Genomic DNA, 57,145 nt, shown 5'->3' with positions numbered 1-57,145 from the left:
GTCGGTGACGAGTTGACCCGCGACGTCTCTCGAGCCTCCGGTAGCGCTGTCGATATTCTTCCGCCTTTCGCTGGAGGCTAGTCCGAGAATTGCCGGCGTAGCTATTTGTGGGCTGCCGTCGTATTGTCCTTTTTCGGTTTCCCGGTCCAAATGTTTATATCTTGATCACTCCAGCTCAAGTGGCATCTATCTCCGTTTTCTCCATTGTTGGTCAATTGTCCAGCATTGGTCGTTTTGTTTAGTTTCTCCTACTTTTGGGGGAGTAAATGCACTTCTAATTGCCCAGGTGAATTGTCATCTGTTTGGATGACAAAAGAAATGCCTTCGCTGTTGGTAATTGTCGACATGTGTTAATTTTGGCGCAATTCCACTCGGGATATGTGAAAGGTATTTCAATGTCGATTAATTCCACGCGCCGTGTCGGAGTCGTCGTAGCGCTCCTCGGGGCAGCTGCACTCACCGCTCCGGCAATTGCTACTGCGCTTCCGTCCACCGGTTCTCTCGGCTCTTCTGCGCCGGAAGCCTCGTGCTCGACCCTGTCCACCGAAGCGACGCCGAACGGGTGGGGCATCCCGTTCACCGACGAGAAGGATCAGACCGCGTCGTACTCGGCCGACAACGTTCTCGACAAGGACGGTTCACTGAAGCTCGCCGTCGACGGCACCGGCGATCGTTCGGTTTCCTACCATTCGGCCGGCGGTATCAAGCTGTCCGACGCAGTCAGCAAGGCGATCGGCTTTGCCGAGCGCGCCGCCACGCCGACTGCGGCGTTCCAGCTCCGCCTTACCGGAACCACCGGCGGAAAGTTCGATAACGGATTCACCACCCTGGTGTGGGTCCCGGGACCGGACGCGACGCCGACGGCCGACGGCGGCGTTCACGCGGATCTCCAGAAGGGCGTGTGGTGGAGCACTCAGAACATCGACGGCGCCAAGGACCGCGTGTCAGTGCCTTTGGCAGACATCGTCGCCGCGAACCCGAATGCGGTAGTCGATCATTACGGCGTCAGTGTCGGGACCGGTTCCGCTGCCACCTCGACGCTGGTCGATGCGGTGCAGTTCAACGGATGCACCACCAACTTCGCGAAGAAGGATCCGGCTTCGGGAACGGGTTCGCTGGGCGAGGTCTTCGGCAGCCTGTTCGGTAGCTAGTCGCTGGTAAGAGTTACTTCCACCAGTCATCCAGGGGTGTGACCGGCACCGTGCGCTTGTGACGAGTGTTGGCGAACATCTTCTCGAGCTTTTCGGCTACCTCGGAGGAAACGTCCTTTCCTTCGAGGTAGTCGTCTATCTGTGAGTACGTGACGCCGAGGGCAACTTCGTCGGGCAGCGCGGGTCGGTCGTCCTCGAGGTCGGCGGTCGGCACCTTGCGCCACGTGCTCTCGGGTGCGCCCAATTCCTGCAGTAGCGCAGCGCCCTGACGTTTGCTCAGGCCGGTGAGCGGCGTGATGTCGACGCCGCCGTCACCGAATTTCGTGAAGAAGCCGGTAATCGCTTCTGCGGCGTGGTCGGTACCGATTACCAAGTAGCCGAGCTGACCGGCAATCGCATACTGAATGACCATTCGTTCGCGCGCCTTGATGTTGCCACGGACGAAGTCGCGTAGTTCGCCGTTCCCCAACGCCTCGGAGGCCTCACGGGCTGTGGCGTCGGCGCCAGGCTTGACGTTGACCGTGAGAGAGCGGTCCGGCTTGATGAAGCCGAGTGCGATCTGAGCATCGGATTCGTCGGCCTGCGCGCCATAGGGGAGTCGAACGGCGACGAACTCGGCCTCGTGGCCTTCTTCACGAAGTTCAGCGACCGCGCGTTGGGCGAGGGCTCCGGCGAGCGTGCTGTCCTGACCGCCGCTGATTCCCAGAACGAACCCTTTGGCGGGGGTCGAGCGCACGTAGTCCTTCAGGAACTGGACTCGCGCGCGAACCTCCGCTGCGGCGTCGATTGTCGGCTTTGTGCCGAGTTCTTCGATGATGCTTTCACGCAGTGTGGCCATGAATGGACTCTAGCGATGTGAGCAGGCGCGTGCAGTGCCACCGTATCCGGGGCGGTACGGTCGCGCACATGAGTGCGAACAACGTTCTGGTGGTCAGTGCGACGAAGTCGGAAGCGGCATACGTGCCGCAAGGATACGAACTGCTGATCACGGGGATTGGAAAGGTCAGTGCTGCAACAGCAGTCGCCTCTGCTCTCGCGCGGTACGAGCGGGAGAATCTGCCGCTGGTCGTCAACATCGGGACCGCCGGTGCGCTGCACGCGCACCACGGTGGCCTCTATGTTCCCGGGGTCGTCATCAATCACGACATCAGCAGCACCGCGATCCGAGCGCTGGGGCACGACGTCGCGGACCGATTAGTACTCGCCGGCGGTGACGACTCGGTGTTGGCGACCGGCGACGCATTTATCGCCGACACTGCGACCCGGGACGCTCTCGCTCAGCGAGCCGATCTGGTCGACATGGAGGGGTTTGCCATCGCATTCGCCGCGCAGGCTGCGGGTGCTACCTGCCGCCTCGTCAAACATGTCAGCGATCACGCGGACGACTCGGCCTTGGACTGGCCCGCGATGATCGATGCCAGCGCCCGCGAATTGGGGCGCTGGCTGCTCGACAACGTCTGATCGAGCCTGCAGCGTCTGGTCAAGCCTGCGCAGTCAGTATCAATCCGGTGTTGTCGGGCTTGCGCAGGGTCAGCGTGTCGGCGTCGACGGTGTAGCTCACTTCACCGTCGAGTACAGCCAGGATCTGACGCTCGATGTCCATGTTCTCCTCGGGGCAGGCCATTCGCGTGGTTGCCATCGGCGTGAACGTGACTGTGGTGTCGGATACCTGGGCGCTTCCGGTCATGCGATTGCATCCGGTGGTTCCGCTGACCGAACCGTCTGCGGCAATCGTGAGTTCGGGAGCTGACGTCTCCAGAGCCAGGCTCGTACTGATCGCATCGGGACTGATGAGTGACGTGACGGTCCACGTCGTGCCCTGCAGAGGTCGATCCGGCGTGACGATCTTCTTGTCCTGCAGAGTCACTGTGGCGTCGTCCGATGTCAGGGTGAGGGTGTCGCCGTCGAGGCTCCACGTCGGCGCGGAGGTCAGCAATGTTGTTGTCCAGGCGTCGGATTCGGCGATGCCGGGAGGGCAGCCCATCATGGTCGACGCCATGGTGCCGGTGGTCAGCTTGCCTTCGGTGAACTCGACCGAGCCGTTTGCCGTGTTGCATCCGGCGCTCGCGGACACTCGACCCGCTTGGCTGAAATCGAGAGTCAGCGGGCCACCGCCGGGAATTTGTGTTCCGTCGACGGAGGTCGAGATGAAGACGCGGCCGGAGGGGTCCGTCTTGTCCTCGGGGGAGTCGGACGAAGCGGAGCAACCGCTTACCGCGGCGATGGTCAGGAGGCCGATGACGGCAGCTGCGATGCGCATGGGCTCACATTAAGTGGTGGGACGGATCTGGGGAGTCAACATCGAGTAACGCGCCGGGCAAGGTCTTCCCAGCCGGCGGCCAGGCGCTCGGTGGTCATCCCGAGATCGCGCACCTGATGAAGGACAAGCGACGCTTCGAGCGGTGCCAACAGTGCTGAAGCGAGCAGATCGAGGTCGCCCTCGACGCCGGCTCCTCGAAGAAGTCCGATGACGTGAGCGATGCCGAGTGCTCGTGCCGGACCGCCGAAGCGGTATTCAGGAGCGTTTTCCGCCGCTCGGAGGACTTCGCCCTGTACTTCCACCATGGCGATCCGGGCTCGTCCGAACGCGATGAGGCGCTCGATCGGCGGCGCGCCAGGACCCAACGGTGGGGGGCCGAACATGAATGCCTGCTGCAGTTCTCGCTCGGTGTGATCGAGCAGTGCCTGCATCAGTCCCGATCGATTGCCGAAGCGCCGAAAAACTGTGCCCTTGCCCACACCGGCCCGGCACGCGACGGCATCCATCGTGACCGCGTCGACACCTCGCTCGGCGACGAGGAGGGCTGCGGCGTCGAGCAGAAGTACGCGGTTACGTGCTGCGTCACCGCGCTCGACGGGTACGGCGCCGATCTGGGGGAGGGGGATTGCGCTCACGGGATCAGGTTACAGGGCCGGGGAATGTAAGTGGACCGCGGTCCGTTTAGTTGATATAACTTTCAACCGGAGCCACCAACCGCACCACTCTCGAAGGAATCTCGTTATGTCACAGACCAATGTTCTCGTTCTCGTCGGCAGCCTGCGCGCCGGATCCGTCAATCGCCAGCTTGCCGAGACGGCTGTGTCCGCCGCACCCGAGGGTGCAACGCTGACGGTCTTCGAAGGCCTCGCCGACGTCCCCTTCTACAACGAAGACATCGACGTCGAGGGTGCTTCCATTCCCGCTGTCGACGCACTGCGCGCCGCTGCGAGCGACGCTGACGCGTTCCTGCTCGTCACCCCCGAATACAACGGCACCATCCCCGCGGTTCTGAAGAACGCCATCGACTGGATCTCGCGTCCGTACGGTGTCGGTGCAGTCAAGGACAAGGCTGTCGCAGTCATCAGCGCTTCGCCCAGCGGCAACGGCGCCAAGTGGGCACACGAAGACACCACCAAGGCAGTCCGCATCGCCGGCGGCAAGGTCGTCGAGGACACCGCACTGAGCATCGGTGGAACCGGCGCACTGTTCGGTGAGCTGCACCCGCGTGAGAACGCAGAGGTGCTCGCTCAGGTCTCCAAGGTCGTCTCCGACCTCGTCGACGCCAGCAAGCAGCTCGTCAACGCGTAATCCGTTTCACGAGCGAGGGCCATGCCGGAAGGTATGGCCCTCACTCGTATGCGATTCGCGCCCGTATGTGCGCTAGAGCCCTTCGCGTTCCATCGCGTCGTCGACGGCGTCGCGAACCGACTCGAAATCCTTGCCGGCCATCATCGCTTCGCCCATCGCGGCATCGATACGGTCGGCGACGACGGCGTACCGACGCTCCCAGTTCTCCTTGTCCTCCCGCCAGTAACCCATCACGTGCATGCGGGGTGCCGGGATTTCCCATGTTCGACGCAGATGGGCGCGGATGCGTCTGGCGGTCGCGGCCTCGACTGCGCACCAGATGTAGCCCTCGCCGGGAGGCAGGGGAATGGCGGCCAATTCGGCGAGCAGTGAGTCTGCTTCGTCGATCCATCGGTAGTGAGCGTCGGCGCGCGTCGTGAACGTCTGCTGTTCGCTCGGCGCGGGCACCTGTGCAATGACGTGGATCGGTAGATCGTCGGGTGCTTCTTCCAAGATCCGCCCGATCGCAGGCAGTGCGGCGTGATCGGCGACGAGTAGCAGCCAGTCGCACTCTGCCGGCGGCTTGAACCACCCGCTCGCAGTCGAAAGATGTACGGTCTCGCCCGGTTGCGCATTCTCGGCCCAGAGCGCAGCTCCGCCGTGGCCGTGGAGAACGAAGTCGATCTCCAGTTCGTTCTTCGAGGGCTGCCAGTGCCGGACCGTGTAACTACGGGCGTGAGGGGGGTCGAGGGGGAATCTGACGAGCACCCGTTCGTCGGGGCTCCCGCTCGTCTCGAAGTCGCTCAGGCCCGCACCGCCGAAGGTGATTCTGCGCATCTTAGGTGTCACCTGCTGCGTTCTCGTCACGGTTGCCTGGTGGCGCGGAGCCTCGTCCTTCGGGGGTGTTTCCACGACGCTCATGGTAGGTCCGAGTAGTGGTTTTCAGATGCTGTCGGACCTGCGACCGAAATGTGACGGGCGACACGCCGACGCGCCGGAAGATGTGTGCGCTGAACTGGGGCTACCTGGGAATTTCAACGATGTGACTCACAACATCTCGCGTTATGTGTTTCTGTCGGCCACTAGGTGTAGTGTCTTGAGCACTGAGAGACCACAACGCGGAACGCCTCGAGCGAGACTCCGGCAATCGGTCGAATCGGTGCTGAACATCACTACATCGGCCTTTGTTGGCTAAGCGAAAGAGGGACTCTCATGAGCATCACCGTCTACACCAAGCCCGCTTGCGTTCAGTGCAATGCCACCTACCGCGCCCTCGACAAGGCCGGTCTCGAATACAACATCATCGACATCACCGAGGATGCCGAAGCCCGCGACTACGTCATGGCTCTCGGGTACCTCCAGGCGCCCATCGTGGTTGCCGGTGAAGATCACTGGTCGGGTTTCCGTCCCGATCGCATCAAGACCCTGACCGTCGCTGCTTGAAGCGCCGCAGTGTCGGCGGTGGACACCTCCGCCGACACATCTGAGTAGTTCCGGGCACCGTACAAGAAAATGGTGACAACCGATGACTTCGCTGGTCTATTTTTCCAGCGTGTCGGAGAACACCCACCGATTCGTTCAACGTCTCGGCCTGCCTGCGACACGTATACCTATCCATGACCGTGACGGCTCATTTCGTGTAAACGAGCCCTATGTGCTGATTCTGCCCACCTATGGTGGCGGGGTCACCGTGACAGGGCGCGACACCAGTTATGTGCCGAAGCCGGTCATTCGTTTTTTGAACAATCCACACAACAGGTCGTTGATCAGAGCAGTGATCGCGGCGGGAAACACCAATTTCGGTGAGTCCTTTTGCTATGCAGGAAACATCATTTCCCAGAAATGCCACGTTCCTTTTCTGTACCGGTTCGAACTCATGGGCACTGCCGAGGATGTCGACCGAGTACGAGAAGGCTTGGGGGAGTTCTGGAATCATCTCGAAACAGAGAAGGAGCACGGGCAGTGGCGCCAACCATCACTGACACGATCGCGGCAGGAAGCGTAGAGCGTGATGCACGCGGCGGCGATTCCACCAACGGTCTCGACTACCACGCACTCAATGCCATGCTCAACCTGTACGGCGCCAACGGTGAGATCCAGTTCGAGATGGATGTCGCTGCAGCCCGTCAGTACTTCTTGCAGCACGTCAACCAGAACACCGTGTTCTTCCACAACCTCGACGAGAAGCTGGACTACCTCGTCGAGGAAAACTATTACGAGCCCGAGGTTCTCGATCAGTACTCACGTACTTTCGTGAAGTTCCTGATCGATCACGCGTACGCCAAGAAGTTCCGCTTCCCGACGTTCCTGGGTGCATTCAAGTACTACACCTCGTACACGCTCAAGACCTTCGACGGTAAGCGCTACCTCGAGCGTTTCGAAGATCGTGTCTGCATGGTTGCGCTCACCCTGGCCGCAGGCAACGAAGACCTGGCCGTCGAACTCGTCGACGAGATCATCGCCGGACGCTTCCAGCCCGCCACCCCGACGTTCCTGAACTCGGGCAAGAAGCAGCGCGGTGAGCCCGTGTCCTGCTTCCTGCTTCGTATCGAAGACAACATGGAGTCCATCGGTCGCTCCATCAACTCGGCACTGCAGCTGTCCAAGCGTGGTGGCGGAGTTGCCTTGCTGCTCACCAATGTTCGTGAGCACGGCGCACCGATCAAGAAGATCGAGAACCAGAGTTCGGGTGTCATCCCGATCATGAAGCTTCTCGAGGACTCGTTCTCCTACGCCAACCAGTTGGGTGCGCGTCAGGGCGCCGGCGCCGTGTACCTGCATGCGCACCACCCCGACATCTACCGCTTCCTCGACACCAAGCGTGAGAACGCCGACGAGAAGATCCGCATCAAGACGCTCTCTCTCGGCGTCGTGATCCCGGACATCACTTTCGAACTGGCGAAGAAGAACGAGGACATGTACCTGTTCTCGCCGTACGACGTCGAGCGCATCTACGGAGTTCCGTTCTCCGACATCAACGTCTCCGAGAAGTACTACGAGATGGTCGACGACAAGCGAATTCGCAAGTCCAAGATCAAGGCTCGCGAGTTCTTCCAGACCGTCGCCGAATTGCAGTTCGAATCGGGCTACCCCTACATCATGTTCGAGGACACGGTGAACCGGGCAAACCCGATCGAAGGCAAGATCACTCACTCGAACCTGTGCTCGGAGATCCTGCAGGTTTCGACGCCTTCGCTGTTCAACGACGACCTGTCCTACTCGAAGGTCGGCAAGGACATCTCCTGCAACCTGGGTTCGCTGAACATCGCGAAGACCATGGACTCGCCCGACTTCGCGAAGACCATCGAAGTGTCGATCCGCGGATTGACGGCAGTGTCCGACCAGACACACATCTACTCGGTGCCGTCGATCGAGCAGGGCAACAACGACTCTCACGCCATCGGCCTCGGTCAGATGAACCTGCACGGATACCTCGCTCGTGAGCGGATCTTCTACGGCAGCGAAGAAGGCATCGACTTCACGAACATCTACTTCTACACCGTGCTGTTCCACGCACTGCGTGCGTCGAACAAGATCGCCATCGAGCGCGGCTCGTACTTCAAGGGTTTCCCGGAGTCGAAGTACGCCTCGGGTGAATTCTTCGACAAGTACACCGACCAGGTCTGGGAGCCTGCAACCGACAAGGTTCGCGGACTCTTCGCCGATGCGAAGCTGCACATCCCCACCCAGGACGACTGGCGTGAGCTGAAGGCTTCGGTTCAGAAGCACGGTATCTACAACCAGAACCTTCAGGCCGTCCCGCCGACCGGCTCGATCTCGTACATCAACTACTCCACCAGCTCCATCCACCCGGTGGCGTCGAAGATCGAGATCCGCAAGGAAGGCAAGATCGGTCGCGTCTACTACCCGGCGCCCTACCTGACCAACGACAACCTGGAGTACTACCAGGATGCCTACGAAATCGGGTACGAGAAGATCGTCGACACCTATGCTGCCGCAACGCAACACGTCGACCAGGGCCTGTCGCTGACGCTGTTCTTCAAGGACACCGCCACCACACGCGACATCAACAAGGCGCAGATCTACGCGTGGCGTAAGGGCATCAAGACGCTGTACTACATCCGTCTGCGTCAGATGGCACTCGAAGGCACCGAGGTCGAGGGCTGCGTTTCCTGCATGCTGTAAAGGGCTCCGCCCCGTGCGCCTTTTCGGTAGTGGTTACTACCGAAAAGGCGCACAGGGGTGTCAAGCCGGCGGACGGCCTGGACCGTGCATCTTGCCGGCATTCTTCGGCATTCGACCGTGCTCGGTGAGTGCGCGCCGAAGGAGAAACTCGATCTGGGCGTTGGTACTTCGGAGATCGTCGGCGGCCCAGCGGGCAAGCGCGTCGTGCACCGCTGGGTCCAACCGAAGCAGGATCTTCTTACGCTCCGATCTCGGAGCTGGATCCGTGGCCATGTGGCCTTTCCTTTACTGGTAGAGCGAACCGGTGTTCAGCACCGGTTGTGCGTCGCGGTCGCCGCACAGCACGACCAGAAGGTTACTGATCATCGTGGCCTTGCGTTCCTCGTCGAGTTCGACGACGTGCTTTTCCTCGAGTTGCTTGAGTGCCATGTCGACCATGGACACCGCACCTTCGACGATTTGCTTGCGGGCGGCGATCACTGCACCCGCTTGCTGGCGCCGAAGCATTGCGCTGGCGATCTCGGGTGCATACGAGAGCCTGTTGATGCGTGTCTCGATAACTTCGACACCCGCCGCACGCACGCGGGCGTGAACCTCCTCCGACAAGGTGGTGGTGATGATATCGGCGTTCTCGCGCAACGAGACTCGACCTTCGGCGTCGTACGGGTAGCTGCCGGCGATATGGCGGACGGCCGCCTCGGTCTGCACCGAGACGAACTCCTCGTAGTCGTCCACCTGGAACGACGCGAGCGCTGTGTCGGCAACTTGCCAGACGACCACCGCCGAGATCTCGATGGGATTTCCGTCGGCGTCGTTCACTTTCGCCTGACCGGTCTCGTGGTTTCGGATGCGCGTCGAGATCGATCGACGGACCGTCAGCGGATTTGTCCATCGCAGGCCCGGCGTGCGCAGGGTGCCGCTGTACGAGCTTCCCAGGAGTTGAAGGACTCGGGCTTGATTCGGTTGCACCAAGGTCAGGCCCATCAGCAGGGGGAGTGACGCGATGAACAGCACCACACCGACCGGAATCAGGGCGAAGAGTCCCAGAACTCCGCCAACGACGGACAGTGCGATTCCGGCCAGGAAGAGAAGTACGCCGCCGAGGAGCATCCAGCTGCCGGACAGGTCCCAGCCTGGGCGTTCGGCGATCGTTGTGGTGGCGACTCCGGTCGGTTTCTCGGCCACGGTGGGTGTGCTGGTCATGCGGGACTCGCTTTCCATCGGTAAGTGATATTTAATTGATATCACATTTTTTGTACTCGTGGAGGGGCGCGTGCGACACATGTTGTTGTGTTGGCATCGCGGACCCGACACAACGGGTAGTGTTCAGGCAAGCCAACATTCGGCAGTATCTCTCTCGCTAGGTAGGAATTATGGTCAAGCTGGTCAGTCGCGTTTCCGCCATCAACTGGAATCGCGTCCAGGACGAGAAGGACGCCGAGGTATGGGATCGCCTCGTCAGCAACTTCTGGCTGCCCGAAAAGGTGCCGGTCTCCAACGACATCCCGTCCTGGGGAACGCTGACCGCGCAGGAGCAGCAGCTCACCATGCGCGTCTTCACGGGCCTGACGCTGCTCGACACCATCCAGGGAACGGTCGGCGCCGTCAGCCTCATCCCGGACGCGATCACTCCCCACGAAGAAGCGGTGTACACCAACATCGCCTTCATGGAATCGGTGCACGCGAAGAGTTACAGCTCGATCTTCTCGACGCTGTGCTCCACCCCGGACATCGACGACGCGTTCCGCTGGTCGGAGGAGAACCCCAACCTGCAGCGCAAGGCGCAGATCGTTCTCGACTACTACAACGGCGAGTCGCCGCTCAAGCGCAAGGTCGCATCGACGCTCCTCGAGAGCTTCCTCTTCTACTCCGGCTTCTACCTGCCGATGTACTGGTCCTCGCGAGCCAAGCTCACCAACACCGCAGACCTCATCCGCCTCATCATCCGCGACGAGGCCGTGCACGGGTACTACATCGGCTACAAGTACCAGAAGGGTCTCGAACAGCTCACCGAGGCCGAGCGTGAAGAGCTCAAGAACTATACGTTCGAGCTGCTCTTCGAGCTCTACGAGAACGAGGTCGACTACACGCAGGACCTCTACGACGGCGTCGGCCTGACCGAGGATGTCAAGAAGTTCCTGCGCTACAACGCCAACAAGGCGCTCAACAATCTCGGCTACGAAGGCCTCTTCCCGAAGGACGAGACGGACGTCAATCCGGCTATCCTGTCGGCACTTTCACCGAATGCGGACGAGAATCACGACTTCTTCTCCGGCTCGGGAAGCTCTTATGTCATCGGCAAGGCAGTCAACACCGAAGACGACGACTGGGATTTCTAGAGCGACCCGCTCGGGATTTCTAGAGCGACCCGCTCGGGATTTCTAGAGCGACCTATATACCGAAGCCCGACTCCTGCACACGCGGGAATCGGGCTTCGGTCGTCGATGGGGGAGTGGGTCAGCGCAGAAACCACGCTTCCGGCTTGTCCAGCAATGCTTTTGCGAGGCGCAGACGCGAGGTTTCCGTCATGTCCGAAGGCAATCCGCTCGGCGCGAACCACGCGACCTCGAGGTTTTCGTCGTCCGCCACGTGTGCATCTCCGCCGGTCCACCTGGCCAGGAAGCAGACGTCGAGGTACTGGGTCACGTCACCATTGGGGTACGTAATGGGTTCTGTGACATCGACACTCGTGATCCGAATCAATTCGGCGTCGACGCCGGTTTCTTCCTTCGCCTCCCGCACCGCCGCCGCCGACGGTTCCTCTCCGGGCTCGAGAACGCCGGACACGACGGCCCACTGACCGTTGTCGGCGCGGCGGGTGAGCAGGACCCGGCCGTCGTCGTCGCGGATCACGACGCTCACGCCGGACAGCCAGAGCGGCGCATGACCGACCTTCTCGCGCAAAGCGACAATGAATTCCGGGATCGGCATGATCAGAACCCGACCGTCACAGTTGTGGCGAGCCGCCTCGAATGTGGGAGTAGCGGTTCGTTCCAGTCAGCTCGCATATCCGTTCAAGGTTCCCTTCAAGTCCGCCAATACGGCACGGGCGGCAGTCATCCCGTTTCCGTTCCAGATTTCGTCTTCAGCGACGAACACACGCCGGTCGGTGGCGGCGGCGAGGTCCTGCCACTGGTCGCTCTTCATGATCTCGGTGCCGTAGGTACGGCCGTTCGGCCCGTCGAAGAGTACGTAGATCAAGTCACCTTCGGCGGCGCTGAGATCGTCGGCCGGAATCGGTGCTGTGGTCGCATCGGTCAATCGCTGCGCCGGTGGGCGCCGGACGCCGACGTCGCTGAGGATCTGTCCGGCGAAGGATGCGGGACCCTCGATCTGCAGGTCCTTCGAACCGAACCGAACCACTGATGCCTGCGTCTGTGATGCATTCAATGCGTCGCCGAGTTGCACGACGTCCTGCTGGTAGCGGTCAAGCTCCGTCGCAGCCGCGGACGAACGGCCAAGTGCCTGGCCGGCGAGGGCGAACTGCGCTTTCCAGTACACGGGATCCGCGCCGGCGAACACGGTGGGGGCGATGGCGTCGAGTTGCCCGTACAAACCGTCGGACGCCGGACTGGACCCGAGGATCAAGTCCGGCGCGGCGGCCTTCACGGCGTTGACGTCGGGTGCGCTCACGGGGCCGACGCTCGGAATCTCCGAGATGCCGAAACCGAGGTACGACGGTTGAGGCGAGTCGACACCGGTCGCGGCGCCCACTACCCGCTCCCACAGACCGAGGGCGCACACGGCGTCCATCGAGACGCTGTCGAGGACCACGATCCGTTGGGGATCGGAAGGAACCTCGGTTTCACCCGCAGTGTGTACGACTCGACGCTTCACCCCGGGGCCCGCTCCCGGGTCGGCTTGCGTCGGCGTCGGGCACGCGGTGGCGGTGTCGCGTTCGATACCCATCACGCCGGCACCGGCGATCGACGTAGTGGTCCGGACGATGGTGCTCGCGGGATCGTCCGACGAGTCGGACGAGCAACCACCGAGGACGAGCATCGTGGCGGCGATCCCCAGGATCGAGACACGACGAATGGACGTGCGGGCGGTCGTGCGTGAGAGAACAGACGTGCGTGAGAGAACAGACAAGTCGACGGCTTCCTGTGTGAGCGGGCGCCGTTCAGGTTAGCTGTTCGACTCAGCTGTTCTGCTTGTCCACCTCGAACGTGTCCGAGAGGTCGTCGAGGATCATGTGGGCGCCCTGGATGCTGACCGGCGACATCCAACGTGAATCGTCCACGTCGACCTTGCGTCCTCGAAGGGTCTGCCACAGAGGGCTCTCGAGGAACGGCTTCGCAGCTTCGGCGCTCTTGCCCTCGGCGTCTTGCCAGGTGCTGATGAAGATGATGTCCGCGTCGGCTTCGTTGATCAGCTCGGGGCTGATCTTCATCATGATGTTTCCGGCATCGGCGGGGTCAGGTCCCTGGTTGTCCGGGCGCTTCAATCCGGCGTCCTGAAGGACGATGCCGCTGAACGAGGTGGTGCGGTAGAGGCGTGCCGTCGGTTCACCGGCGAATCGGACTACCGAGATGACCGGGTTGTTCGCCTTCTCGTTGATTTCCTTGCCGACGGTGGCTGCGCGGGTTTCGTACTCGGTGATCTTCGCCTCGGCCAGTGACTCCTTGCCCAGCGCTTGACCGACCAGGCGGATGTTGTCCTTCCACGTCGGGCCGGTCGTCTGAGTGAAGACGGTGGGTGCGATTGCGGACAGTTGTTCGTAGTTCTTCCCGTCGCGGACCTCGGCGGAGATGATGAGGTCCGGCTGCAGTGCGGCGATCTTCTCGAGGCTTGCACTGCTGACCGTGCCGACCGAGACGGCGTCCGCGGCGAATTCCTCCCGGGAGGATCCGAGGTAGTCGGGCAGACCGGGCTCGCGGTAGTCGACGTAGCCGACGAGCGGGGATTCGAGGAGAAGGACGGCGTCGGTGAAGCTGTTGTCGAGCGCGACGATCCGCTGGGGTGCTGCCGGGATTTCGGTGCTTCCACGGAAGTGTTCGATCGTGCGGGGGAATGCGCCCGACTCGGTCGAGGTGGTGGTTGCAGCGGGCTCGTCGTTACTCGAGCAGGCTGGAACGACCAAGGCGATCGAGGCTGCGACGGCTACCAGCGCGGCGCGGCGGGGAAAGAATTTCACTGAATACTCCTGAGGTGAGTTAGGCGAGGGTGACCTTATCAGTGGAGGAGATGGCCGAAAACGGACACCGGCCGAATTCTTCGACGGGTACGACACGCCGATTCGGATGTGGGTTCGGACTCCCGAGGGAACATAAACCGCAGGTCGTTCGTTTGGTGCCCCCAAAAACGGATGCTCGAGTACGACGCAGAGTAGGACCGGGTCGCGGTGCCTCGGAGTCACGGTCTACGATTCGATGAGCGCAAGCCAGAAGCCGTTGTCCGCAGCCCGGGCGACGGACCCTGCGGGCGCAACCAAGGGCTCTTTGACGGAGTCTGCGGAGCGACCAAAGGCACATTCAGGAGGATCAGTGACTGCCGTAGCGCCCCAGCCAGTCCCCACGATAGCGCCGGCCAGGCCTTACCCGCCGCGGCAGGGACCCAAGGGCTCATTCATTTTCAAGATGATCACGACCACCGATCCCAAGGTGCTCGGAATCATGTACTTGGCGACTTCCATCGCCTTCTTCCTCATCGGTGGCCTCATGGCACTGATGATGCGTGCCGAACTTGCTGTACCCGGCATGCAGTTCCTTTCCAACGAACAGTTCAACCAGCTGTTCACCATGCACGGCACGATCATGCTGCTGCTGTACGCGACCCCGATCGTCTTCGGCTTCGCGAACTACATTCTTCCGCTCCAGATCGGTGCACCCGACGTCGCGTTCCCGCGTCTGAACGCGTTCAGCTACTGGCTGTACCTGTTTGGCGCGATCATCACGACGGCCGGATTCGTCACGCCCGGTGGCGCAGCAGACTTCGGTTGGACGGCATACACGCCGCTGACCAGCGCGCTGCACAGCCCCGGCGTCGGCGCCGACCTGTGGGTCTTGGGTCTGGCTGTCGCCGGTCTCGGCACCATCCTCGGTGGCGTCAACATGGTCACCACCGTGATTTGCCTGCGCGCACCCGGTATGACCATGTTCCGCATGCCGATCTTCACCTGGAACATCTTCATCACCAGCATCCTGATCCTGCTGGCGTTCCCGCTGCTGACCGCTGCATTCATGGGCCTGTTCGTCGACCGCCATCTCGGTGGACACATCTTCGACCCGGCAACGGGCGGTGTGCTGCTGTGGCAGCACCTGTTCTGGTTCTTCGGTCACCCCGAGGTGTACATCATCGCGCTGCCGTTCTTCGGCATCGTCTCGGAGATCTTCCCGGTCTTCAGCCGTAAGCCGATCTTCGGCTACAGCGGCCTGGTGTACGCAACGTTGGCCATCGCCGCTCTGTCGATCGCAGTGTGGGCTCACCACATGTACGCGACCGGCGCTGTTCTCCTGCCCTACTTCTCGTTCATGACGTTCCTGATCGCCGTGCCGACAGGTGTGAAGATCTTCAACTGGATCGGCACGATGTGGAAGGGGCAGTTGACCTTCGAATCGCCGATGCTGTTCTCGATCGGCTTCCTGATCACCTTCCTCTTCGGTGGTCTGTCGGGCGTCATCCTCGCGAGCCCGCCGCTCGACTTCCACGTCACGGACAGCTACTTCGTCGTCGCCCACTTCCACTACGTGGTCTTCGGTACGGTCGTGTTCGCCACGTACGCCGGTATCTACTTCTGGTTCCCGAAGATGACCGGCCGCATGATGGACGAGCGCCTCGGCAAGTGGCACTTCTGGACCACGTTCGTCGGCTTCCACGGCACGTTCCTCGTCCAGCACTGGCTCGGTGCCGAAGGTATGCCGCGTCGTTACGCCGACTACCTGCCCTCGGACGGGTTCACGGTTCTGAACTCGGTGTCCACGATCTTCGCGTTCGTACTCGGTGCCTCGACGCTCCCGTTCATCTGGAACGTCTTCAAGAGTTACCGCTACGGCGAAGTGGTCACCGTCGACGATCCGTGGGGCTACGGAAACTCGCTCGAGTGGGCGACAACCTGCCCGCCGCCGCGTCACAACTTCACCGAGTTGCCGCGCATCCGCAGCGAGCGTCCGGCCTTCGAGCTGCACTACCCGCACATGGTGGAGCGAATGCGCGCAGAAGCGCACGTCGGCCCCGGTCACGGTGGGAAGAACGCCAGCACCGTGCTCGAAGATGCTCGTCACGAGCCGCTCACAGTCGGGGACGAAGGCGACCCCGGCACCGACAGCCGCTCCTGAGCGAAGTAACACACTGAAGTAATCAGCGAAGGCCCCGCCCGAGTAACGGGTGGGGCCTTTCGCTTGGCACAATGGTGACGATCAAGACGCGAACGAAGAAACGATCGGAGTTTTCGGTGGGTGCCTCTGACACCACTGTTCTGGTGACTGTGACCGGGCCGGACCGCCCTGGCGTCACCTCGGTACTGTTCGCAGCGCTGTCGCGGCACGATGTGCGTCTGCTCGACGTGGAGCAGGTGGTGATTCGAGGTCGACTGACACTCGGCGTCATGGTGGCCTGCCCGAACGATCCCGAAGCCCTTCAGGAAGAGCTCGAACAGGCGATGGCGACGGTCGGAATGAACGTCGACATCGAAATCGGTGCCGATCCAGGTCGACCTGCAGTGTCCACTCACGCGGTCGTTGTTCTCGGCAGCCCCGTCAATGCCCGCGCAATGCGCTCGGTAGCACGCGAACTCGCGAAGCAGGGCGCCAACATCGACTCCATCCGTGGTGTCGCCGACTATCCGGTCACCGGCCTCGAACTCAGCGTCAGCGCAGCCGATACTGTCGACGGCGACGCGAAGCTGCGTACCGGACTCGCCGAGGTCGCCGCTCTCGAAAACGTCGACATCGCAGTCGAGCGCGCAGGACTGGCTCGCCGGGCCAAGCGTCTGATCGTGTTCGACGTGGACTCGACGCTCGTTCAGGGCGAGGTCATCGAGATGCTCGCCGCGAAGGCCGGCGTCGAGGACGAGGTCCGCGCCGTCACCGAAGCTGCGATGCGCGGCGAGATCGACTTCACCGAATCACTGCACCAGCGTGTGGCGACACTCGCCGGTCTCGACGCTTCCGTCATCGACGAGGTGGCAGAGAGCATCGAACTGACGCCGGGTGCGCGCACCACGATTCGCACCCTGCGTCGCCTCGGATTCCACTGCGGCGTGGTGTCCGGCGGTTTCCGCCAGGTCATCGAAGGCCTCGCACACGAACTCGAACTGGACTTCGTGCACGCCAACACCCTCGAGATCGTCGACGGCAAGCTGACCGGACGTGTGATCGGTGAAATCGTCGACCGCGCTGCGAAGGCCGTCGCGTTGCGCAAGTTCGCCGATCAGGTCGGTGTGCCGATGGAACAGACCGTCGCCGTCGGTGACGGTGCCAACGACATCGACATGCTCAACGCCGCGGGACTGGGTGTGGCGTTCAACGCCAAGCCCGCGTTGCGGGAGGTCGCGGACGCGGCTTTGTCGCATCCCTTCCTCGATGCTGTGCTGTTCATTCTCGGTGTGACCCGCGACGAGGTCGAGGCTGCGGACGCCGTCGACGGTGGCGTACGACGCGTACCGATTCCATGAGTTCCGATCCAGCAGTCAGTTCCGATCCCGATTCTCGCTGGCGCGAGCGCCACGCGGTGTTGGCCGCTGGGTACGGTGGGCGAGACGATCCCGCGGATCCGGCACTGGTGTTGGCGATGCCGATCATTCTCCACATCCCGAAGGCAGACCCGCCGAAGCGCACTGCACTGCTCGAGGCTGCCGCAACGGCGGCAGTGGCGCTGTGCCTGGACGAACGCGTCGGGTTCACCGAAGACGGGGAGCCCGGCCCGTGGCACGAGGACTATTCGGCGTGGGTGGGTGCCCGGATCCGGAAAGTGTCTCGCCGAGCGCGTGGAGCCCAGTGGCTCGCCGCGCAAGAGGTACCGGGAATCACCGTCGACGTGGATGGCGCCCAGGCGCGGGCTCTGGTTCCCGGGCCGGTCGGAGAACTGGACCCGCGAATCAAGAAGTTGCAGATCGGTGGCACCGACCTGGAGCACGACGAGCCTGGCCAGCCCGAGCCCGGTCTTCCGGTGCTGTGGATCGACTCGGAGCTCGAGATGACGGTAGGCAAGGCGTCGGCACAGGTAGGGCATGCCTCGATGTTGTTGGCAGCGGCCATGTCCGAGAAACAGTGCTGGGTATGGGCGCAGAACGACTTTCGCTGCTCGGTACGCGACGCAAGTCCGAAACAGTGGGCCGAGGCAGTAGACCGATTGAAGCGGTCGGAGGCTGTCGCGGTTCGTGATGCGGGCTTCACGGAAGTGGCACCAGGCTCCATGACAGTCATCGCGGTTCCGTAGAGACCTAACCGACCAGTCCAGTATCGACAACTTGGCTATGGATGAACAGTCCAGTGGCCTTCAAGATGGTCGAGTGTTGATACGGAGATTCGCCTCGCTGTTCGTTGGTCTGTGGTTGTACGGCTTCTCGATGGCCATGATGATCACAGCCGGCCTCGGACTGGACCCCTGGGATGTGTTCCATCAGGGCGTGGCCGAGCATGTTTCGCTCAGTTTCGGCGTGATCACTGCGATTACCGGTGCGGTGGTACTGCTGCTCTGGATTCCGATCCGTCAGCGGCCAGGGTTCGGCACGGTCGCCAATGTCGTGGTAATTGCAATCTCGGTGGATACTTCACTGGCCTTCTTGCCGGTCTTTGATTCCATGCCAGTTCGCGCCGCGATCATGGTCGCGGGAATCCTCCTCAACGGACTGGCCAGCGTTCTCTACATCGGGGCAGGCATGGGGCCGGGTCCCCGCGACGGGTTGATGACTGGACTGGTGGCGCGCACCGGCTTGTCGGTCAGGCTCGTGCGTACCAGCATCGAAATCGCGGTCCTCGCTACCGGATGGCTCCTCGGTGGAACGGTTGGCGTCGGAACAGTGTTGTACGCCTTCGGGATCGGGCCGACCATTCAATTACTGATCAAGGTGCTGCCGGATTCCATGACAGCAGCGGTTACCGGCGGACGTGTCACGGAACGTAAGGCCAAGACCGTGGGTCCGGTCAATGAGATCTCCGTGCCGACGGGAACTTCGGCCGTGGAGGCAGGTTCGCCGGTCGGTGACGCCGAATCGAACGATGCAGTCAAGGTGCCGTCGAACCATTCCGGAGTGCCGACGGTGACCTGAACCGGTCCACCGGAATGCAGGATCAGGAGCCAACTGTCGTCACCGAGTGGGCGCCCGGTCCGAGTGTGAGACCGAACGTCGGCTCCGTCGATCCAGGCCTGCAGCGTTCGGTGACTCTCGTCGTACCATGCGGTGTCGTCGAACTCGACGCCGGCAGCGTCGAACCAGACGAGGTCCGGGTGCTCCAGTCTTCTTCTGCCTTCGAAGAATTCGGGCTGACGCAACGCCGGTGCCGCTCGGCGTAATCCGAACGCTCGGGAGACGAACTGCACCAACGACTGATCGGCCGCCGTCCAGTCCAGGGCCCACGAATCGGCTGGGGAGGCAAGTGTGGGAACACAATACGCGTTGTTGTTTCCGCCGAGACTGTGGCCGAACTCGTCTCCGGCGGTGAGCATCGGTGTGCCTGTCGACAGCACGAGCGTGGCCAGTAGCGCCCGTACATGACGTGCCCTGGCGTCCTGAATCTCGGGATCGGTGCTCGGGCCTTCGATTCCGTGGTTGAACGAATCGTTGTGATCGGCGCCGTCACGATTGTCTTCACCGTTGGCTTCGTTGTGCTTGTGGTTGTACGCGACCAGATCGGCGGCGGTGAACCCGTCGTGCGCTGTGACGAAGTTGATCGACGCCCATGGGCGACGGCCGCTGCCGGCAAAGATGTCCTCGGAACCGGCGAGGCGCGACGCGACCTTCCGGACGCTGGAGCCGCCGTTCCAGAACTGGCGAATAGTGCTGCGGTACTTGTCGTTCCATTCCGACCATTGGAGTCCGAAGTTTCCGACCTGGTAACCGTCGGCAGTGGCATCCCACGGTTCGGCGATGAGCTTGCACCGGGTCAGTACCGGATCGGAGGAGATGGCCGACAAGATGGACGCCCGCTGGTCGAAGCCGCCGCCGCGCGGCCTACCCAACGCGCTCGCGAGATCGAATCGGAAGCCGTCGACACCCATTTCGGTGGCCCAGTAGCGGAGGCTGTCGGTGATCATGCGGACGGCGATGGGGGAGCAGGCGTCGACCGTGTTGCCGCACCCGGTCAGGTCGATGTCGCGGCCGTCGCCGTCGAGAAGGTAGTAGCCGGGGCCGTCCAAACCTCGCCAGCTGACGCTGATTCCGTCGACACTCTGCTCGCAGGTGTGGTTGTAGACGACGTCGAGGATGACCTCGATGCCTGCCGCGTGTAGTGCGTCGACCATGATCCGGAACTCGGTGACTTCGCCGCCCGGAGTTGCCGCGTATCCGGGATGCGGGGCGAAGTACGACGCCGTCGAGTATCCCCAGTGGTTGCGCATCCCTCGCTCGCGGACGCTCTGTTCGGTCAGAAACGCCTGTACGGGAAGCAGTTCCACGGCGGTGACGCCGAGTGAGACGAGGTGATCGATCACGGCCGGTGCCGTCAGGCCGAGGTACGTTCCGCGGTGGGCGGCGGGTACTCCTGGATGACTGGCGGTGTACGCGCCCACATGCAGTTCGTAGATCACGCTTTCCTCCCACGGCGTCTCGAGGCGGGCTCCGGCGGGCACGAGGCCGGGAGTCACCACGGACAGCGGCACGTGGCCGAGCGAGTCGAGGGTAGACGGGTCGCCGAAAGGATCGTCGGCGTACGACAGGAGGGCACGGTGGTCACCGAGTTCCCCCTCGATGCGGCACGCCCACGGATCGATGAGCAGCTTGTGTGGGTTCAGTCTCAGTCCGGCGCGCGGATTCCACGGGCCGCTTGCCCGAATTCCGTATCGCTGCCCCGCACCGATCCCGGCGATGATCCCGTGCCAGATTCCGTACGTGTGTTGCCGGAGTTCGACGCGATCTTCGTTTCCGTCCTGGTCGATCAGGCAGATCTGGACGCTCGACGCAGCTGGTGCGTGGACCGCGAACTGGGTTCCGGAGTCCACGATGTTGGCGCCGAGTGGGAACGGAGACCCGGGCGTCGGGGTGCGAGTTTCGATGAGAGGCGACACGCAAGATGATCCTGCCGTGAACGGCCGGAGAATGTGCGGGAAGATGTTCGGGTGCCGCTACCTGATCCAGATCTGCTCATCGATTTCGACAACGTACTCATCCGTCGGGGAGGGTCCACTCTGGTGGGGCCCGTCACCTGGAAAGTGGAGCTGGACGAGCGATGGGTGGTGCTCGGACCCAACGGTGCCGGCAAGACCTCGCTGCTGCGCATCGCGGCCGGTGAGACTTTCCCGACCAGTGGTTCTGCCCACCTCCTTGGCGAAGTTCTCGGCAAGGTCGACGTCAACGAGTTGCGCCCGCGAATCGGTTTGTCCTCGTCGTCGTTGGCGAACCGCGTGCCCGGCGACGAGAAGGTCAGCGACCTAGTCGTGTCGGCGGGCTACGCCGTTCTCGGTCGGTGGCGCGAGGAGTACGAATCCATGGACACCTCGCGCGCTGTGGAGATGCTCGAAAGCCTCGGCGCCGAGCACCTGGCGGATCGCACGTACGGGACGCTTTCCGAAGGCGAGCGCAAGCGCGTCCTCATTGCGCGAGCCTTGATGACCGATCCCGAACTTCTTCTCCTGGACGAGCCCGCCGCCGGGCTCGATCTCGGTGGACGTGAGGAACTTGTGGCCAGACTCGCCGAACTGGCTGCCGATCCGGACGCCCCGGCTACCGTTCTGATCACCCATCACGTCGAGGAGATCCCGCCGGGATTCACTCACGCACTCCTTCTCAAGGAAGGTGAGGTCGTCTCTCAGGGCCTTCTGGACGACGTCATCACCGCCGAAAATCTGAGCGCGGCATTCAGCCAGTCCATCAGCCTCGACAAGGCGGACGGCCGATACTTCGCGCGCCGCGCGAGGCCGTCAGGAGCTCATCGCGCGTGAGCTTCAGTGGGACCTGAAATGCGTTCCAGATCACAGATCGCGTAGGTTCGCGAAGCATGGCTAACGAGAATGCAAACGCTGTCCCCGAGCCCAAGGATGCGTCGACCGTCATCTTGGTGCGCGATGCCGAATCCGGGATCGAGATCTTCCTGCTTCAACGAGTACAGGGGATGGCGTTTGCCGGGGGCATGACAGTCTTCCCCGGCGGCGGCGTCGACAAGTCCGATGCGACGGCAGAGGTCGAGTGGGCCGGACCGTCTGTCGAGTGGTGGGCCGAGCGGTTCAGCACGGATGTGGCTCGGGCGAAGGCTCTCGTCTTGGCTGCGGTGCGGGAAACGTTCGAGGAGTGCGGCGTGCTGCTCGCCGGACCGACCGCGGACACCGTCGTCGCGGACACGGCCGGCTACGCACAGGACCGCGTTGCTCTCGAAAAGCACGAGCTGTCGTTCAGCGATTTCCTGAAGAAGGAGAACCTGGTCCTGCGAACGGATCTGCTGCGGCCGTGGGCGAACTGGATCACGCCGGTGGGCGAGACCCGCCGCTACGACACGCGCTTTTTCGTCGCAGCGTCACCGACCGGACAGATCGCGGACGGGGTCACCTCCGAGGCCGCCGAGGTGCGTTGGCAGAGCCCGCGGGACGCGCTGGCGCATTGGCGGGAGGGTGGCAGCATCCTGTTGCCGCCGACGTGGAGTCAGCTGACCGAATTGGCCAAGTTCAGTTCGGTGGCGGAGATACTCGCAGCCGAGCCGGAGATTCCCGTCATCCTGCCTACGTTGATCACCGACGAGGAGACTCTGCGCGTCGAGTTCCCGAATCAGGACGGTTACTACGTCGCCGGGCCGCATCCGTGGTCGGTCAAGGCGGCAAAGTAACCTCTCGATCATGGCTGAATTTGTGACTCTCGAGGTTTCCGAAGGCATCGGCACCATCCGTCTGGCGCGCCCGCCCATGAACGCTCTGAACCGTCAGGTCCAGGACGAGTTGGCTGCTGCCGCACACGCTGCGACCGTCGACAAGGCAGTCAAGGCCGTCATCGTCTACGGCGGCGAGAAAGTCTTCGCAGCCGGTGCCGACGTCAAGGAAATGGCCGAGATGGACTACGGCCAGATCCGTGACGCCATCGGTGGCATGCAGGCCGGACTCGGCGCCGTGGCGTCCATCCCGAAGCCGACCGTTGCCGCGATCACCGGATACGCACTCGGTGGCGGACTCGAAGTTGCACTCTCGGCCGATCGCCGGATCGTCGGAGACAACGCCAAGCTCGGAGTTCCGGAGATTCTGCTCGGAATCATTCCCGGTGGCGGCGGAACGCAGCGCCTGGCTCGTCTGATCGGACCGGCCAAGGCCAAGGATCTGGTCTTCACCGGCCGTTTCGTCGGGGCTGACGAGGCGTTGGCCATCGGTTTGGTCGACGAGGTCGTCGCTCCCGACGACGTGTACACCGCCGCTCGCACGTGGGCCTCGCAGTTCGTCGGGGGAGCGTCACGTGCGTTGGCTGCTGCCAAGGCAGCCATCGACGAGGGTCTGAACACCGACCTGGAATCCGGGCTCAAGATCGAGCAGCATCTGTTCGCCGGATTGTTCGCGACCAAGGATCAGGCGATCGGCATGGAGTCGTTCATCGCCAACGGTCCGGGCAAGGCCGAGTTCACGGGCGAGTAGGCTCCCCTAAACTAGAACTTGTTCATCTCTTACCAGCGAGTAGGATAGCCGCCATGACAGCCAGCCCGAATGACGACGCAACCGTCACGCCGCCCGCCGCTACCGACACCTCGGTAGTCGACCCCGCGCCGCGGCCGCACGCCACGGCCGAAGAGGTCGAGGCCGCTCGTAAGGACACCAAGCTCGCCCAGGTGCTCTACCACGACTGGGAAGCCGAAACCTACGACGACAAGTGGTCCATCTCGTACGACGAGCGCTGCATCGACTACGCACGTGGTCGTTTCGACGCCGTCGCGGGCGATCAGCCGCTCCCGTACGAGCGCGCCCTCGAACTGGGTTGCGGCACCGGATTCTTCCTCCTGAACCTGATGCAGGGTGGAGTCGCCAAGACCGGTTCGGTCACCGACCTCTCGCCCGGCATGGTCAAGGTCGCACTGCGCAATGCAGAAAGCCTCGGCCTTCCGGTCGACGGCCGTGTTGCCGATGCCGAGACCATTCCGTACGAGGACAACACCTTCGACCTGGTCGTCGGCCACGCCGTGCTGCACCACATTCCCGACGTCGAGAAGTCGCTGCGCGAGGTCCTTCGTGTCCTCAAGCCCGGCGGCCGTTTCGTCTTCGCCGGTGAGCCCACGACTGTCGGTAACTTCTACGCCCGCTGGCTCGGCCGCGCGACGTGGGAAGCAACCACACGCGTGACCAAGCTGCCGTTCCTGGCAGATTGGCGTCGCCCGCAGGAAGAGCTCGACGAGTCCTCTCGCGCAGCAGCGCTCGAAGCAGTCGTCGACATCCACACGTTCGACCCCACCGACCTCGAGAACATGGCGAAGTCCGCGGGAGCCGATCAGGTCCACGCTGCCACCGAGGAATTCGCCGCGGCGCTTCTCGGATGGCCAGTCCGTACCTTCGAAGCAGCTGTTCCGCCGGAGAAGCTCGGTTGGGGCTGGGGACGTTTCGCTTTCGGTGGTTGGAAGACGCTCAGCTGGGTCGACGAGAAGGTGCTCCGCCACGTCGTTCCTCGCGGATTCTTCTACAACGTCATGATCACCGGCGTGAAGCCCGGCAACTGAATTGGGTTATGACTTCACCCTCGGCGACGTCGACTATCTCGGAAGTGATTCCGGCGTAGCTGCCTTGGCCGAGGTGGATCAGCTCGAACTGTCCACGCGTACGCGTCTGGCCGACATCGGCCGGGCGCGTACGCGTTTCGGTGATCACATGCCTGCGCTCGTGGACACCGTCCTGCTTCGACGCAAGGCCGCTTCGAAACTGCCCGGCAGTGATCAGTGGTTGTTCACGGACGACGCGATGCAGCAGGCCACTCCCGGCGTTGTGGCGGCGCACCGCGCGCAGCGTCTGATCGGGCGCGACGTCCACGACGTGACGTGCTCAATCGGCGCCGAACTGCATGCCTTGACCGGAGTTGCGCATCGCGTGATCGGCAGCGACATCGATTCCGTTCGCCTGGCGATGGCACAGCGCAATGTGCCGAGCGCAGCGTTGTTGCGGGCCGACGCGCTCCGCCCGACGACACGCGACACCGTCGTACTGGCGGACCCCGCCCGGCGATCGGGCGGTCGCCGCACTCACGATCCGGCAGCGTTGATGCCGCCGCTACCGGACCTCATCGAGGCGTACTCCGGCCGTGATCTCGCGGTGAAGTGTGCTCCCGGACTCGATTTCGACAATCTGGGCTGGGACGGGGAAGTCGAGGTCGTCTCGCTCGACGGCGGCGTCAAGGAAGCATGCCTGTGGTCGACGGGACTGGCCGAGTCCGGCGTCACGCGTCGAGCTTCGGTGCTTCGCTCCGACGGGAGCGGGTGGGCGATCACCGACGCCGAGGACGACGTGATTCCGGAGCAAGCTCCGGGGGAGTGGATCATCGACCCGGACGGAGCGGTAGTGCGCGCAGGCCTCGTGCGCCACTACGCGGCCAGACACGGCCTCTGGCAGCTCGATCCACGCATCGCTTATCTGACCGGTGACAGCGTCCCTGAGGGAGTTCGCGGATTCCGGATCCTCGAGCAGATCAAGTACTCGGAGAAACTGCTCAAACAGACACTGTCCAAGCGGGACTGCGGTGTGGCCGAAATTTTGGTGCGAGGAGTCGACGTGGACCCGGCAGCGCTGCGTCCACGGCTCAAGCTCAAGGGCTCGCGTGCACTGAGCGTCGTGATCGTGCGGATCGGACGATCGGCGTCGGCCTTCATCTGTGAGGCGTCCCGCTAGCTCACTTGAAGACGAACAGCTCACCGATTGCGCTGGGCGTCAACACTTCGCCCTTGGGGCCGATCGAGGTGCCGACGGTGAAGCCGACTGCTCCCGGCAACGTGTCCTGATCCACCGTCTCACCGGTTTCGGTGTCGAAGGTGATCAGGCTCAGTCCGTTCTCACCCTCACGGACGACGGTGTATCCGGTGTTGCCGGCGGTCTGCGCCGGAACACCCAGTTGCAGAAGGTCTTTACGTTCCCAGGCCAGTTCGGCGTGATCTCCCTCGTCGCGCACGGCAAGGAGGTGGCCCTTGTCGCCGCCGGCGGGAATGATCAAACCGTCGTCGGACGTCGAGGCACTACCGGCCGAGTTGAAGCCGATGTCGTAACTCCACCTGGTGTCACCGGTTTCGGCGTTCACTGCCCAGAGAGATCCGTTGTTGTCGGTGGCGTACACGGTCTTGCCGTCCTTCGACAGGTCCGGGCTCGACGCCGTTCCACCGGGAAGCGCGTCGGTGGACCACTCGCGGGCGATGGACGGATTGTCGCCGCCCGTGTACTTCATGGCGACCAGATCGGCTGCCTGAGAACTCGGTCCGTAGAAGGTGAAGTAGAACTTGCCGGTGCCCAGGTCCACTGCCGGGGTATTGGCCACCGGGCAGCCGGACGTGCCGAGGAAGCACTCGTTCAAACCCTTGTTGTCGGGAATGAGTTCTGCATTTGCGCCCTGGTCGATCGACGGCGGCGGGATCAGGTCGAACGACGGAACCACTTTGGCACCGGTCTGCGGGTCGAGCACGTTGATCTGACCCAATTGGGTGATGAACAACAGGTTTCCGTCGCCGGTGAACTGCGACGAGAGAGGAGTGCCCACAACGAGCGTGCGCCAACGCAATTGACCCGTCTCGGTGAAGGACATCATCGCGCCGCTCTCGCCGACGTAGACATTGGTGGCCGTGTCGACGATGGGCGTCGAGGCGACGACTCCGTCGTTGAGTCGAGCGCACCACTTCTTGCGACCCGTATCCATCTGGAACGAGAAGAGATTGCAGCCGTTCTCGGTGCGGGCGGTGACGAAGCTCTGGCCGTTCGCGGCCACCGAGGCGTACGCGGCAACCGGACCGCCGAGAGGGCGTGACCATGCGAACTCGACATCGCGTGATCCGGTGACCGGGCTCGTGTCGCTGTTGCGGGCGTCGGCATGCATGGCCGGCCAACCCGCCGACGCGTACCGGTCCACCCGTCCGTCGTCGCTGCCGCAACCGGCGATCAGGGCCGCAGCGATCGCCGTCGACACCATCACGGACGACCGTAGGACCCGCCGCATCACAATCTCCCTGCCTTCACTTGATCAAGAGCCCTCGGTAACTGCACAAGCCCGGACCAGAGACTATCCCGACCGGGGCAACGTGACGGGGCACACCCCGAGGGTCGGTGAGTCGGCCCCACGTAGGCTGAACACTCATGACGAGCATGTGGGGCGCACCGTTGCGCACTCGATGGCGGGGATCACGCCGAGGCGACAGCGATCAGGCCAAGTTCTTGACGGTCGATTCCCTCAAATGGGTTCTGGCGAACAAGGCGTACACACCCTGGTATCTGGTGCGGTACTACCGTCTCGCCAAGTTCAAGATGGCCAACCCGCACGTGATCCTGCGTGGCATGGTGTTCCTCGGCAAGAACGTCGAAATCCATTCGACCCCGGACCTGTCCCGCCTCGAGATCGGGCGCTGGGTACACATCGGCGACGGCAACGCGATCCGTTGCCACGAAGGTTCGCTGCGCATCGGCGACAAGGTCGTCTTCGGCAAGGACAACGTCGTCAACACCTACCTCGACATCGAAATCGGTGCGTCGACGCTCGTAGCCGACTGGTGCTACATCTGCGACTTCGACCACCGCATGGACGACATCAACACACCGATCAAGGACCAGGGCATCGTCAAGGGCCCCGTCCGTATCGGCCCGGACACCTGGGTGGCAGCGAAGGTCACCGTGCTGCGAAATACCCGCGTCGGACGCGGTTGTGTGCTCGGTGCGCACGCCGTCGTCAAGGGAGACATCCCGGATTTCAGCATCGCGGTCGGCTCGCCTGCGAAGGCGGTCAAGAACCGCAAGTCCGATTGGGAAGCCGGCGCTGCCGATCGTGCGAAGTACATCGCGGCACTCGAGGACATCGCACGCAAGAAGGCTGCTGCCGACGCGTCGTCGGCGTCGTAGCTCACTTTTTGGCAGAACCAGCGATTACTTTCGGCGCCGCCACCGGTCTGTATCGGTATCGGCGCCGAAAGTCTGCGCCGGTGAAAGGAGTGCCGACATGAGCGAACAGACACCCGAATGGGTCGTGGCGCAGCGCCGCGAACTGGTGGGATTTCTCGAAGGCCTGAGCGCGGAGCAGTGGAACGCGCCGACCCTGTGCGACGGGTGGCGGGTCCGCGAAGTGATCGCGCACATCACCATGCCCTACCGATACTCGGCGCCGCGATTCGTCGTGGAAATGGTCAAGTCACGCGGAAACTTCAACAAGATGTCGAATCGGCGAGCGCTCGCCGACGCGTCGGAAGTCGGTGAGCAACAACTGCTTGCCTCGCTTCGCGACAACGTCGCACACCCGTGGAAGCCGCCGGGCGGTGGCTTCGAGGGCGCACTCTCACACGACGTGATCCACGGTCAGGACATTCGCGTGGCACTCGGCGACGACTACGTGGTGCCCGAAGACCGGCTCACTCGTGTGCTCAGCGGACTCTCGCCCAAAACCGTGAAGTATTTCGGAACTGACCTCGACGGCGCTCGGTTGCGCGCCGACGACCGAGACTGGACGTACGGTGCCGGCGCCGAGGTTCACGGAGCGGCGCAGGACTTGTTGCTGGTGTTGTGTGGCCGGATGTTGCCACCAGGCCATCTGCTCGGGGATGCGAGTTCTCGCTTCACCGCGCCCCTCCCGACCCGCTGAGGTCAGCGCTTCAGCGACCAGGGAGCGGCCGCTCGGGAATCTGCGGCCGCGCCAACGGCTGCCGCACCCGACGCTTCGCGCCCGCGTAGACGTGAGCAGTCTCCTCGGCGACCTGATGCCAGTCGAAGTCCGACGTCAGGCGTGCCCGGGCGGCCACTGCCCGTTCCTGCGCCCCGGCGGGATCGTCGAGAACCTCGCGGACCGCCGAGGTGAGCCCGGCGATGTCACCCGGTTGGAACGACATCCCGGTCACCCCGTCGACGACGGCTTCGCCCAGTCCGCCTGCGGTGGACGTGATCAGCGGCGTGCCGGCTGCCGCCGCTTCGAGGGCGATGATCCCGAACGGCTCGTAGCGCGACGGCAGGACGATGGCGTCCGCACCGTGCAGCCAGCTGAGCAGTTCCGTGTGATCGAGGTTGCCGAGAAAGTCCACTGCCCGCGCGACGCGATGTGTGCGCGCCTGTTGGTAGAGCCAGGTGAACTGGGTGCCTTCGCCCGCGATCGCGAGGGTCGTGCCGGGGTGGCTACGACGGATTCGGGGGAGTGCCGCGATAGCGTCCTGCACACCCTTCTCGTATTCCAGGCGGCCGACGAAGAGGAGTTTCGGCGGCCCTGACCGCGGTCCACGTTCGCGAAAGCTCCACGTGGTCACGTCGATTCCGTTGCGGATGACAGTGATCGGCGGCAGCGTCGGACCGTAGAGTTCGGTCACTTCTTCCTGCATGGACGCCGAACAGGTTATGAGAGAGTCGGATTCGTTTGCCAGCCACCACTCGACCGAGTGGACCTGGCGGTTGATGCGTCCGGAGATCCAGCCGCTGTGGCGACCCGCCTCGGTGGCGTGAAGCGTGGAAACCAGTGGGACGTCATAGAATTCGGCCAAGGCGATCGCCGGATGTGCGACCAGCCAGTCGTGTGCGTGCACGACGTCCGGTTGCCAGCCCTCGCCCACTCCTGGCTTGTGCAGCGCCATCCCGGCACGGACCATCGCGTGACCCATCGCGAGGGTCCACGCGAGCATGTCCTCGCCGAAGACGAAGTGTGCCGGGTCCTCGGCCACTGCGACGACCAGTACGCCTTCGGAGATGTGCGTGACCGTCGGGTGCGTCGACGCATCGGTGCCGGAGGGGCGGCGCGAGAGAACCACGACTTCGTGGCCTGCAGCCGCAAGCTCGGTGGCGAGATGGTGGACGTGTCGGCCGAGGCCGCCGACAACGACCGGTGGGTACTCCCACGAGACGATGAGAATCTTCACGACGCGCTCCCGTTCACCAGTTCTGTGTCAGGCAGACGGCGAGCATCCAGCCCCGGGAACAATCCGTCGGCGCGATTCCAGCCTTCGGCCAGCCGCTCGGCCACGGCATCGCGGCCGGAAACGAGCGCTTCGGAGATTTCCCGGGTCGCGTGGGCGTGCTTGTGTGCGCGTTCGCGGGCGTACCCCGCGGCCGAATCCTTGCTCACCATGAATGCCCAATCGCTCGAAACTGTCATCAGTGTCTCGCGAAGGACCTGATCGTTGACCCGGTTTCGCAGTTCCGGTCGGCCGGGTGCGTTGTCGCGGCCGCGAGACTTGTCCACGGTGGTGAGGGCGGTATCGACCACCTCGGAGTTCAGTTGCACGAGGTCGGACACCTGATCGCCGGCCCATACGCGCCAGTCCTTGCCCGATCCCCAGGACGAATCCTCGAGCTGAACGGGTTCGCCCACGTATCCCGATTCCTTGGCGTCGGCGAGGGTGCCGACGCGAATTCCGGCTTCCGGAAGCGCGCGCAGGAGCTTCTCGAGCCACTGCGGGCCTTCGTGCCACCAGTGCCCGAACAGTTCGGTGTCGAATGCTGCGACCACGAGGGCGTCGCGGCCGATGCGGGTGGATTCACTGCGCAGACGCGCCCGAACGGTTTCGACGAAGTCGGCGACGTGCTTGTCGACGGCGGCGGCGGCGAGTTCGGGGTCGTACGGCAACTTGTCGGCGGAGTCGACGGTCCGTCCGGTGACCCGCGACGGCTTGAGGCCCGTCTCGTGGTCGTAGGTGTGGAAATCGCGGTAAGCAGCGTGACCCGGATATCCGGATTTCGGGGACCAGACGCGGTAGCTGACCTGCAGGTCGCGGCCGAAGGCAACCACGTCGGATTCTCGAACCGGGCGACCGAGGGACGTGTCGCCGCGCAAGGCGGGACCGTCGACCATGAAGTGGGTGACGCCCGCTTCGGCGTACCCGCGCTCCATGCCCGGGGTGTACCCGCACTCGGGCCCCCAGATCCCGGTCGGAGTGCGGTTCCACCGGGCATGCGCGTCGGCGAGACCTTCGCGGAGGGAGAACGCACGCAAGCGAGGGTCGAGCAGCGGTTGGAACGGGTGGGCCAGCGGCCCGCCGAGAAGCTCGAAGGCCTCGCGGTCGATGAGGTCGCGGAACACGGGTGAGGCGCCGTGCTGCCAATGAGTCTCGAAATCTTCGAGAGCTGCTGCGGACGCTCGGTGTTCGCGCGCTCCGAGTTCGCGGTGCGCTGCGTCCGGCATGCCGGCGGCCTCGTGTGCACGGATCTGCCAGTTGCCGAGCCAGTGATGCATACCGGCGAGGCAGTGGGGATCGTCCAACTGGGCCGCGAGCACCGGCGTGATTCCCAGCGTCAGCAGGTGCGATCGGCCCTCGTCGGCCAGGCGTCGTAGCGCGGCGGCGAGCGGAATGTACGACGCAGCCCAGGACTGGTAGATCCATTCCTCGCCGACGGGCCATCTGCCGTGGTTGGCGAGCCACGGCAGATGGGAGTGCAGAACCAGGGCGAACATCCCCGGTTCGGTGACGGGTGTTGCGTTACTCACTCGCCGGATTCCTTCACGGCAGTTTCTTTCACGGCGATAGCGACGAGGTCGAGGCTGTCGTTGATGTCGGGTTCGCTGATGCTGAAGTCGTCGACGGTGATGCCTTCGACGTCGCGGGTGAGATCTTCGGGCCAGGGCTCACCGGCCAACGCGCGGTCGATCTGCGCGTTGATGAACGATCCGCCGTGCTTGGCGTCGAGTTCCTTCAGGCGTGAACCGTGGTGGACGCCGGTCATCAACTGAACGCGGAATCCGGCGTCTTCGAGCAATTCGGTCATTTCGGCGGCGTTGAGCTCACGAGTGTGGAAGGGGTTCAGCGGCGTGTCGCGGCCGGGGGAGAACGTGATCCGGTTGGGGGTACTGATCAGAAGTTCACCGCCGGGGGCGAGAACTCGGAAGCACTCGCGCAGGAACTGACCCTGATCCCACAGGTGCTCGATAACCTGGAAATTGACGACGACGTCAACCGAGTTGTCGGCCAGTGGAAGCTCGGCGAGGTTGCCGTGGAGCATCTCGACGCGGGGGTAGCGCGCACGAACGTGTTCGACCGCGGAGACGTCGTAGTCGAGGCCGGTAACCTTCGTTGCGACGTCCGCAATCATGTTGGCGCCGTAGCCTTCTCCGGATCCGGCCTCGAGGACTCGGCGGTCCGTGCAGCGCTCCAGAAGTGCGCGGTACACCACTTCGTGGCGTCGGAACCAGTAGTTCTCCTCGGGGATTCCTGGCACGGTTCGTTCGCCCGTCAAGGGCAGGGGTGCGTCCTCGTGGTTGCTGACACTCGTTTCACTCACCCGTGCGAGATTAGTGCCATCCGAGTAGAACGTGTTCGCCGTGGTCCAGATCACTGCTGTCAATTCCTGTTCGTGCCGTTATGGTGGACGAGGTTCCACGTTAAGTTACCCACCGGTAACTTAACGTGGGGTAATCTAACGCACAGCCGACGTGAACCGAGAAATTCGCCCGTGGGGAGACCTGTCGGACTCTCTTTTCGGACGCTCGGACTGCGCGAGCACCACAGACGATTTATCAGGTGAATTACACACAGGAGGTCGACGAAGACCCATGACGAATATCGTTGTTTTGATCAAGCAGGTCCCCGACACATGGTCCGAGCGCAAGCTGACCGACGGCGACTACACGCTTGACCGTGAAGCCGCCGACGCAGTCCTCGACGAGATCAACGAGCGCTCCGTCGAAGAAGCACTCCTCATCAAGGAAGCTCAGGGCGGTGAGGTAACGGTGCTGTCCGCAGGTCCCGACCGCGCCACCGACGCTATCCGCAAGGCTCTGTCGATGGGCGCCGACAAGGCTGTCCACATCAACGACCCGGCACTGCACGGCTCCGACGCGATCCAGACCGCATGGACGCTCGCTGCTGCTCTCGGACAGATCACCTTCGAGAACGACGAGCCTGCCGACCTGATCATCGCCGGCAACGAGGCCACCGACGGCCGCGTCGGCGCTGTTCCGGCCATCATCGCCGAGTACCTGGGCATCCCGCAGCTCACGCAGCTGCGCAAGGTCGTCGTCGCCGACGGCAAGATCACCGGTGAGCGCGAGACCGACGAGGGCGTCTTCGGCCTCGAGGCTTCGCTGCCCGCGATCGTCTCGGTCACCGAGAAGATCAACGAGCCGCGCTTCCCGTCCTTCAAGGGCATCATGGCCGCGAAGAAGAAGGAAGTTCTCGTCTACACGCTGGCCGACCTCGGAGTCGACCCGGAGACCGTCGGAGTTGCCAACGCAGGCACCACCGTGACGTCCTCCACCCCGAAGCCCCCCCGTACCGCTGGTGAGCGCATCGCCGACGAGGGAGACGGTGGCACCAAGATTGCCGCTTACCTCGTCAGCAACAAGGTCATCTGATCGCGCCCTTCTAGACATCCAGCAGAAGAACTCAGGGAGAGTTAAGTCATGGCAGAAGTACTTGTGCTCGTAGAGCACGCAGAGGGTGCGCTGAAGAAGGTCAGCACCGAACTCATCACCGCTGCACGCGCACTCGGTGAGCCGTCGGCAGTTGTCGCCGGCCCCGCGGGCACCACAGCAAAGCTCGCCGACGCTCTGGCAGCAGCCGGAGCCGAGAAGATCTACGTCGCCGAGTCCGACGACATCGACGGCTACCTCGTCACCCCCAAGGTCGACGTTCTCGCCGCTCTGGTCGAGTCCACCAGCCCGGCAGCAGTCATCACCGCAGCCGGCACTGAGGGCAAAGAGGTTGCCGGTCGTCTGGCCGCACGTCTTGGCTCCGGACTGCTGACCGACGTCATCGAGATCAAGGCTGACGGCACCGGCGTCCACTCCATCTTCGGTGGCGCGTTCACCGTCGAAGCCAAGGCCAACGGCGACGTTCCCGTCTACTCGGTTCGTCCGGGTGCAGTCGAGGCTGCTCCGCAGGCCGGCGCAGGCGAGCAGATCACCGTCGAGGTTCCGGCTCAGGACGAGAGTGCCGTCAAGGTCACCTCGCGTGAGCCCATCGTCGGCGGCGACCGCCCCGAGCTCACCGAGGCGTCGGTTGTCGTCTCCGGTGGACGTGGCGTCGGCAGCGCGGACAAGTTCTCCGTCGTCGAAGAGCTGGCCGATTCCCTCGGTGCTGCAGTCGGTGCTTCGCGTGCCGCTGTGGACTCGGGTTACTACCCCGGACAGTTCCAGGTCGGTCAGACCGGTAAGACGGTCTCCCCGCAGCTGTACATCGCGCTCGGCATTTCCGGTGCCATCCAGCACCGCGCCGGCATGCAGACGTCCAAGACCATCGTCGCGGTCAACAAGGACGAAGAGGCACCCATCTTCGAGATCGCTGACTTCGGCATCGTGGGCGACCTGTTCAACGTCGCACCGCAGCTCACCGAAGCTGTGAAGTCCCACAAGGGCTAAAAAGCACAAACTGCTGTGCGCCTTTATCAACCCCCCGCGGTTGATAAAGGCGCACAGTGCTTTATTCACCCGGCCTGCATCGGCATGTCACTTCGTCGATACCGAGACGCCGTTCGCGCTCGATAAACCTTGCGCATGACAATTACGTCAGTCCTTCGCTCCGCGAGTGACAATCTCGGCCGTGAGGTCGCCCAGCCGAGATATTCCCTGATCGTCTCCTCCGACCGCGAGCATCGTGTCGCAGCGCAGCGCCTTCGATACCGAGTGTTCGCCTCCGAGCCAGGCTTCTCCCTCCCGGCCTCGGCCGGGGTCTTCGAACTCGACGCCGACGGCTTCGACGAATTCTGTGATCATCTACTCGTTCGTGACAACATCACCGAGGAGTACGTCGGCTGCTACCGAATGTTGCCGCCGGATTCCGCTGCGGCGGCGGGTGGGTATTACACCGCAACCGAATTCGACATCTCCGCGCTCGATCCGGTGTCGAACAGGATCGTCGAAATGGGTCGCGCGTGCGTCGATCCCGCGCACCGCACCGGATCCGTCCTCAGCCTGATGTGGTCGGGCATTCTGCACTATCTCGAACTGACCGGATACGAGTGGGTGATGGGCTGCGTCTCCGTGCCCATCTTGCCGAGCCCCGATTCAATTGCCGGCGCCGATGTCCGCGGCGTCCGTGACTTCGTGATGAACAAACACGCCAGTCCGGGGTCGCGGCGGGTGACGCCACGAAACCCGGTGGTCCTCGGCGGTCTGACGCTCGACGAGATTGCCGCACCGGAACGCGTGACGATGCCGCCGTTGCTACGTGGCTACTTGCGGATGGGCGCGATGATCTGCGGGGAACCTGCTCACGATCCCGAGTTCGGTGTAGCCGATTTTGTTGCGCTGCAAGGCCTTCACTCCGCCAACAAGCGCTATCTGGAACGGCTGCGATCGGCGGCCGCCGCACACGAATCGGGGATCGGCTGATGACCGCGACGGTGCCGTACTGGGTGCCGACGAGCCCCTGCGGCGACGGGTGCCTACCTACGGACGCACCCGGTGTGTCGAGTATCACCGTGATGGCCCGCGGGGTCATGGTCGGCGCCGCACTGGTGACTGCGCCGGTGCTCTCCGCCGGCTGGCTGCTCCCGCGCACCTGGCGTACGGAGATGCAACGCGGATACTCGCGCGCGTTGCTGCGTTGTCTGGGAATGAAGCTCACGGTCGACGATCAGCGGTTGGGGCGCGCCGAACCGGCGGGCGTGATGGTTGTCGCCGGTCACGTGTCGTGGACCGACGTCCTCGTCGCGAGTGCCGTTGCCCCGGCCAACTTCGTCGCCCGTGCCGACCTGCTCGACTGGGCAGTGCTCGGTGGTCTCGCGCGCCGGATGCGCGTAGTGCCCATCGATCGCGCCCGACTGCGTGAACTTCCCGGAACCGTCGACGTCGTTCGCGAACGACTTCAGCGTGGTGTCCGCGTAATGGTGTTTCCCGAGGGAACGACCTGGTGCGGGCGGGCGTACGGAGGTTTTCGCCCGGCAATGTTCCAAGCTGCCGTCGACGCCGAATGCCCGGTTCAGCCGATGGCGATCCGCTACGAGAACGCCGACGGTTCCCTGTGCACCGGACCGTGCTTTGTCGGCACCGAAACTATCGGTCAGTCCATCCGTCGGATCCTGCGTCAGAAGAACGTCGAGGTGAAGGTCAGGCTGGCTCCGCTCGAGGAGGCAGGGGAGTGTCGAGTCGACCTCGCGCAGCGATGCGAGAGAGCCGTACGTGGCGTCGAAACCATCGATTTGGCAGCTCACGACATCTTCGGCCCCGCACCGGAACTCGTGACACAAGCCGTGGGACAAATCGATACCTCCCCGGCAATGACCGCTTAGCCTGCTGAGCGAGGCTGGGCGAACTCTCGTGCTGGGCTATCCTTGTCAAGCCATGACTCTGCCTGCACACAGTGCCCACGCCGGATTTCCGGTGTACCTCGATCATGCCGCCACGACTCCGATGTCGGCAGCCGCTATCGAGGCGATGACCGATACCTTCAAAACCGTGGGCAACGCGTCCTCGCTGCACGGTTCCGGCCGTGCGGCCCGGCGCCGCGTCGAGGAGTCGCGGGAATCGATCGCTGCCAGCCTGGGTGCGCGGCCTTCGGAGGTCATCTTCACCTCCGGCGGAACCGAGAGCGACAATCTCGCGGTCAAGGGCATCTACTGGGCTCGCCGTGACGCCGATCCGCGACGCACTCGCATCCTGGCCAGCTCCGTCGAGCATCATGCGGTGCTCGACGCCGTCGAGTGGCTCGAGCAGCACGAGGGCGCGCGCGTGACGTGGTTGCCGGTCGACGAGAACGGTGTCGTCGACCCGCAGACCTTGCGCGACGAGCTTTCCGTCCACGCTGACGAGGTAGCACTCGTGACGGTGATGTGGGCCAACAACGAGGTCGGCTCCATCATGCCGATCGTGGAGTTGGCGGAGATTTCGGCTGAGTTCGAGATTCCGATGCACAGCGACGCGGTTCAGGCCGTTGCGCAATTGCCGGTCGATTTCGCGGCGAGCAAGTTGTCCGCGCTGAGCATCGCGGCGCACAAGTTCGGTGGTCCGCACGGCGTCGGCGCACTGCTGCTCGGACGCCAGGTTCCGTGTGTGCCGCTCCTTCACGGCGGCGGACACGAACGTGATCTGCGTTCGGGCACACCGGATACTGCGGGCGTTGTCGGGATGGCTGCGGCGCTGCGCGCAAACGTCGAGAACTTCGATTCCAGCACAAGGGAATTGGCGCAGTTGCGTGACCGTTTGATCGACGGAGTCCTGGAGATTCTTCCCGAGTCGGTGCTCAACGGCCCGACCGGATCCGATCGGCTTCCCGGTAATGCGCACTTCACCTTCCCCGGCTGCGAGGGCGATTCGTTGCTGATGCTGCTCGACGCCGCCGGTATCGAATGTTCCACCGGTTCGGCCTGCACCGCCGGTGTGGCCAGAGCCAGCCATGTCTTGATCGCGATGGGCGTCGAATCGCCCGTCGCGCGTGGCTCACTGAGATTTTCGCTCGGACATACGTCGAGTGTCACCGATGTGGACGCGCTGATCGCTGCGCTTCCACAAGTAGTAGAGCGCGCTCGGGCCGCCGGTCTTGCCGGTGCCGGTTCGCGTGGAGGGGATCGCTGATGCGAGTACTCGCAGCCATGAGCGGAGGTGTCGACTCCGCTGTCGCCGCCGCCCGCGCTGTTGCCGCCGGACATGACGTCGTCGGCGTTCATCTTGCGCTGTCCACGGCGCCGGGTGCATTGCGGACGGGTTCGCGTGGATGCTGCTCGAAGGAAGATGCCGGCGACGCCAGGCGCGCTGCCGACGTCCTCGGAATACCCTTCTACGTCTGGGATTTCGCCGATCGCTTCAAGGAAGACGTGATCGACGACTTCGTGGCGTCGTACGCAGCGGGTGAGACCCCCAATCCGTGCCTGCGGTGCAACGAGAAGATCAAGTTCACCGCACTGGCCGACCGTGCGGTCGCTCTCGGCTTCGATGCCGTGGCGACCGGTCACTACGCGCGCCTCGAAGACGGCGTCCTACGCCGGGCGGTCGACGCGGACAAGGACCAGTCGTATGTCCTCGGTGTGCTGACGGCCGATCAGCTTTCGCGAGCGATGTTCCCGATCGGTGACACACCGAAAGAACAGATCCGCGAGGAAGCCGCCGAGCGCGGTCTGGCTGTGGCGAACAAGCCTGACAGCCATGACATCTGCTTCATCCCGACCGGCGATACCCGAGCATTCCTGGGTGCGCGCATCGGCGTTCGTCCGGGAAGCGTCGTCGACGCCGATTCGGGTGAGGTCCTCGCTGCACACGACGGCGTACACGGCTTCACGATCGGACAGCGCAAGGGCCTCGGCGTCGAAGGTCCCGCAGGTGACGGCCGTCCGCGGTACGTGACCGCGATCGAGCCCGAAACCGGAACGGTGCGAGTCGGTTCGGCCAAGAATCTCGACGTCTGGGCCATCTCGGCCCAGCGCGCGATCTGGACCTCGGGCCAGGCGCCGGAAGGCCCCGTCGAGTGCATGGTGCAGGTTCGTGCGCACGGCGGACTGGCGCAGGCCGTCGCCGAGGCCGTCGACGACGGTACTTCGGGCGGCGGCATCTCCATTTCGTTGCGCGAACCACTGACCGGCGTCGCGAAGGGCCAGGCCGTCGTGCTGTATCGCCCCGACAGCGAACTGGGCGACCAGGTTCTCGGCAGTGGCACCATCTCCGGCACCGAATCCGAGCCGAACACACTGTGACACAGCAGGTTTCCATCGGTGGCCTCGTCACCGGAATCGGATCCTGGCCGGGCACGGACGCCCGCGAAAGCGCCGCAACCATCCTTGGCGAACTGGGCGGTTTCCCACACCTGGTGGAGTTGCCGAGCCGCGGTCTCGGCGCTGACATGGTCGGCCGAGCAGGCGCCATTCTGGTCGACATCAACCTCGACGCCTCGACCCGCGCCTATCGCGTCGTGCCTCGGCGGGGCAACGTCGCGAAGCGAGCCGAGGACTTCCTGAATCAGGATCTCGACGCACTCGAGGAAGCCTGGGAATCGGCCCGTCTGGTCGGCGGAGACCACGTTGTCAAGCTCCAAGCTGCCGGCCCGCTGACACTCGGCGCCGAGATCGAGGTTGCAAACGGTTCGCGAGTTCTCGTCGACCGTGGGGCACTCCGGGACATCGCCGAATCACTTGGTGAGGGGCTCGCGCGCCACGCCGCCGAGGTCACTCGTCGTACCGGTGCCCGAGTGGTGATCCAATTGGACGAGCCGCAGATCGCGGCAGTGCTGGCCGGTTCACTACCCGGGCGCACCAAGATGGAGAGCGTTCCGGCTCTCCCGGAACCCGAGGCGCTCGCCGTTCTCGACTCGACGATCAGCGGTTGCGGACTGCCCACAATCGTCCACAGTTGCGGCGCCGACATGCCGTGGGATCTGCTGAGGCGAAGCCAGGCGTTCGGCGTGAGCTTCGACATGTCGCTCATCGGCTCACGTGATCTGGACGGCATCGGCCAGTTGTTCGACGCCGGCAAGGAATTGGCGCTCGGTCTGGTTCCTTCCGCCCCGCCGGAAAAGCCGGTGACGTGGAAAGAATGCGCGATGCCGGCCGTCACCCTGATCGATCGTCTCGGCTTCTCGCGTGAACTCCTGCAGAACCAGGTCGCGGTAACCCCAAGCTGTGGTCTTGCGAGTGCGAGCCTCGAGTGGAGTCGAGCAGCCCTTCGGCTGTGCACAGACGTCGGCAAGGCATTGGTGGACGATCCGTCGGCGTTCTGATGTGTTGCGTTCTGACGTGGAGTCGTGTGGTGTGTCGGTGTGAACCGATAATCTTCTAGCTGTGACTGAAACCGCGGATGCAATGCAGCCAGCGCCCAACGAGGCGCGCGAGCAGTGGACGGAGCTGGCCGAAGAGGTACGCCAGCATCAGTTCCGCTACTACGTTCGTGACGCGCCCGTCATTTCGGACGGTGCATTCGACACATTGCTCGGGCAGCTCAATGCTCTCGAAGAGCAGTACCCGGATCTGCGAACTCCCGACTCTCCGACGCAACTCGTCGGCGGCGGATTCGCGACGGACTTCACGTCCGTCGATCACCTCGAGCGGATGCTCAGCCTCGACAACGTCTTCGACGAGTCCGAACTCCGCGGATGGATCGCCAAGGTAGAGCAGGAAACCGGGCCGGAACTGCACTATCTCTGCGAAGTGAAAATCGACGGTGTCGCGCTCAATCTCGTCTACGAGAACGGCAAACTCGTGCGTGCCGCAACCCGCGGCGACGGTCGTACGGGCGAGTTGGTCACTCTCAATGCCCTGACGATCAACGACATCCCGGAGCGGCTCACCGCTACGGACGAATACCCGATTCCAACCTTGCTCGAGGTGCGAGGAGAGGTGTTCTTCCGCCTCGAGGACTTCGCGGCACTCAATGCCTCCCTCGTGGAGGAGGGTAAGGCGCCGTTCGCCAATCCGCGCAACTCTGCGGCGGGCTCCCTGCGTCAGAAGAATCCTGCCGTCACCGCGCGTCGTCGCCTCGGCATGATCTGCCACGGGTTCGGGCGCATGGAAGGTTTCGAGCCGGCTTCGCAGTACGACGCCTACGTGGCCCTCGCCGCCTGGGGGCTGCCGGTGTCCACGCACACCTCGCGGGTGGTCGGAGCCGACGCCGTGGTCGAGAAGATGAAGTACTGGGGAGAACATCGCCACGACGTCGAGCACGAGATCGACGGGTTGGTGGTCAAGGTCGACGAGATGTCGTTGCATCGACGTCTGGGCACCACGTCTCGCGCACCGCGGTGGGCGATCGCGTACAAGTACCCGCCGGAAGAGGTCACGACCAAGCTCCTCGACATCCGGGTCAGTGTCGGCCGTACGGGTCGCGTGACGCCGTTCGCGTACATGGAACCCGTCACGGTGGCGGGTTCCACTGTGTCCTTGGCCACGCTGCACAACGGATCCGAGGTCAAACGCAAGGGTGTGCTGATCGGCGACACCGTGGTGTTGCGTAAGGCCGGAGATGTGATTCCCGAGGTCCTCGGACCCGTGGCAGACGTGCGCGACGGTACCGAGCGCGAGTTCGTGATGCCGAAGCATTGCCCCGAGTGCGGCACGTTGTTGGCACCCGCGAAAGAGGGCGACGTCGACGTGCGATGTCCTAATCAGCAGTACTGCCCGGCGCAGTTGCGCGAGCGCGTGTTCCACGTCTCGGGGCGCGGAGCATTCGACATCGAGGTGCTCGGTTACGAGGCCGCGACCGGGCTGCTGGAGGCGAAGGTCATCGGTGACGAGGGTGATCTCTTTTCACTCGACGCCGAGAAACTGATCGAGGTTCCCATCTTCCGCACCAATGCGGGAGCCCTGTCTGCCAACGGAAAACGCTTGCTGGCCAACCTGGATTCGGCCAAGGACAAGCCGTTGTGGAGAGTGCTTGTGGCACTGTCGATTCGGCACGTCGGCCCCACTGCTGCGAGGGCGTTGGCCGGCGAATTCGGTTCGCTGCAACGTATTCGGGAAGCGTCGGTCGACGAGTTGGCTGCAGTCGACGGTGTCGGATCCACAATCGCCGCCGCTGTCGTGGAGTGGTTCTCCGTCGACTGGCACCAGCAGATCGTCGACAAGTGGGCTTCGGCCGGAGTGCGTATGGAGGACGAGCGAGACGACTCGATTCCGCGCAATCTCGAGGGTCTCTCGATCGTCGTCACCGGTTCGCTCGAGACGTACTCGCGAGATCAGGCGAAGGAAGCGATTTTGGTGCGCGGCGGTAAGGCGGCTGGGTCGGTCTCGAAGAAGACTGCGTTTGTCGTCGTCGGTGAAGCGCCCGGTTCCAAGCATGACAAGGCAGTCGAATTGGGTGTGCCGGTGCTCGACGAAGACGGCTTCCGGCGGTTGCTCGAAGATGGCCCGGATGCGGTTGCTCCCACCGATTTGGACGAATCAGAGTGACTTTGTCCGATTTCTGAGATTGGTGTGCTGGGTGCGATAGTGACGCCATGATCGAGATTCGTGAAGTTCTACCGGCTGAGTTCGAGACCGTCGGGGAACTGACTGTGCAGTCGTACGTGGGTGGCGGATTTGTCGCCGGCGGATCGCCGTACGCGGAGCGCCTGCGAGACACCGCAACTCGGGTGGAGCAGGGGCGGGTGCTGGTTGCCGTTCTCGGCGAAGAGGTCGTGGGTTCTTTGACGATCGCCGAACCCGGCACGCCCTTCGCGGATGTTGCGCAGAAGGGCGAACTCGAGTTCCGCATGCTCGCGGTCTCGCCGCAGGCTCGGGGATCGGGCGCCGGAACCGCATTGGTTCGCGCAGTGATCGCCGAAGCCTACGACCGAGGCGATCACTCGGTGGTCATCTCGACGCAGCCCGAGATGGTCGATGCTCGTCGCATCTACGACCGCAACGGGTTCGTCCCCGATCCGGAGCGCGCGTGGGAGCCGATTCGCGGTATGGAGCTGACGGTCATGGTTCGCGGTCTGGCCTGATTACCCGGCCTGGTCAGCCCAGCACTGTCGCGACGATTCCGGCGAGATAGCCGAGGCGAGCTATCTCCGAAGGGCGAAATTCGGGTCCTCCGGGACGACCGAGCATGAGGACGCGATTGCCGGAGCCGAGCGGTGCGGCAGCGAGGCTGGTGTTCATCTCTCGCCAGACGTCCGGAACCCAGTCGGCCTCGCCGTCGAGGGCGGTGGGCTTGTCCAGTGGCATCCACGGAATGTCGGTGGCATGGGTTTCCGGCGCGCCGGCGCTACCGACGACGCGGTATGCACCGTGCTTGCCGATGTCCGCGACGACGCACCAGCCGACTCGCAGTACACGCGGCGCGCCGTCGACGAGGACCTGTAGTCGATCGTTTCGGGCTGTCGCAACGGAATCGATGAGTTCGAGCTCACGATGGGTGTCGAGAATCCCGGCGTAGGGGCGGATCGAATCGACCAGCACGTCGGGCAGATGCTCGGCAGCGGTGATCAAGGTGTCGGGCAGTGCGCCCGGTTCGACGTCGACCACGAGGTCGTCGATGGCAAAACCGTCGCCTCGCTCCACGACGTCGAGGGAGAGGATGTCTGCGCCCACGGATCCGAGAGCTACGGCGAGCGCGCCGAGGCTGCCGGGTCGGTCGGGCAGTTGGACGCGAAGCAGGTACGACACGTGCGTGCCTTTCGCTGATCGGTTCTCGCCCGGATCACGTCGACCCGGGCCACACCCATCTTTGCACTTGCTCAGCACGCGTTGGTGGGCGCCGCGGCGGGGTCACACCGGGTGCACATGCTTGTCACACGAGCGAAACACGAGGTGGATTCGACGTGGCGGTGGACACAGTAGGCGTGCGTACCGGTCGACACAGCAGGCGTGCTTACAGGGACACAGCAGGCGTGCTTACAGGTCTGTCGCGGCGAGCAACTAGGCTGGACCGGCAATGTTCACGTCCTCTTCCGAAAGGGGCCCCGCGGTGCCTGCCATCTCCCGTGACGAGGTCGCGCACCTCGCGCGGCTGTCCAGACTCGCCCTGTCCGATGCCGAACTCGACGAGTTCGCCGGTCAGTTGGATTCGATTCTCAACCACGTCAAGGTGGTCACCGAGGTTGCGGCCGACGACGTCCCGCCCATGGCGAACCCCAATGCCGTCACCAACGTGACGCGCCCCGACGTGATCGTGCCCGGGTTGACCCCCGAGCAGGCATTGTCCGGAGCACCCGCAGTCGAACAGGATCGCTTTGCGGTTCCGCAGATCCTTGGAGAGGGCGAATGACCGATCTGACCACGCTGGACGCCGCTGAGCTGGCCGGCAAGATCCACTCGCGTGAGGTGTCCTCGGTAGAGGTCACGCAGGCGCATCTCGACCGCATCGCTGCCGTCGACACCGAGTACCACGCCTTCCTGCACGTTGCCGGTGAACAGGCTCTCGAAGCCGCCGCAGCAGTGGACAACTCGCTCGCAGGCGGAAACGAACCCGCTTCGGCACTCGCCGGAGTTCCGATTGCGTTGAAGGACATCTTCACCACGACGGACATGCCGACCACCTGTGCGTCGAAGATTCTCGAAGGCTGGGTTGCGCCGTACGACGCGACCCTGACGAGCAAGCTTCGCGCTGCAGGCATCCCGATCCTCGGCAAGACGAACCTCGACGAATTTGCGATGGGCTCCTCCACGGAGAACTCCGCATTCGGTCCGACGCGTAACCCGTGGGATGTCACCCGCATCCCCGGCGGATCCGGTGGTGGTAGCGCTGCAGCGCTCGCGTCGCGTCAGGCCCCGTTGGCCATCGGCACCGACACCGGCGGGTCGATCCGTCAGCCCGCTGCGGTCACCGCGACGGTCGGAACCAAGCCGACGTACGGAACTGTCTCGCGCTTCGGGCTCGTCGCGTGCGCCTCCTCGCTCGATCAGGGTGGCCCCTGTGGTCGCACCGTGCTCGACACCGCTCTACTGCACGAGGTCATCGCCGGGCACGATCCGCGTGACTCCACGTCCATCGACGCCCCCGTGCGTCCGGTGGTCGCTGCGGCACGTGAAGGTGCAGTCGGCGACCTGCGCGGCGTCAAAGTCGGTGTGGTCAAGGAACTTCACTCCGACAGCTACCAGCCCGGCGTCATCGCTTCCTTCGACGCTGCTGTCGAGCAACTCAAGGCTTTGGGCGCCGAAGTTGTCGAGGTTTCGTGCCCGAGCTTCGAGCATGCGCTCGCGTCGTACTACCTGGTGCTGCCCAGTGAGGTCTCGTCCAACCTGGCCCGCTTCGACGCCATGCGCTACGGACTGCGTGTCGACGAAGGCAACATGAGTGCCGACCAGGTCATGGCGGCAACCCGCGCCGCCGGTTTCGGCCCGGAGGTCAAGCGCCGCATCATGATCGGTACCTACGCACTGTCCTCGGGCTACTACGACGCCTACTACGGTTCGGCGCTCAAGGTTCGTACCCTCATCGCACGCGATTTCGACAAGGCCTACGAGAAGGTAGACGTACTGGTCTCGCCGACCAGCCCGTTCACGCCGTGGAAGTTGGGGGAGAAGGTCGGCGATCCGTTGGCCATGTACCTCTCCGACCTGTGCACGCTGCCGACCAACCTGGCCGGACACTGCGCCATGTCGGTGCCATCGGGTCTGTCCGCGGACGACAACCTGCCGGTGGGCCTGCAGATCATGGCGCCCGCCATGGCTGACGAGCGCCTCTACCGTGTCGGTGCCGCCTACGAAGCTGCTCGCGGCCCGATTGCAACTGCAGTCTGACCTGTTTGCTGTGCGCCTTTATTAACCCCCCGCGGTTAATAAAGGCGCACAGCAGTTTCAGGAGCAAGTCCCCAAAGCTGTTCCCTGATCGGTTCCGTAGCGGTGGCCGTGACCGGCGGGGACACCGAGCGAACCGAGCATGTCGACGGTGGTCTGCAAGAACGTGACGCCTGGGATCCACTGCGGGATCGGGCCGTCCTGCACGGCACGGCTCAGATCCGGCTTCTGCGTCGCGAGGGCGGGGGACCACCACACCACCGGGTCAGACGTGTTCGCGAGGACGGTTGCGCCGTCCGTCCGTGTCGCGCCGGCCGGGGGACCGGCCCACAACACGTCGCACGGGACGGTGGCACTGCTCTCGGTCAGTGCGGCGCTGCCGCCGACGGCGCCGAGGCTCTGTCCGTAGAGGAACAGGTCCGGTCGATCCTCGGCCGGCATCGCGGCAATGTGGCTACCGACAGCCGTGAACAGGGCGGTGGCTGATTCTTCGGCGTCGTCGCGGCTGAACAGGAATGTCGCCCAACTGGGTGCGTCGGAGTATTGCTGCCCGACTATCGCGACGTCTCCGCCGAACCGTTGCTCGATACCGTCGACTGCGTGGGTGTCGATCCACCCCGAGCCGGTCGGAACGGCCACCACGACGCTGTTGCGGGCGAAGCCGCCGACGCGATCGAGTTCACTCACGGCGAGAGCGGCACGCGATGCGGTATCGGGTGCGGAATCCACACCGGCGTAGACGCGCACCGAGTCTTCGCCTGCAGCGATGAATTTGCGTCCCTCCGCGCCCATCGAGGTCCACGAGATGAGCGATTCGGAGCTGCCTGTCGCAGAGGCCGAAAGTGGCTGTGTCAGAGCGGTGTCGATGTACGCGTTGGACTTGTCGAACGAATCGGCGAGGCCGTTCCAGACGGCGGGACCGACGACCAACTGCACGCCGAGGACTCCCATGACCAGTGCGCCCACGCTCCGCGCGAAACCCATCCACCGCAGCGCCTTCGAAAGTCCGACCCCGAGGCCCCAGAGTGCAAGGGCGGTCAGCGAGGCAATGCACCCCGCCTCCACCCAGTGGATCAGCCCGGCAGGCGGTGCGCCCATCGCTGCTCGCAGCGAGTTCTGCCAACCGGCGGCGGCGAACATCGCAACTGCGGTGCCGGCAGTCGACAACCCGAACGCGGTGATGCGCCAATGACGTTCGTCGAATCGGGCCTTGACCCGGTCGGGGACGAGCCGACGGGCTACCGCGGAGAACGCCCACATCGCCAGTAGCCCGACCGCGACGAGCAGACCGCTGAATACCCCTTGGAGTACGGCTGATCTCGGCAGGAGTCCGGGAGCTAGCGAGATGGCGGACATCGCTGCCACGGCGACGCTCGTGGACACCCGGGGGAGTGCGAGCGCCCCGACTCGGGCGAGGACGGGGGTCCGTGACGCATTCAGAACGCTCATGCTGCAATCGCTTTCGGGGAGAAGGAGAACTCGTTCGACGGATCGAGGCGCCGCGATCGCATCAGGGTGAAGCCGAGGGCGGAAACTGCCAGAACTCCGGCCGTGCCGTAACCGAACCCCGATTCCGCGACCGGTGTCAGATAGCTTTGGCGCCAAGAGTTTCCGTTCACCGCTGTGACGGCGACATCGGCCATCGCGAAGCAATACCCACGTGAGAGAAAGGACGTGCGGTCTTCACAGGCCGCATGCATTCGCTCGTCGAGCTGACCGTCGAGGACCTGACGGGCCCACGGCCCCAGTTCCGTTCCGTGCGAATGCGCGTAGCGGAGTAGGTCGTACCCGAGATCGTGTGCTTTGCAGGCCGAGTCGAATTCGTCGGGAAGCGGAATCGGTGACGAGCAGTCGCCGTGGGGGTTGGCGAGGTATCCGTCGACGACGGTAGGCGTGTAGCCGGCAAATGCGGCGAAGTCCGACGGGATGGTGGTCGCAGCATCAGAGGCATCCGCGGTAGTCACAGTGGCGATCGCCCTGGATGCGTTCGAATTCTCGGTGCGCGGCGGCTCGGCTCCGCTCGCTCCGGCAGTGACGGTGATCGCTGCCGTTGCCGCCAGCGCCAGGGCAGCCCAGGTGCCGGCGCTTCGAGAGAGGTCTTTCACTCGTGTGATCCGCATGCCGTTCACGCTATGAACGGACAATCCTGGCGGTCATCGCTCTGGAGAGGGGTTCTCCGACGTGCGATCGGGTGAGAATTCCCTCCCCTGTGATACCTCGGAGGTAGGGGGATCTCACTCTGCAGTATGAGGACTTTCCGGGTTCGCCTTCATAGGCTTGACGGGTGATCAAGGTCCGAAGGAAGAACAGAGGCGCACCGGGTGTGCCCGCGCCGACATACACCACTGCCGGGTCGGTGCTGTCCGGCCTCGACGGGGCGGTCGTACATTCGGAGAAGGTGCGCCGGGCAACCAGTTTCGTGGCCCGCGGTCAGTTCTGGAACATCGTCATCGTAGTGATCACTCTGATCCTCTATTCGATTGCCTGGCCGACACTGCAACTGACGCATCATGTTTCGCCGCCGATCATGCCGTTCGTCGCCGCGTTGGCCGCCTTTCCGTTTGTCCTGATCCGGATCAACGCTCCGTTGGGATGGGCGGTGTCGGCGGTGTCGGCACTGATCATCCCGTTGGTGTTCGACAACACGACTGGTTACGACTACCCGTGGCAGGTCGTCCACATCATCGTGCTGATGTCGTTGCTGGCCGCGGTGAGTCTGCGAGCACCCATTCAGGTTGTCGGTGTCGCCTGGATCGCCACGGTGCTGCTTTTCCTCGGCAACGCTCCGGGAAGCGACGGAGCCGGTTGGGCCGTCGGGCTGAGCGCCCTGGTGGTCTTCTGCCTGCTGATCCGCTGGTTGGTTCTCTCGCGCCGTCAGTTGGCCAAGCAGGAGGAAGTCAGCGAACTCGAACGCACACGGCGCACGATCCTCGAGGAGAAGGCGCGTATCGCCCGCGACTTGCACGACATCGTGGCCCACCACATGTCGATGGTGGTCGTGCAAGCGCAGAGTGCGCCGTACCGACTCGATGCGGTCACTCCCGAGATCCGGACCGAATTCGAATCGATAAGTGAGACAGGGCGAGCAGCGCTCAACGAGATTCGTGGTCTCCTCGGAGTGCTGCGCAGCGACGGTGACTCCGTGGTGACGGCCCCGCAACCGGGCGTCGACCAGTTGGACGAACTGCTGCTCGGCAGTACCCGTGCGGGACTTCCGGTGTCGTGGCGAGTCGACGGAGATCGAGCGTCGGTCTCGGAATCCACGGGCCTTGCGCTCTACCGGATCATTCAGGAGTCGATTACCAATGCGGCCAGGCATTCACCAGGCGGACCCATCGAGGTCGCCGTGGCGTTCGGCCCGCAATCGGTGAGCGCGCTCGTGAACAACGGGCCTTCGCCATTGGGTGGCAATCAGCACTCGGCGTCGGAAACCACTGGTGGCAACGGAATACGCGGAATGCGTGAGCGGGCTTCGGCGGTGGGCGGCATGCTGTTGGCAAACCGGCGCGAGGACGGAGGGTTCGAGGTCCGGGCCGAGTTGCCGTCGATGCCCGCCTAGGCTGTCCGAGTGCCCATCACAGTATTCATCGCAGACGACCAGGCGATGGTTCGACAAGGGTTCGGAGCCCTACTCTCCGCCCAGCCCGACATCAGCGTGATCGGCGATGCGCCGGACGGGAAGATCGCCGTCGCCGAGGTCGCGCGATTGCGTCCGGACGTGGTGTTGATGGATGTTCGTATGCCCGAGATGAACGGACTCGACGCTGCCCGCCAGATTCTGTCCGCCGGATGGGAGCCGCCGGTGCGAGTCCTCATGCTTACCACTTTCGACATCGACGATTACGTCTACGAGGCCCTGAGCGTCGGAGCGAGCGGTTTCATGCTCAAGGACGCACCGGCTGAGGAACTGATTCGGGCGGTGCGCGTCGTCGCCGAAGGGCAGGCCTTGCTGGCGCCGACGGTGACGCGTCGCCTGATTGCCGATGTGACCAGCCGGCGGGCCGCACCGCGCGCACGGCCCGCAGCGCTCGATGCGCTGACCCCGCGTGAGCGCGAGGTCCTCGAACTGATTGCCCGCGGATTGTCCAACGTCGAGATTGCCGAGCGGCTGTTCGTCGCCGAGCAGACCGTCAAGACCCATGTCGGGAAGGTGCTGTCCAAGCTCGATCTGCGCGATCGCGCCCAGGCAGTCGTGTTGGCGTACGAAAGCGGGCTCGTCACGCCGGGTTAGGGGTCCCGTGCGGCGCGGCGTTGCGGCTCGGCAACGCCGCTATCCTGCGGCAATACGGTGACTGGGGGAAGATGGACACCAAGATCCACAATCCGGTCACGAGAGGTGCTGCACTATGCGAATCGGAATCCTCACGGGCGGCGGCGACTGCCCGGGCTTGAACGCGGTCATCCGCGCCGTCGTACGTACGTCGGCCGGTCGTTACGGCAGCACCGTGGTCGGATTCCGGGACGGCTGGCGAGGATTGCTCGAGGACCGCAAGGTCCCGCTCGACTCCGATGACCGCATCAACCGCATCCTCACCCGCGGCGGCACGATCCTCGGCACCGCTCGCGTGAACCCCGACAAACTGCGCGCGGGCCTCGATCAGATCAAGCAGACCCTCGACGACAACGGGATCGACGTCCTGATCCCGATCGGCGGCGAAGGCACACTCACCGCGGCCAGTTGGCTTTCCGAGAGCGGCGTGCCCGTAATCGGCGTGCCCAAGACGATCGACAACGACATCGACTGCACTGACGTGACTTTCGGTTTCGACACCGCATTGGCCGTCGCCACCGACGCCATCGACAGACTCCACACCACGGCTGAATCGCATCAGCGCGTCATGCTCGTCGAGGTCATGGGCCGGCACGCGGGCTGGATCGCGCTGCAAGCCGGACTGGCGTCGGGGGCACACCTGACTCTGGTTCCGGAACAGCCGTTCGACGTCGACGAGGTATGCGCGATGGTCAAGAAGCGCTTCCAGCGTGGCGACTCTCACTTCATCTGCGTCGTCGCTGAAGGCGCGATGCCCGATCCCGCGTCGATGACCCTGCGCGAAGGTGGCATCGACGAGTTCGGCCACAAGATCTTCACCGGCGTCGCGCAGCAGCTCGGAAACGAGATCGAGCGCCGCATCGGCAAGGAAGTTCGGACCACCGTCCTCGGACACATCCAGCGCGGCGGCACCCCGACGCCGCACGACCGCATCCTCGCCACTCGCTTCGGCGTTCATGCCACCGACGCAGCTCACCGCGGAGATTTCGGTCAGATGGTCGCGTTGCACGGAACGTCCATCGACCTCGTTCCGCTCGCCGAGGCGACCCGCAAACTCAAGACGGTGCCCAAGGAGCGCTACGAGGAGGCAGCCGCATTCTTCGGCTGAGCCGCAGACGCATAAACTGATCACCATGACTGCTGTCGATGCGCCCGACATCCTCGATTACGACGAAGTACTGACCAAGTACGAGCCTGTGATGGGTATGGAGGTGCACGTAGAACTCGGCACCGCGACCAAGATGTTCTGCCCGTGCCCCACCGAGTTCGGTGCCGAACCCAATACCCAGGTGTGCCCGGTCTGTCTGGGCATGCCCGGTTCGTTGCCGGTGGTGAACGCAGCCGCTGTCGAGTCCGCGATCCGGATCGGCCTTGCGCTCAACTGCTCCATCACGCCTTGGGGCCGATTCGCACGCAAGAACTACTTCTACCCGGATCAGCCGAAGAACTACCAGATTTCCCAGTACGACGAGCCGATCGCAACCGAGGGATACCTCGACGTGATCCTCGACGACGGGACGACGTGGCGTGTCGACATCGAGCGCGCACACATGGAGGAGGACACCGGTAAGTCCCTCCACGTCGGTGGCGCTACCGGCCGTATCCACGGTGCGAGCCACTCACTGCTCGACTACAACCGTGCGGGTGTGCCGCTGGTGGAGATCGTCACCAAGACCATCCACGGTGCCGGTGAGCGCGCTCCCGAGGTTGCCCGCGCCTACGTGACGGCGCTTCGTGATCTGCTCAAATCACTCGACGTCTCGGACGTGCGGATGGATCAGGGATCGATGCGCTGCGACGCCAACATCTCGCTGATGCCGATCGGCGCCAAGGAACTCGGAACGCGTACCGAGACCAAGAACGTCAACTCCCTCAAGAGCGTCGAGGTCGCAGTTCGCTACGAAATGCGCCGTCAGGCAGCAGTTCTCGACGCCGGCGGCGAGGTCATCCAGGAGACCCGCCACTTCCAGGAAGCCGACGGCACCACGGCCGCCGGACGCCGCAAGGAAACAGCCGAGGACTACCGCTACTTCCCGGAACCGGATCTCGAGCCTGTTGCTCCGAGCGCCGAGTGGGTCGAAGAACTGCGCGGCACCTTGCCGGAGCTTCCCTGGATTCGCCGCGCGCGGATCCAGAAGGACTGGGGAATCTCCGACGAGGTCATGCGTGACCTCGTCAACGCCGGCGCCATCGATCTGGTGATTGCGACCACCGAGGCCGGTGCTTCGCCCGAGGCAGCGCGCTCCTGGTGGCTGTCCTACCTGTCGCAGCAGGCCAACACCCGCGGCGTCGAACTCGGCGCTCTGCCGATCACCCCGGCGCAGGTTGCGCAGGTCGTAGCTCTCATCGACAGCGGCAAGCTCAACAACAAGGTCGCTCGCCAGGTCGTCGATCACGTCCTCGACGGCGAGGGTGACCCGGAGCAGGTTGTCGCGGCCCACCCGGAGTTGGTCGTCGAACGTGACGAAACCAAGCTCAAGGCAGCCGTCGACGAGGCACTCGCAGCCAACCCCGACATCGCGGACAAGATCCGCAGCGGCAAGGTCCAGGCCGCCGGAAAGATCGTCGGCGACGTCATGAAGGCCACCCGAGGACAGGCAGACGCGGCTCGTGTGAAGGAACTTGTCATCGAGGCGTGCAGCTAGCGCACACTGAATCTCTGACACTGATGCCCGGCCGAATCTAATTCGGCCGGGCATCCGTATTTACCGCTGTCGTTTTGCCGCTGTCGGTCTACAGACCAGGGACCACAACCGCACGGCCGCTGAGCGTTCCGGCAGCCAGTCGTCGATACGCTTCGGCACCGTTGTCGAGACTGAAGGTCTCCACCGCGATGTCGAAGATGCCGGCGTGGGCGAGGTCGATCAATTCGATCAACTCGTTGCGGGCACCCCAATACGGAACTGTCACCGAAGCCTCGTAAGGACTTTGGAAGAATCCGACTTTGGCGTGGGCCTGGCCGTCCCCGATCCCGACGATCGTGACGTCTGATCCGACGCCGGCGACAGCCATCGCGGTGTCGATGGTGGGCTGGTAGCCGACGAAGTCGAGAACCAGTGCGGCGCCTTGACTTCCAGTGATCTTGCGGACGTTCTCGGCCGCGTCCTTGTCGGACAGAACCACTTCGTGAGCGCCTACCTTGGTTGCCAGTTCGAGCTTGTCCGCGCTCACGTCCAAAGCGATGACCGTTGCCGCCGAGAGGTGACGGAGGAGCTGAATGGCGACGTGGCCGAGCCCGCCGGTACCAATGACAACCGCGTACGAGCCTCCGCGAAGTTTCGGCAGAGAACGCTTGATCGCGTGATACGGCGTCAGACCGGCGTCGGTCAGCGGCACCGTCTTGACCGGGTCGAGGTCACCGATCGGGACAAGGTGGCGAGGAGAATCGACGATCATGAACTCGGCCAACGCGCCGGGTGCACCGAGACCGGGAGGATTGATGCCGAGTTCTTGGGCGCGAGAGCAATAGTTCTCGAGTCCTTGTGAGCAGTGCCAACAGTTGCCACAACCCCAAGGCCCGTAGACGACGACATTGGTTCCGATGTCGAGACCTTCGACACCCTCGCCGACGGCGGCGACCTTGCCTGCGCCTTCGTGGCCGAGCGTGAGCGGAAGGCCGTAGGTGTACTGCTCTTCGGGCAGGCTCATGATGAAGTCGTCCGAGTGGCAGACGCCGGCAGCGGTGACTTCCAGGAGCACTTCACCTGGACCGGGCTCGGGTTTGGGAATTTCCGTGAGTTCGGGTTCCGCGCCGATTCTCGTGTACTGGATTGCCTTCATTCCGACTCCTTTGTCGTGGTTGGCCAACCGCTCCTGGCACAAGCGGGGTGTTTAGCCCCGCTAACGAAAGAGTACGCATCTGTGCATGTTCGGTCACGCGATCCGTGACCGAACAGACATGCTGCTCGGCGATCTCAGGTCAGTCGATCCCGCCGCTGCCACTCGGCATCGGGATCTTGACCACCTTGTCGTCGTTCGGCCCCGGCTCACCCGCGGTCTTGTTGATCGTGCTCGCCCACATCAAACCGTCGGATCCGAGCGCCAAACCGCCCAGTTGGCCGTACGTGTCTTTCGCCACTGCCGACGGCGCGGTGGTGATCGCTCCCGTTCCGGGGTCAGCGGCCAATGCGGAGATCGCTTTGCCGGCCCCCAACGCGACAGCTACCACTCCCTGCGCTGCGATGCACCCGCCGACTCCGGGTCGGTCGGGCCACGTCCACGCGGGGGATGTCACCGTGCCGTCGGCGCCGACGCGTTGGAGGCGATCTTCGAGAGTGGTTCGGTCGGTGACCCACGTCGCGATGCCTGGATCGACACATACGCCGCCGCCGTTTCCGATTCCGGACAGAACAACTTCCGGGCGAGGCGGCGCAGCGTTGGGCGTCAGCGATCGGACTCGCAACAGCTTCCCCGCCAACGAGCCAGGATCCTGAGCAACCGCAGGGTTGCCGGTATCGCCGGTCAGAACCATGAGCTGGTCCGGGGCCGCGAACTCGAGTGATCCGCCGTTGCCGCTTGCACCGCGCGGGATTCCGCCGAGGACCTCCTTGGCGGTGTCACCGGGAGCAATGCGGACCACCCGGTTGTCGGTTCCGGTGGTGACGTAGGCATAGATCAGGTTGTCTTCGACAAATGTGGGGGAGAGGGCGATGTCGAGCAGTCCGCCGTCGCCGCTGCCGTCGACATCGATTTTGGCAACCTCGACCGGTGTCGTGTTGGGGGCTACCTGCATGATTCGGCCGGTTCGCCGTTCGGCCACCAGCCCGGAGTTCCCGTCCGGGAGTGTGACGAGGCCGCCGGTGGTGTCGAGACAGGTTGCGATCACGGCGGTGTCGGCGTCCTGACACGGCCCGAGGGGGCCGGTCCGCGGCGCCGGCGGCGTGGTCGACGGCGGTGGGTTCTCCGGCTGCACTTCGGCGCTTGCCTGGTTGGTCGGTTCGGGTGTGAACGGCGAGGCAGTCGATTCGTCGAAGTCCGCGCAACCTGCGAGCAACGATGTCCCGAGCACCAGAGCCAGTGCGCCCAGCGCTGCATGCCTACCCGTAGTCATGCCCAAGACGTTACGTAACCCACGGCAGATGCCGCCACGCCGGACCAAGGTTCCCCGTCGAGTTCGTGAATCGGTCATAGGCTCACCTACGTGACTGACGAGCGAAAAGATCCCAGCGAGTTGTCGGATGCGGACAAGCCGACGGGCAACGTGTCCAGTCCGTATGACTCGCCCACCGAACAATTTCCGACGGTGAGCGCCAAGAATCCGTTGCCGCGGACCGACGACGATCTCGATTTCGGTTCCACGAACGCCAACTCGCTGACCGAACAGATACCGACATACCGAGCGCCGGGCGCGGATCAGCCGACAGTGGCTCTCGAGCGAGAAACGGCGTACGACGCTCCGATCACCGCCGTCCCCACCGCCGAAGCCGTGGCAGGGACCACCGAGACTCCGCGGGGCCGAGGCACTCTCGACCTCGGTTTGCTTGCACTGCGTTTGGCCGTCGGCGGAACGGCACTGGTGCACGGTCTGCAGAAGTTGACCGGTATCTGGAACGGGCCGGGTCTGGGCGGTTTCGAGACGATGCTGGCGGATGCCGGGTTCCAGCAGGCGAAGTGGATGGCGATCCTCGGCGCCGTCGGTGAGGTCGCAGGTGGCGCCCTCCTGATCCTGGGGTTGCTGACTCCCGTTGCGGCAGCATCGGTTCTGGCCGTGATGATCAATGCGTGGGCGCTGCGTCAGGCGAGCGCACCTGGACTGGAGTACTTCGCCCCGGCCGGTACCGAGTACGAGATGCTGCTCGGAATCTGTGCGGGCGTCATCATTTTGACGGGTCCTGGCCGTATTTCGCTCGACGGTCGTCGTGGCTGGGCAACCCGCCCGTTCGTCGGATCGCTCGTGGTCTTGATCCTCGGCATCGCTGCCGGCGTCTGCACTTGGATCTTCCTGAACGGTGCCAATCCGCTCATCTGAAACTCGCGCCGTCGAACAAACGAACCGCCGCTCTCCGAATCGGAGAGCGGCGGTTCGTCTGTGAAGGATCAGTCCTTGACGAGTACCGGGTCGGCGTTCGCGGACGGGATGGCTGTTCCGTCCTTGAGCTTGCGACCGAGGACCGACTTGCGGTGACCGTAGGCGAAGTACACGACAACACCGATGGCCATCCAGACGAGGAACCGGATCCAGGTCTCGACCGAGAGGTTGAGCATCAGCCAACCGCAGGCGAGCACGGCGACGATCGGCACGAAGGGCACCAGTGGGACGCGGAATCCGCGCGGCAGGTCGGGGCGGGTGCGGCGTAGGACGATGACACCGACACAAACCAGGACGAATGCGAACAGCGTTCCGATGTTGACCATCTCTTCGAGCGTGCCCATCGGGAAGAAGGCTGCCAGGACGGCGACGATGCCACCGACGATCAACGTGATGCGCATCGGGATGCCCTTGGCGTTGGTCTTGGCCAGGCTGCGCGGCATGAGGCCGTCACGGGACATTGCGAAGAGGACGCGGGTCTGGCCGAGCATCATGACCATGACAACTGTCGTGAGGCCGGCCAGGCCACCGAAGTTGATGGCGGTTTGTGCCCAACCGATTCCGTTGGCCTCGAATGCGGTTGCGAGGGTGGCGCTGGAATCGCCGACCAGAGGACTGCCGTCCTTGAGTTCGGTGTACTTGACCATGCCGGTCAGGACGAGTGTGACGGCAACGTAGAGAACGGTGACGATGGCGAGCGAGCCGAAGATTCCGCGTGGCAACGACTTCTGCGGGTTCTTGGTTTCCTCGGCCGTGGTGGCGACGACATCGAAGCCGATGAAGGCAAAGAACACGAGGCTGGCTGCGGCGAGCAATCCGTAGGCGCCGTAGCTACTTCCGCCTGCACCGGTCAGCCAGGAGAACAAGGTCTGATGGATTCCGCTTGCAGAGCTCTCGGATCCTTCGGACGGCGGGATGAAGGGAGAGTAGTTCTCCTTCTTGATGTAGAACGCGCCCACGACGATGACGAGCAGGACTACTGCGATCTTGATCGCGGTAATGATCGCGGAGACTCGCGAGGAAACCTTGGTGCCGATCGCGAGAATCAGGGTGATCGCGCCGATGATGAGCAGTGCGCCCCAGTCGAAGCTGATCGACCCGATGTGGGCGGTGGTGCTGCCGCTCGCCCCGATGACGTTGCCGAGGTACAGCGACCAACCCTTGCCGACGACGGCGGAGGCGAGAGCAAACTCGAGGATGAGGTCCCAGCCGATGATCCAGGCTGCGAACTCACCGAACGTCGCGTAGGAGAACGTGTATGCGCTGCCTGCGACTGGAACGGTGGAGGCGAACTCCGCGTAACACAGCGCGGCAAGGCCACAGGCGATCGCAGCGAGAACGAATGCCAGTGAAATCGAGGGTCCTGCGACATTGCCTGCGGTTCGAGCAGTCAGCGTGAAGATGCCTGCGCCGATGACGACGGCGACTCCGAATACCGTGAGGTCCTTCGCGGTCAGTTCCTTCTTGAGCTTTGTCTCAGGCTCGTCGGTGTCCGCGATCGATTGCTCGACGGATTTGGTGCGCCATATGCCGACTCCGGGCATGTATTGCTCCTTGGTTGTTTCCCGTCGACCTTGTGGGTGGCGGGCGGTGGCTGACTGTCGTCGTTGTGATGTGCGTCTCAGCGACCTGATGAGGGAACCACTGGTGAGCGCCGTGTGCAAGTCAGCTCGCTCGAACTGACCGAAATGATCACCTGACTGGAAGTCATCCCCCCTCATGTATCT

The 57,145-nt window shown here is 63.7% G+C and carries 54 protein-coding genes and 1 pseudogene (1 of these 55 running past the window's edge); 35 read left to right on the top strand and 20 right to left on the bottom strand.

The features are described from left to right. Together EEB12_RS04205 and EEB12_RS04200 are read left to right on the top strand one after the other, a co-directional pair. On the top strand, positions 1-81 hold the final stretch of the coding sequence (locus EEB12_RS04205) for a MoaD/ThiS family protein (protein ID WP_003944706.1). It extends 177 nt beyond the left edge of the window; the window shows 81 of its 258 coding nt (coding positions 178-258); its start codon lies beyond the left edge, outside the window; it ends in the stop codon at positions 79-81. Positions 82-395: 314 nt separating this feature from the next. Then, on the top strand, positions 396-1,151 hold the full coding sequence (locus EEB12_RS04200; RefSeq protein ID WP_141487435.1) for a hypothetical protein: 756 nt from the start codon (positions 396-398) through the stop codon (positions 1,149-1,151). 13 nt (positions 1,152-1,164) lie between these two features. Here EEB12_RS04200 and nadE read toward each other — a convergent pair whose 3' ends face one another. Continuing rightward, positions 1,165-1,989 carry an ammonia-dependent NAD(+) synthetase gene (gene nadE / locus EEB12_RS04195; protein WP_019747880.1) on the bottom strand — a complete coding sequence of 275 codons (825 nt, stop codon included), beginning with the start codon at positions 1,987-1,989 and terminating at the stop codon, positions 1,165-1,167. A 68-nt stretch (positions 1,990-2,057) separates the two neighbouring features. On the opposite strand from nadE, the gene EEB12_RS04190 reads away from it, so the two are divergent. Next, entirely contained in the window at positions 2,058-2,612 is a 555-nt protein-coding gene (locus EEB12_RS04190; RefSeq protein WP_019747881.1) for a nucleosidase, read from the top strand. Between the two features lie 19 nt (positions 2,613-2,631). On the opposite strand, the gene EEB12_RS04185 is transcribed toward EEB12_RS04190, so the two are convergent. Continuing rightward, entirely contained in the window at positions 2,632-3,411 is a 780-nt protein-coding gene (locus tag EEB12_RS04185) for an META domain-containing protein (RefSeq protein ID WP_141487434.1), read from the bottom strand. 35 nt (positions 3,412-3,446) lie between these two features. Beyond that, a complete protein-coding gene (locus EEB12_RS04180) occupies positions 3,447-4,046 on the bottom strand; it encodes a TetR/AcrR family transcriptional regulator (protein ID WP_019747883.1) in 600 nt (199 codons plus the stop codon). A 106-nt stretch (positions 4,047-4,152) separates the two neighbouring features. Between EEB12_RS04180 and EEB12_RS04175 the strand changes: the two genes are divergently transcribed. Next, positions 4,153-4,719: an NAD(P)H-dependent oxidoreductase gene (locus tag EEB12_RS04175; RefSeq protein ID WP_019747884.1), complete on the top strand. Its 567-nt coding sequence runs from the start codon at positions 4,153-4,155 to the stop codon at positions 4,717-4,719. 72 nt (positions 4,720-4,791) lie between these two features. On the opposite strand, the gene EEB12_RS04170 is transcribed toward EEB12_RS04175, so the two are convergent. After that, positions 4,792-5,619, bottom strand: coding sequence for a siderophore-interacting protein (locus EEB12_RS04170; RefSeq protein WP_141487433.1), 828 nt, complete (start codon positions 5,617-5,619; stop codon positions 4,792-4,794). Positions 5,620-5,910: 291 nt separating this feature from the next. Here EEB12_RS04170 and nrdH point away from each other — a divergent pair, with 291 nt between their 5' ends. The 3 genes from nrdH (at position 5,911) to nrdE (ending at position 8,844) form a co-directional block, all read left to right on the top strand. Continuing rightward, complete coding sequence (nrdH, locus tag EEB12_RS04165; protein WP_019747886.1) at positions 5,911-6,141, top strand: glutaredoxin-like protein NrdH; 231 nt, start codon at positions 5,911-5,913, stop codon at positions 6,139-6,141. 82 nt (positions 6,142-6,223) lie between these two features. Further along, on the top strand, positions 6,224-6,703 hold the full coding sequence (nrdI, locus tag EEB12_RS04160) for a class Ib ribonucleoside-diphosphate reductase assembly flavoprotein NrdI (protein ID WP_019747887.1): 480 nt from the start codon (positions 6,224-6,226) through the stop codon (positions 6,701-6,703). Continuing rightward, a complete protein-coding gene (gene nrdE / locus EEB12_RS04155; RefSeq protein ID WP_029255087.1) occupies positions 6,661-8,844 on the top strand; it encodes a class 1b ribonucleoside-diphosphate reductase subunit alpha in 2,184 nt (727 codons plus the stop codon). Before nrdI ends, nrdE begins: the two co-directional genes overlap by 43 nt. A gap of 60 nt (positions 8,845-8,904) precedes the next feature. Here the strand turns inward: nrdE and EEB12_RS04150 are convergent, their stop codons facing one another. Further along, positions 8,905-9,117, bottom strand: coding sequence for a hypothetical protein (locus EEB12_RS04150; RefSeq protein ID WP_003944723.1), 213 nt, complete (start codon positions 9,115-9,117; stop codon positions 8,905-8,907). A gap of 12 nt (positions 9,118-9,129) precedes the next feature. After that, positions 9,130-10,047 carry an SPFH domain-containing protein gene (locus tag EEB12_RS04145; RefSeq protein WP_003944699.1) on the bottom strand — a complete coding sequence of 306 codons (918 nt, stop codon included), beginning with the start codon at positions 10,045-10,047 and terminating at the stop codon, positions 9,130-9,132. Positions 10,048-10,217: 170 nt separating this feature from the next. Between EEB12_RS04145 and nrdF the strand changes: the two genes are divergently transcribed. After that, the gene (nrdF, locus tag EEB12_RS04140; RefSeq protein ID WP_003944744.1) at positions 10,218-11,183 is read left to right on the top strand and encodes a class 1b ribonucleoside-diphosphate reductase subunit beta; all 966 of its coding nucleotides are present in this window, start codon (positions 10,218-10,220) and stop codon (positions 11,181-11,183) included. Positions 11,184-11,301: 118 nt separating this feature from the next. On the opposite strand, the gene EEB12_RS04135 is transcribed toward nrdF, so the two are convergent. From EEB12_RS04135 to EEB12_RS04125, 3 genes are all read right to left on the bottom strand, one after another. Next, on the bottom strand, positions 11,302-11,775 hold the full coding sequence (locus EEB12_RS04135; RefSeq protein ID WP_029255089.1) for an NUDIX hydrolase: 474 nt from the start codon (positions 11,773-11,775) through the stop codon (positions 11,302-11,304). A 66-nt stretch (positions 11,776-11,841) separates the two neighbouring features. Next, a complete protein-coding gene (locus EEB12_RS04130; protein WP_020907233.1) occupies positions 11,842-12,936 on the bottom strand; it encodes an iron-siderophore ABC transporter substrate-binding protein in 1,095 nt (364 codons plus the stop codon). A 49-nt stretch (positions 12,937-12,985) separates the two neighbouring features. After that, a complete protein-coding gene (locus EEB12_RS04125; protein WP_141487432.1) occupies positions 12,986-13,981 on the bottom strand; it encodes an ABC transporter substrate-binding protein in 996 nt (331 codons plus the stop codon). A gap of 349 nt (positions 13,982-14,330) precedes the next feature. On the opposite strand from EEB12_RS04125, the gene ctaD reads away from it, so the two are divergent. The 4 genes from ctaD to EEB12_RS30415 all read left to right on the top strand — a co-directional run bounded on the left by ctaD (position 14,331) and on the right by EEB12_RS30415 (position 19,054). Beyond that, positions 14,331-16,121: a cytochrome c oxidase subunit I gene (gene ctaD, locus EEB12_RS04120; RefSeq protein WP_020907234.1), complete on the top strand. Its 1,791-nt coding sequence runs from the start codon at positions 14,331-14,333 to the stop codon at positions 16,119-16,121. Between the two features lie 116 nt (positions 16,122-16,237). Beyond that, positions 16,238-17,458, top strand: coding sequence for a phosphoserine phosphatase SerB (gene serB, locus EEB12_RS04115; RefSeq protein WP_020969288.1), 1,221 nt, complete (start codon positions 16,238-16,240; stop codon positions 17,456-17,458). Next, on the top strand, positions 17,455-18,222 hold the full coding sequence (locus EEB12_RS04110) for a peptidyl-tRNA hydrolase (RefSeq protein WP_080910890.1): 768 nt from the start codon (positions 17,455-17,457) through the stop codon (positions 18,220-18,222). Before serB ends, EEB12_RS04110 begins: the two co-directional genes overlap by 4 nt. Before the next feature lie 37 nt (positions 18,223-18,259). Next, on the top strand, positions 18,260-19,054 hold the full coding sequence (locus EEB12_RS30415) for a YczE/YyaS/YitT family protein (protein ID WP_306461757.1): 795 nt from the start codon (positions 18,260-18,262) through the stop codon (positions 19,052-19,054). Here the strand turns inward: EEB12_RS30415 and glgX are convergent. Then, positions 18,967-21,009 (bottom strand): annotated as a pseudogene (gene glgX / locus EEB12_RS04100) (glycogen debranching protein GlgX); the annotation flags it as partial. The gene EEB12_RS30415 and the pseudogene glgX sit on opposite strands and share 88 nt — an antisense overlap. 51 nt (positions 21,010-21,060) lie before the next feature. On the opposite strand from glgX, the gene EEB12_RS04095 reads away from it, so the two are divergent. Genes EEB12_RS04095 through EEB12_RS04075 form a run of 5 tightly spaced genes read left to right on the top strand, consistent with a single transcriptional unit; the run spans position 21,061 to position 25,776 of the window. Continuing rightward, positions 21,061-21,882, top strand: coding sequence for an ABC transporter ATP-binding protein (locus tag EEB12_RS04095; protein WP_003944728.1), 822 nt, complete (start codon positions 21,061-21,063; stop codon positions 21,880-21,882). 56 nt (positions 21,883-21,938) lie between these two features. Beyond that, positions 21,939-22,757, top strand: a complete 819-nt coding sequence (locus EEB12_RS04090) for an NUDIX hydrolase (RefSeq protein ID WP_080910888.1) — start codon at positions 21,939-21,941, stop codon at positions 22,755-22,757. Between the two features lie 10 nt (positions 22,758-22,767). Then, complete coding sequence (locus EEB12_RS04085) at positions 22,768-23,547, top strand: enoyl-CoA hydratase/isomerase family protein (protein ID WP_003944701.1); 780 nt, start codon at positions 22,768-22,770, stop codon at positions 23,545-23,547. 53 nt (positions 23,548-23,600) lie between these two features. Continuing rightward, the gene (locus EEB12_RS04080) at positions 23,601-24,617 is read left to right on the top strand and encodes a class I SAM-dependent methyltransferase (protein WP_003944733.1); all 1,017 of its coding nucleotides are present in this window, start codon (positions 23,601-23,603) and stop codon (positions 24,615-24,617) included. Between the two features lies 1 nt (position 24,618). Further along, complete coding sequence (locus EEB12_RS04075) at positions 24,619-25,776, top strand: THUMP-like domain-containing protein (RefSeq protein ID WP_141487431.1); 1,158 nt, start codon at positions 24,619-24,621, stop codon at positions 25,774-25,776. A gap of 1 nt (position 25,777) precedes the next feature. Here the strand turns inward: EEB12_RS04075 and EEB12_RS04070 are convergent, their stop codons facing one another. After that, a complete protein-coding gene (locus EEB12_RS04070) occupies positions 25,778-27,085 on the bottom strand; it encodes a PQQ-binding-like beta-propeller repeat protein (RefSeq protein ID WP_046378374.1) in 1,308 nt (435 codons plus the stop codon). Between the two features lie 137 nt (positions 27,086-27,222). Between EEB12_RS04070 and EEB12_RS04065 the strand changes: the two genes are divergently transcribed. Together EEB12_RS04065 and EEB12_RS04060 are read left to right on the top strand one after the other, a co-directional pair. Then, a complete protein-coding gene (locus EEB12_RS04065) occupies positions 27,223-27,978 on the top strand; it encodes an acyltransferase (protein ID WP_141487430.1) in 756 nt (251 codons plus the stop codon). Positions 27,979-28,075: 97 nt separating this feature from the next. Continuing rightward, a complete protein-coding gene (locus tag EEB12_RS04060; protein ID WP_019747902.1) occupies positions 28,076-28,711 on the top strand; it encodes a maleylpyruvate isomerase family mycothiol-dependent enzyme in 636 nt (211 codons plus the stop codon). Positions 28,712-28,721: 10 nt separating this feature from the next. Here EEB12_RS04060 and EEB12_RS04055 read toward each other — a convergent pair whose 3' ends face one another. The 3 genes from EEB12_RS04055 to EEB12_RS04045 are packed head-to-tail and all read right to left on the bottom strand — an operon-like array spanning position 28,722 to position 32,322. Then, entirely contained in the window at positions 28,722-29,966 is a 1,245-nt protein-coding gene (locus EEB12_RS04055; RefSeq protein WP_020969294.1) for a glycosyltransferase family 4 protein, read from the bottom strand. Further along, positions 29,963-31,498 (bottom strand): glycoside hydrolase family 57 protein, encoded by a 1,536-nt coding sequence (locus EEB12_RS04050; RefSeq protein WP_141487861.1) that lies wholly within the window; start codon positions 31,496-31,498, stop codon positions 29,963-29,965. Before EEB12_RS04050 ends, EEB12_RS04055 begins: the two co-directional genes overlap by 4 nt. 29 nt (positions 31,499-31,527) lie before the next feature. Continuing rightward, the gene (locus tag EEB12_RS04045) at positions 31,528-32,322 is read right to left on the bottom strand and encodes a class I SAM-dependent methyltransferase (RefSeq protein WP_141487429.1); all 795 of its coding nucleotides are present in this window, start codon (positions 32,320-32,322) and stop codon (positions 31,528-31,530) included. Between the two features lie 271 nt (positions 32,323-32,593). Here EEB12_RS04045 and EEB12_RS04040 point away from each other — a divergent pair, with 271 nt between their 5' ends. The 9 genes from EEB12_RS04040 to EEB12_RS04000 all read left to right on the top strand — a co-directional run bounded on the left by EEB12_RS04040 (position 32,594) and on the right by EEB12_RS04000 (position 42,383). Beyond that, positions 32,594-33,394 carry an electron transfer flavoprotein subunit beta/FixA family protein gene (locus EEB12_RS04040; RefSeq protein WP_019747906.1) on the top strand — a complete coding sequence of 267 codons (801 nt, stop codon included), beginning with the start codon at positions 32,594-32,596 and terminating at the stop codon, positions 33,392-33,394. A 48-nt stretch (positions 33,395-33,442) separates the two neighbouring features. After that, complete coding sequence (locus tag EEB12_RS04035) at positions 33,443-34,399, top strand: electron transfer flavoprotein subunit alpha/FixB family protein (RefSeq protein ID WP_141487428.1); 957 nt, start codon at positions 33,443-33,445, stop codon at positions 34,397-34,399. Between the two features lie 135 nt (positions 34,400-34,534). Next, positions 34,535-35,371: a GNAT family N-acetyltransferase gene (locus tag EEB12_RS04030; protein ID WP_029255099.1), complete on the top strand. Its 837-nt coding sequence runs from the start codon at positions 34,535-34,537 to the stop codon at positions 35,369-35,371. Further along, complete coding sequence (locus EEB12_RS04025) at positions 35,371-36,270, top strand: lysophospholipid acyltransferase family protein (RefSeq protein ID WP_141487427.1); 900 nt, start codon at positions 35,371-35,373, stop codon at positions 36,268-36,270. Before EEB12_RS04030 ends, EEB12_RS04025 begins: the two co-directional genes overlap by 1 nt. A 52-nt stretch (positions 36,271-36,322) precedes the next feature. After that, entirely contained in the window at positions 36,323-37,552 is a 1,230-nt protein-coding gene (locus EEB12_RS04020) for a cysteine desulfurase family protein (protein ID WP_019747909.1), read from the top strand. Beyond that, positions 37,552-38,664: a tRNA 2-thiouridine(34) synthase MnmA gene (gene mnmA, locus EEB12_RS04015; RefSeq protein ID WP_003944736.1), complete on the top strand. Its 1,113-nt coding sequence runs from the start codon at positions 37,552-37,554 to the stop codon at positions 38,662-38,664. The genes EEB12_RS04020 and mnmA overlap by 1 nt, the downstream gene beginning before the upstream one ends. After that, positions 38,661-39,683, top strand: coding sequence for a methionine synthase (locus EEB12_RS04010; protein WP_069145937.1), 1,023 nt, complete (start codon positions 38,661-38,663; stop codon positions 39,681-39,683). The genes mnmA and EEB12_RS04010 overlap by 4 nt, the downstream gene beginning before the upstream one ends. A gap of 82 nt (positions 39,684-39,765) precedes the next feature. Beyond that, a complete protein-coding gene (ligA, locus tag EEB12_RS04005) occupies positions 39,766-41,847 on the top strand; it encodes an NAD-dependent DNA ligase LigA (RefSeq protein ID WP_410055703.1) in 2,082 nt (693 codons plus the stop codon). Between the two features lie 47 nt (positions 41,848-41,894). Next, positions 41,895-42,383, top strand: coding sequence for a GNAT family N-acetyltransferase (locus EEB12_RS04000; RefSeq protein WP_019747912.1), 489 nt, complete (start codon positions 41,895-41,897; stop codon positions 42,381-42,383). Positions 42,384-42,396: 13 nt separating this feature from the next. Here the strand turns inward: EEB12_RS04000 and EEB12_RS03995 are convergent, their stop codons facing one another. Beyond that, positions 42,397-43,047 carry a hypothetical protein gene (locus EEB12_RS03995; RefSeq protein WP_020969299.1) on the bottom strand — a complete coding sequence of 217 codons (651 nt, stop codon included), beginning with the start codon at positions 43,045-43,047 and terminating at the stop codon, positions 42,397-42,399. Positions 43,048-43,348: 301 nt separating this feature from the next. Between EEB12_RS03995 and gatC the strand changes: the two genes are divergently transcribed. Next, positions 43,349-43,648 carry an Asp-tRNA(Asn)/Glu-tRNA(Gln) amidotransferase subunit GatC gene (gatC, locus tag EEB12_RS03990; protein ID WP_003944747.1) on the top strand — a complete coding sequence of 100 codons (300 nt, stop codon included), beginning with the start codon at positions 43,349-43,351 and terminating at the stop codon, positions 43,646-43,648. Next, positions 43,645-45,123 carry an Asp-tRNA(Asn)/Glu-tRNA(Gln) amidotransferase subunit GatA gene (gene gatA / locus EEB12_RS03985; protein ID WP_019747914.1) on the top strand — a complete coding sequence of 493 codons (1,479 nt, stop codon included), beginning with the start codon at positions 43,645-43,647 and terminating at the stop codon, positions 45,121-45,123. The genes gatC and gatA overlap by 4 nt, the downstream gene beginning before the upstream one ends. A gap of 57 nt (positions 45,124-45,180) precedes the next feature. Here the strand turns inward: gatA and EEB12_RS03980 are convergent, their stop codons facing one another. Further along, positions 45,181-46,569, bottom strand: coding sequence for an alpha/beta-hydrolase family protein (locus EEB12_RS03980; protein WP_141487425.1), 1,389 nt, complete (start codon positions 46,567-46,569; stop codon positions 45,181-45,183). After that, positions 46,566-47,240 carry a hypothetical protein gene (locus tag EEB12_RS03975; protein WP_029255103.1) on the bottom strand — a complete coding sequence of 225 codons (675 nt, stop codon included), beginning with the start codon at positions 47,238-47,240 and terminating at the stop codon, positions 46,566-46,568. Before EEB12_RS03975 ends, EEB12_RS03980 begins: the two co-directional genes overlap by 4 nt. A 164-nt stretch (positions 47,241-47,404) precedes the next feature. On the opposite strand from EEB12_RS03975, the gene EEB12_RS03970 reads away from it, so the two are divergent. The 4 genes from EEB12_RS03970 to gatB all read left to right on the top strand — a co-directional run bounded on the left by EEB12_RS03970 (position 47,405) and on the right by gatB (position 52,035). Beyond that, on the top strand, positions 47,405-48,679 hold the full coding sequence (locus EEB12_RS03970; RefSeq protein WP_047890156.1) for a sensor histidine kinase: 1,275 nt from the start codon (positions 47,405-47,407) through the stop codon (positions 48,677-48,679). Between the two features lie 9 nt (positions 48,680-48,688). After that, entirely contained in the window at positions 48,689-49,351 is a 663-nt protein-coding gene (locus EEB12_RS03965; RefSeq protein WP_007729374.1) for a response regulator, read from the top strand. A gap of 115 nt (positions 49,352-49,466) precedes the next feature. After that, a complete protein-coding gene (locus EEB12_RS03960; RefSeq protein ID WP_019747919.1) occupies positions 49,467-50,498 on the top strand; it encodes an ATP-dependent 6-phosphofructokinase in 1,032 nt (343 codons plus the stop codon). A 25-nt stretch (positions 50,499-50,523) separates the two neighbouring features. Further along, complete coding sequence (gatB, locus tag EEB12_RS03955; protein WP_019747920.1) at positions 50,524-52,035, top strand: Asp-tRNA(Asn)/Glu-tRNA(Gln) amidotransferase subunit GatB; 1,512 nt, start codon at positions 50,524-50,526, stop codon at positions 52,033-52,035. Between the two features lie 88 nt (positions 52,036-52,123). Here gatB and EEB12_RS03950 read toward each other — a convergent pair whose 3' ends face one another. After that, a complete protein-coding gene (locus tag EEB12_RS03950; RefSeq protein WP_020969304.1) occupies positions 52,124-53,170 on the bottom strand; it encodes an NAD(P)-dependent alcohol dehydrogenase in 1,047 nt (348 codons plus the stop codon). 139 nt (positions 53,171-53,309) lie between these two features. Further along, entirely contained in the window at positions 53,310-54,440 is a 1,131-nt protein-coding gene (locus tag EEB12_RS03945; RefSeq protein WP_141487424.1) for a PQQ-dependent sugar dehydrogenase, read from the bottom strand. Positions 54,441-54,530: 90 nt separating this feature from the next. Between EEB12_RS03945 and EEB12_RS03940 the strand changes: the two genes are divergently transcribed. After that, positions 54,531-55,358, top strand: a complete 828-nt coding sequence (locus tag EEB12_RS03940) for a DoxX family protein (protein ID WP_019747923.1) — start codon at positions 54,531-54,533, stop codon at positions 55,356-55,358. Positions 55,359-55,426: 68 nt separating this feature from the next. On the opposite strand, the gene EEB12_RS03935 is transcribed toward EEB12_RS03940, so the two are convergent. Further along, positions 55,427-56,962, bottom strand: coding sequence for an amino acid permease (locus EEB12_RS03935; protein ID WP_020907256.1), 1,536 nt, complete (start codon positions 56,960-56,962; stop codon positions 55,427-55,429). Between the last annotated feature and the right edge of the window lie 183 nt (positions 56,963-57,145).

Origin of the sequence: Rhodococcus sp. WS1 (assembly GCF_003797745.1) — a bacterium.
GTDB lineage: Bacteria > Actinomycetota > Actinomycetes > Mycobacteriales > Mycobacteriaceae > Rhodococcus_F > Rhodococcus_F erythropolis.
This window is presented reverse-complemented; position numbering and strand designations above follow the sequence as displayed.

Bases quoted from the DNA above. Each gene is read 5' to 3' on its own strand.
- EEB12_RS04025 (WP_141487427.1), top strand. From the start codon at position 35,371: ATGACCGCGACGGTGCCGTACTGGGTGCCGACGAGCCCCTGCGGCGAC.
- EEB12_RS04190 (WP_019747881.1), top strand. From the start codon at position 2,058: ATGAGTGCGAACAACGTTCTGGTGGTCAGTGCGACGAAGTCGGAAGCG.
- nrdH (WP_019747886.1), top strand. From the start codon at position 5,911: ATGAGCATCACCGTCTACACCAAGCCCGCTTGCGTTCAGTGCAATGCC.
- EEB12_RS03945 (WP_141487424.1), bottom strand. From the start codon at position 54,440: ATGACTACGGGTAGGCATGCAGCGCTGGGCGCACTGGCTCTGGTGCTC.
- EEB12_RS03975 (WP_029255103.1), bottom strand. From the start codon at position 47,240: ATGCGGATCACACGAGTGAAAGACCTCTCTCGAAGCGCCGGCACCTGG.
- EEB12_RS04080 (WP_003944733.1), top strand. From the start codon at position 23,601: ATGACAGCCAGCCCGAATGACGACGCAACCGTCACGCCGCCCGCCGCT.
- EEB12_RS04020 (WP_019747909.1), top strand. From the start codon at position 36,323: ATGACTCTGCCTGCACACAGTGCCCACGCCGGATTTCCGGTGTACCTC.
- EEB12_RS04000 (WP_019747912.1), top strand. From the start codon at position 41,895: ATGATCGAGATTCGTGAAGTTCTACCGGCTGAGTTCGAGACCGTCGGG.
- EEB12_RS04090 (WP_080910888.1), top strand. From the start codon at position 21,939: ATGGCTAACGAGAATGCAAACGCTGTCCCCGAGCCCAAGGATGCGTCG.
- EEB12_RS04060 (WP_019747902.1), top strand. From the start codon at position 28,076: ATGAGCGAACAGACACCCGAATGGGTCGTGGCGCAGCGCCGCGAACTG.
- EEB12_RS04185 (WP_141487434.1), bottom strand. From the start codon at position 3,411: ATGCGCATCGCAGCTGCCGTCATCGGCCTCCTGACCATCGCCGCGGTA.
- gatB (WP_019747920.1), top strand. From the start codon at position 50,524: ATGACTGCTGTCGATGCGCCCGACATCCTCGATTACGACGAAGTACTG.
- EEB12_RS04150 (WP_003944723.1), bottom strand. From the start codon at position 9,117: ATGGCCACGGATCCAGCTCCGAGATCGGAGCGTAAGAAGATCCTGCTT.
- mnmA (WP_003944736.1), top strand. From the start codon at position 37,552: ATGCGAGTACTCGCAGCCATGAGCGGAGGTGTCGACTCCGCTGTCGCC.
- nrdI (WP_019747887.1), top strand. From the start codon at position 6,224: ATGACTTCGCTGGTCTATTTTTCCAGCGTGTCGGAGAACACCCACCGA.
- EEB12_RS04175 (WP_019747884.1), top strand. From the start codon at position 4,153: ATGTCACAGACCAATGTTCTCGTTCTCGTCGGCAGCCTGCGCGCCGGA.
- EEB12_RS04110 (WP_080910890.1), top strand. From the start codon at position 17,455: ATGAGTTCCGATCCAGCAGTCAGTTCCGATCCCGATTCTCGCTGGCGC.
- EEB12_RS03980 (WP_141487425.1), bottom strand. From the start codon at position 46,569: ATGAGCGTTCTGAATGCGTCACGGACCCCCGTCCTCGCCCGAGTCGGG.
- EEB12_RS04040 (WP_019747906.1), top strand. From the start codon at position 32,594: ATGACGAATATCGTTGTTTTGATCAAGCAGGTCCCCGACACATGGTCC.
- EEB12_RS03960 (WP_019747919.1), top strand. From the start codon at position 49,467: ATGCGAATCGGAATCCTCACGGGCGGCGGCGACTGCCCGGGCTTGAAC.
- EEB12_RS04065 (WP_141487430.1), top strand. From the start codon at position 27,223: ATGACGAGCATGTGGGGCGCACCGTTGCGCACTCGATGGCGGGGATCA.
- EEB12_RS04035 (WP_141487428.1), top strand. From the start codon at position 33,443: ATGGCAGAAGTACTTGTGCTCGTAGAGCACGCAGAGGGTGCGCTGAAG.
- EEB12_RS03950 (WP_020969304.1), bottom strand. From the start codon at position 53,170: ATGAAGGCAATCCAGTACACGAGAATCGGCGCGGAACCCGAACTCACG.
- EEB12_RS04135 (WP_029255089.1), bottom strand. From the start codon at position 11,775: ATGCCGATCCCGGAATTCATTGTCGCTTTGCGCGAGAAGGTCGGTCAT.
- ligA (WP_410055703.1), top strand. From the start codon at position 39,766: ATGCAGCCAGCGCCCAACGAGGCGCGCGAGCAGTGGACGGAGCTGGCC.
- gatA (WP_019747914.1), top strand. From the start codon at position 43,645: ATGACCGATCTGACCACGCTGGACGCCGCTGAGCTGGCCGGCAAGATC.
- EEB12_RS04070 (WP_046378374.1), bottom strand. From the start codon at position 27,085: ATGCGGCGGGTCCTACGGTCGTCCGTGATGGTGTCGACGGCGATCGCT.
- EEB12_RS04170 (WP_141487433.1), bottom strand. From the start codon at position 5,619: ATGAGCGTCGTGGAAACACCCCCGAAGGACGAGGCTCCGCGCCACCAG.
- EEB12_RS04085 (WP_003944701.1), top strand. From the start codon at position 22,768: ATGGCTGAATTTGTGACTCTCGAGGTTTCCGAAGGCATCGGCACCATC.
- nadE (WP_019747880.1), bottom strand. From the start codon at position 1,989: ATGGCCACACTGCGTGAAAGCATCATCGAAGAACTCGGCACAAAGCCG.
- EEB12_RS30415 (WP_306461757.1), top strand. From the start codon at position 18,260: ATGGATGAACAGTCCAGTGGCCTTCAAGATGGTCGAGTGTTGATACGG.
- EEB12_RS04145 (WP_003944699.1), bottom strand. From the start codon at position 10,047: ATGACCAGCACACCCACCGTGGCCGAGAAACCGACCGGAGTCGCCACC.
- EEB12_RS04030 (WP_029255099.1), top strand. From the start codon at position 34,535: ATGACAATTACGTCAGTCCTTCGCTCCGCGAGTGACAATCTCGGCCGT.
- EEB12_RS04200 (WP_141487435.1), top strand. From the start codon at position 396: ATGTCGATTAATTCCACGCGCCGTGTCGGAGTCGTCGTAGCGCTCCTC.
- EEB12_RS04050 (WP_141487861.1), bottom strand. From the start codon at position 31,498: ATGTTCGCCCTGGTTCTGCACTCCCATCTGCCGTGGCTCGCCAACCAC.
- nrdF (WP_003944744.1), top strand. From the start codon at position 10,218: ATGGTCAAGCTGGTCAGTCGCGTTTCCGCCATCAACTGGAATCGCGTC.
- EEB12_RS03935 (WP_020907256.1), bottom strand. From the start codon at position 56,962: ATGCCCGGAGTCGGCATATGGCGCACCAAATCCGTCGAGCAATCGATC.